The organism is Nostoc sp. DedQUE07, assembly GCF_034530975.2.
Lineage (GTDB): Bacteria > Cyanobacteriota > Cyanobacteriia > Cyanobacteriales > Nostocaceae > Nostoc.
This window is the reverse complement of record NZ_JAVRCC020000051.1, coordinates 1-53,104: the sequence shown is the minus strand read 5'-3', so window position 1 is coordinate 53,104 and position 53,104 is coordinate 1. Positions and strand designations below refer to the sequence as shown.

Here is a 53,104-nt window from a genome sequence, read left to right as displayed (position 1 = left end):
TTGTGTCTAAGTTTTATCGTCTGTTGATGTCCTAACCACCAAAGCTTGTGCTATAACAACAAATTCGTTCTTTGGCATCTGTCTATCTAAATGCGTTCTACTTTTTGTTCCTCTCGTGGTTAAATTCAAATCAGCAAATTACTGTAAACTTAAAGCCGCGAGAGTCTTCAAATCAGGCACTTCTAAATCAGGTTGAGTGACTGCTGGTAAACTCGCACTAACCCCTTGTTCTGCTCGACGATTTACCCAGACTGTTGATAATCCTAGAGATTTGGCTGTGACGATATCATGATATACACTAGCAGCAACGTGTAATATCTGCTCTAGCGGCAAATCAATTCTCTCAATCGCCAGTCTGAAGTTGTTGAAGGCAGGTTTGTAGCTTTTTGCCTGTTCTGCTGTGATTACCTCGTCAAATTCCACCTCCAAGTGCTTTGCCGAGAAAGCAAAGATATCGTCATCTACATTTGAGATAATTACCAGCTTAAACTTTTGCTTTAAAGTTCTAAGTGCCTCAACTGTATCGGGGAAAGGCAGCCAATGCTGAATCGAATCGGCAAGTGAATTTAGTTCGTCAGCAGTTGGCTCAAAGCCAAATCGTTCACCAAATTTCTGGACTACTCTTTGCAAAACTTCTCGATATTTGATATATTCTCCAATTTCGAGTTCTGCTTCAAATTCAGCAAAAATATCAAGAATTTGCTCGTCATCCAAATTAGTGTTATGTGCCAGCAGAAATGGTTTTAGCACCCCTAAGATGCCATTTTCCCAATCAATTAGGGTTCCGTAACAATCGAAAGTTAAAGCCTTATACTGATTTAATTCAATCACTTTTTTATACTCCAAAGCTTGATTGATAGCGTTCAGTTTTCACAAACCAAAAGACGGATGAAGTCGTCCGCGTTGGCGCAGTCCGCACTTCGACACCTTTCGGCTTCTCTACAGACGCTACGCGTTAGCGGAGCTTTCGCTTTAGCGAGACGCTCAAGGCAAGAAGCTCAGTGGCCACCGCAGGCATCGCCACATCCACTGTTCTCGAAGTCTCTAAACATTTTTTCTATATCAGAGCAATGCGGAACTTATAGGTTGCTCAAAGATTGGCGAAGTGAACCGCCAAGGTAGTTTTACTGTTATACCTGCGTTAAAAGCAGTACTCACCGAAGTTGTATGGGCGTTATCCAAACAAATTTATATTACATTGATAATACAAGATTACTAAGTTTAGGTGTGGGATAATAGTTATTCCAAAAAGGAAATTATTCCTAAGTATAATTTGTATGGATGTGAAATTTCAGGATACACAAGCAAATACCACTAAACAATTAAACTCAAGTAAACAGCCATCTAATAGCAAGCCATCCGAAACTTTTTCGGTAGCGGAGGCAGTGGTAAAAATCCTGGAAGATATGGGGGTGCAGTATGCCTTTGGTGTTTCGGGAGGTGCGATCGCGCCAGTGTGGGCTGCACTACACCAAAGTTCTATCCAGGTGCTGCACTTTCGCCATGAAGCTGGAGCCGCTTTTGCAGCCATTGAGGCGTATTTTGCTAGCGATCGCCCAGTTGTGGTATTCACTACAACTGGTCCAGGGATTACGAATGCATTAACTGGCTTGTTTGCTGCACGTTGGGAAGGTGCTAAAGTTATTCTTCTGTCGCCTTCCACATCGGCATCGCAGCGTGGACGGTGGGCATTCCAAGAAACCAGCACTTACACCATGCCTAGTGAGGGACTGTTCACATCAGAACCACTGTTTCATTATGCGACGACTCTCGAATGCAGCGATGAATTGGCAAAGGTTCATCGACGGTTGGCACTTGGTATAGCCCGACCAAATGGTTTTGTAGCACACTTAAATATCCCCACTAACATCCAAACTAGTTCAGTTAAGACATCATTGCCACGAGTGGCTTTCTCTTTTGCTCCCGCAGCCGTAAATGAGGAAACTATTGCAGAATGTACGCGGTTGCTTTCAGAAGGACCATTTGCCATTTGGGTCGGCTTTGGTGCGCGGGGTGCAGCAGCAGAAATTCGTCAGCTTGCAGAAGCAACGGGAGCGGCGGTAATGTGTTCGCCTCGGGGCAAAGGCATTTTTCCCGAAAACCATCCTCAATTTGTTGGTGTAACAGGTTTTGCCGGAGATACGTCAGTTTTAACGTATATGCAAGAACAACGACCTTTACGAGTGTTGGTGCTAGGAACGCGCCTCAGTGAATGGACTTCGTTCTGGAATTTTGCAATGATTCCAAAACGAGGGTTCGTGCATATCGATATCGACCCAGAGGTTCCAGGAACTGCATATCCATCTGCCGAAACCTTTGCCATTCAGTCCGATGTGGGAATGTTTGTAAAGGCACTGCTAAAGAACTTTCCACAACACCCAAATCAGTTAACACAAATGTTGCTGCCTTGTTCTAAGCCTGTAATACTTAATCCACGCGCAGAGGGCCCAGTGCGACCGGAAGTACTCATGGATGCAATTCAACAGCAAATAGTTGAAGGGAGCAATGCGGTTGTCATGGCTGAAGGAGGAAACTCGCTCGCTTGGGCAATTAACCGACTGCGATTTACCAAACCAGGTCGTTTTCGAGTTAGTACCAGGTTTGCATCTATGGGTCATTTTGTCACAGGCGTCGTGGGTGCTTCACTGGCACGCAATGGTAAGACCGTCGCCATAGTTGGAGACGGTGCCATGCTAATGAACAATGAGATAAGCACGGCTGTAAGATACCAGATCGCTGCCGTTTGGATTGTACTAAACGATGGGCGCTATAGTATGTGCGACCAGGGGATGACTTTGCTAGGCTTCCAAGGTGTAGATGTAGAGATTCCGCAGGCGGATTTTGTCAAGATAGCTTGTGGAATGGGAGCTGACGGCATCCGCGTTGAAACAGAACCTGAAATCCAGGCAGCTTTGGAGAAAGCGATCGCCTCGACCTGTCCGTATGTTGTTGACGTAGTAATTGACCCAACCCGGCTTGCACCAATTAGGAGTCATGTTGACAATCTGATTGCACAAGGTGCTACGAATTACTAAGAGGAGATTTTCATGGTGCATCATTCAGTAGGTATTCGCGCGATCGCAGTTAGTTTTCCCAGCATCAGACGTACAAAAGATTATTACAGAGAGAAATACCCAGATATAGTTGCTCAAGTCGAGGAAAAAAGCTTGGGAAGGCTGTTTTCACTTGCTGGCTCTACCCCCAGCAACGAGTTTGATTTGGAGATGTTGCCATATCTGTCAGATCCTTTTCGTGGTACTGTCGAACAGCGGGTACTTGCTCCAGGTGAATCATCGCTGATGCTAGAAGAGCGTGCAGCTCGTGATGCTCTCAAAGCAGCGAAGCTTAATCCTGAAGAAGTCGATCTCATGCTCGTAGCCTCGATTTGGCCCGAACAAATCGGATTTGGTAATGCCGCCTTCCTTGCCCAAAAACTGGGACTGCAAGGCGCTGCATGGAATCTTGATGGAGCGTGTGGTGTTACCCCAGTAGCATTGCAAACTGCTTGTGCTCTGGTACAAGCAGGTGAGTACCGCAATGTACTGGTAGTAATTTCCTGCACTTACTCTCGCTTTGTCGATGAGGAAGATACTGTTTCCTGGTTTCTCGGTGATGGTGCTGGAGCCTTCGTTGTCGGTTCAGTCAAACCTAACCAAGGAATACTCAGTACAAAAACTGTGAATACAAGTTGTCTATGTGACTTATTAACTTTAAATATTAGAGAAAACAAGCAAGGCAATCCACGAATTCGGATGCAGTTGAACAAGGACGCAAAAAATGCGCTCAGTGAAGAATCGACTCAGCTTTTACGTACCTGTTGCGAAGGTGCTATCTCGGCAGCCGATTTAACTCTCGATCGAATTGACTTTTTCCTTTTCAATACAGCCACAGCTTGGTTTTCAAGCTTCTGTGTACGTGTACTTGGTATTGACTCAGAGCGTACCCTTAATCTCTACCCTCTGTACGCTAATATTGGGCCGGTACTTACTGTAGCCAATCTTTATCACGCTGCACAGATGGGTAAAATTCGTGAAAATGATTTGGTTCTCGTTTATGGCTTTGGTGCAGCAGGAGTCGCCTCTGCAAGTGTGATGCGTTGGGGTAACGTGGCGCTAGGTCTTGTTCCACATCAGGGCGAATCTGAATCAGCACTGAAAACTTCTTTAGATCGTAGCTTCACTTTTTGTTAAAGTTATCTATCAAGATTTAAAGCATATCCAGTAGTCGATCGTGCAAAAACAAATTTTAGCGGCGGGCTTTTACCTGTTATTTTTGATATTTCCGCTCAAAGTCTCGGCAAAAGATTATAACGAGATTTATGTTTTTGGAGATAGCTTTTCCGATACGGGTAATGTATTTAATGCAACTAACGGAATCGTTCCCCCAAATCCACCTTACTTTAATGAACGTTTTTCCAATGGTTCGGTTTGGGTGGAATATCTCGCCTCCGATTTAGGGTTAACTTTCAATCCGAAGACCAACTTTGCCTTTGGTGGCGCAACTACAGGATTGAAGAATATCGGAATCAGCACTCTACCAGGATTACAACAACAAATCAACAGCTTTACAACAGCAAATCTGTCTGCCGATCCAAACTCCCTTTACATTTTGTGGGCGGGTGTTAATGATTATTTAGATTACTTTTTCCAAGGCACTCCCAACCCTACCCAGAGTGTGACAAATTTATCAACGGCGGTAAAATCGCTTGCTGCTGTCGGAGCTAGAGATATTATGGTGTTGAATCTGCCAGATTTAGGAAAGTTTCCAGTTACAAGTGGCAATAGTCAAATTTCTAGCTTACTTAGCACTTTTACCAGTAAACATGATTCCAGCTTGACTACAAACCTCAAACTTTTGAGTCAGGAACTAAACCCTAATGTCAACATTATTCCTCTTGATGTTAATTCTCTTTTTAATCGGATTATTGCAAAGCCGGAGGAATTCAATCTTACAAATGGAACTGACTCGTGCATCGGAGATTCATCGGTGGTGCCTATTGAAATTACCACACAGCCAGTTATGTGTATCCCAGACAAGTTTTTATTCTGGGATGAAGTCCATCCAACGACTGCCACTCATCAGCTAATTGGAAAATTAGCGTTTTCAGCCCTTGAACCAGTACCTGTCCCTGAACCTTCTGCTGTGTTAGGAGTTTTAGTTTTTAGTGTAGGTGCAGTATCGCTACAGAAACGCAAATAGTTCAGTTGGTGCAAAACAAAGCAATCAAAAGGGAAGAAACACACGTATGACAGGTCTATTAGATGGGAAAGTCGCGCTGGTTACAGGGGCCTCATCAGGTATTGGTCGGGCGAGTGCGATCGCATTTGCCAGTGCTGGAGCAAAAGTTGTGGTTGCTAGTCGTCGGCTCGTCGAAAGTCAGGAGACTGTGCGCCTGATAAAAGAGATCGGAGGTGAAGCTATTTTTGTTAAGACCGACGTTTCAAATGCTGCTGAAGTAGAGGCACTGGTCGATAAAACTGTAAAAACTTATGGTCGTCTAGACTGCGCTTGCAATAATGCTGGGATTGGAGGCAATCCCGGCTTAATCACCGATGATATCTCAGAAGAAGACTGGGATCGTCTGGTTAACGTAAATTTTAAAGGAACGTGGCTCTGCCTCAAGTACGAAATCAGGGCGATGCTCAAACAGAACAGCGGGGCGATCGTAAATGTGGCTTCTGTCGGTGCTGTCGTTGGTGTACCTGGTTATGCCATCTACTCAGCCACAAAGGGCGCAGTCATTACCCTAACTAGAACCGCAGCAATAGAATATGCTAAATCTGGTATCCGAGTCAATGTCGTGAGTCCAGGTGCTACGGAAACTGATATGCTAGCTAGTCTTCCCGTAGATTTAATTGCTCAACTTCCAACAGCGCATCCAATAGGGCGTATTGGCAAGCCTGAAGAGATTGCAAAAACGGTGGTTTGGTTGTGCTCAGATGCGACTTCCTTCATCACGGGTCATAATATGATGATTGATGGAGGATATACTGCACAGTAAGGCAGGGTAGATGAAGGTGAAGGTAGCAAGTTCGCAATTTTACTTGCTTCAGAAACATCTATCTTATCAACAAAAAGTGTAGAATTTTAGAGCATCTCAAGAGATTGAATCAAGATATTGAATGAAGAACAAATGAACAATCACTGTAGTAGTACTAAAATACTATCTATCTTGATACTCAACCGCTCCTAAAGCTTTTAGAGTGGTAATAGTCGCCAAAGTTACACCTGTAATAGCAGTAACGTTCATGGCTTCATAAGGTCTAGAGCTAAAAAGAATTTTCAGGCATTCACCTGTCAATATATCCCAAAGCTTAATTGTTCCATCTTCACTACTACTAGCTAAAGTATTACCTTTAGGATTAAAAGCAACTGACCAGGTTAACTTAGTGTGTGCTGATAAAGTTTTCTCGCAGTTGCTTGTGCTGACATCCCACAGCTTCACAGTTTGGTCACCGCTACCACTTGCTAATGTACAACCATCCATACTAAAAGCAGCGGAATATACGCAATTAGTATGCCCATACAAAGTTTTAAGACACAATCCGGTGCTAACATTCCATAGTTTTACTGTTTGGTCACCGCTGCTACTTACCAATGTTGTACCATCAGGACTAAAAGCAACTGACCAGATCCAGTCAGTATGACCTTGCAGAATCCGCAAACATTGCCCAGTAATAACATCCCACAGCCTTACTGTTTGATCGTGACAACCGCAGACTAATGTATGACTGTCTGGGCTGAAAGCAACTGACCATACCCGATGAGTTTGTCCCTCCAGAATCCGCAAACATTGCCCAGTGCTAACATCCCACAGTCTTATTGTTTGGTCTTCACTACCACTGGCCAGCATCGTGCCATTAGGACTAAAAGCGACTGATAATATTCTATTACTATGTCCGTGCAAAGTTTTAAGACATTTACTGGTGTTAATATCCCATAGTTTCACCGTTAGATCCTCACTACCACTAGCAAGGATGCTACCGTCTGGGTTAAGAGAAACTGATGTAACCCGATTACTATGCCCCCGCAATGTTTTAAGGCATTGACCAGTGCTGGCATCCCATAACCTCACCGTTTGGTCACTACTACCACTAGCCAGCATGGTGCCTTGGGGATTGAAGGTAACTGACCATATCCCATTACAGTAACCTTGAAAGGTCTTGAGGCATCCACCTGTACTCAAATCCCACAGCTTAACCGTTTGGTCATCACTACCACTCGCTAGCGTTGTACCATTAGGATTAAAGGCAACTGACCACACCTTGCTACCATGTCCTTTCAAAGTCTTGATGCATCCACCTGTACTCACATCCCATAGCTTAACTGTTTGGTCATCACTCCCACTTGCCAACTTACGACCATCTAAACTAAAGGCAACTGAATTTATTAAGTCAGTATGACCTTGCAGAATTTGAAGACATTGACCACTGCTGATATTCCACACCCTTAATGTTTGGTCATGACAACCACTAGCTAGCGAACCATCCAAGCTAAAGGCAACAGACTGCACCCTATGGGTGTGTCCCAGCAAGGTTTTGATACATTGACCAACGCTGATATCCCATAGTTTCACCGTGTGATCGTCATTTCCACTTGCAAGTATTGTACTATCAGGACTAAATGCGACTGCCCACACCCGACTGGATACCTGTAGAATCTTAATGCATTGACCACTGCCGACATCCCACAACCTCACCGTTGTGTCTTCACTGCCACTTGCCAGCATTTTACCATCCGAACTGAAGGAAACAGACCATATTCCACCGCTATGACCTTCTAAGGTTGCGAGGCATTGCCCACTGCTAGTATCCCACAGCTTCACTGTTTGATCGTCACTGCCACTAGCGAGAACACAACCATCGGGACTAAAGGTAACTGGCCAAATCCAACCCTTGTGCCCCTTGCAGGTAAGCAGTTGTTTTCCATCCACAACCTGATACAGGCGAATCTCATTATTAGTATCTCCTGTCGCTAAAAATTTTCCATCAGGGCTGAATGCCACTGAGTGAATCCCCCCTATGGTTTCAGCAAAAACACATTTACTTAGATTGGCATGAGCAAAATTTACATTGTGTAAATTTACGTTGCGTAGGTCTGCTTGCCAAACAGTCAGATAAGAAAAATCATAGCCACTTAGATCCGTCTCTAAATAACAAAGCAGATTGAGAATATTGCCAGCCGTATACCCTGGTTCTAGCGGAGATTCTTCTCGCAGTGTTGCAAGAATTTGAGTTAACTGACTTTCAATATTTTTTTTGCTTCTTAAGTCGTAAAGCAACCCATCTATGACTGGTTTAAGGATAAGGCGAACCTGAATATCTTTAACATAGTCTTTACCAGTCGCCTTTATCAAAGCATGACGCCTAAACAAATCAATATTCTGAGTAACAATTTCTTCACAGACTTCTTCTATCAATCTACTAGTCATATACTCCATGACTACAGGCTGAAGTGTAAATAGTGCTTTACTTTTTTCAATCAACGTAGGCGTTGGCATTAGCGTACCCCTACGGGAAAGCAAGCTACGCGCAGGGTCTCGTAGAGAAGCCTTCTCAATTAGCGATCGCCTTCCTAAAGATTCTACAGCCTCTAGTAATTTTGCTGGTGCTACTGGTGATATAATATCATTTCGCAATTCTGGAAGTGCCATTGGCTCACGATTAATCGCTAGCCAATACATTATTTCCTTTTCTAAATCTGACAAGCGCTCAAACTGCTGCTCTAAGATATCGCGAATGTCTCCAAAAACAGCCGTGTCTTGTTGCAAAAAGTCACTCATATTACCATCAAAGATATCTTGAATGGTTGTGGCAACTATCTTTAAAGCTAATGGATTGCCTGCGTAACGTTCAATCATTAATTTCCATTCATCCTCTGCCGCCGATAGTCCCTTGAGCTTTAAAATTTCTTGCCCTTCCGCCACCTTCAATCCACTCAGTGGCAATGAACGAACAGGTAGTGCTTGTCCTTCCAAAAATGCTATTTCTCTGGGTTTTTCACGACTAGTCAGCACTAAGCAGCTTTGGTGAGTTGCTTCTCCCACCCGTCTTAAAAGCTCACCATATTCCTCATATCCTTCTCGATAAAGTCCGGCGCGGCTACCACTGCGGAGAATTGATTCTGCATTATCAAGGAATACTAAACAGCGATAATTTTGTAAATAATACAGTAGTCGCGATACCCGATCGCTAAAACTTTCTGGTAAGTTACTTTCTGTTTCCTGTTCGTCAGATAAAAATTGAATTAAGTTACCTAGAATAATTTTAACAGGTGGCGCTTCTCGTAGCGATCGCCAAATCACATACTCAAAGTTGTCCTGAATTTTTTGAGCAAACTTTACAGACAGTGCTGTTTTTCCAATACCTCCTATTCCCAAGAGTGCAACCAATTGGCAGTTCTCATTAAGAATCCATTGCTCTAATGTAATAAGTTCTTCTACACGCCCATAAAAAGCGGAGTTAAAGATAGCCTCTCCCCAATCTAGACGAGTATTTGAGCTTGAATAGTCACTTTTATCTATTTTTAAGTTAAAAACGGAAAAAAGCTTCTCAATAGTCTGTTTGTCAACTCCTCCCTCCCGATTCAATACTTTCGAGATAGTAGCGGAATATAAACCAGAACGTACACTCATTTCTTCAAGAGTATACCGATTTCCAAAATTTTCTTTTGCTTCTAACTGATGCTTTGCTTCTTTAATTTTTTGTAAACCCTTGGTAGTAAGTGCAACGCCACGCTTACGTCTCCAATTCTGTAAAGTCATGTATTAACTCACTGTTCGTTTAATCACTTTTTATTAAAAGGAATTATCTACTAGGTTGTTATAGATATAGGGTAATAGCCATAACAAACGAATAATCTTATGTTGCAGAAGATTTAAAATAGGCATATTACCAAAATAAATAGTAATAAAAGCTACCTTTATCATCCACTCATCTCGGTAATTCAACGCTGCTTGCTCAACAGACTATCTGGACTGTAGGACATTGCTAACATCATCTTTTTAGCCGAAAGCTTCTTACATTTGGTGATAGTAGATTTATTACGTATGGTATTAGTAATTTAATACCTAATATTCTCAGTAATATTTTTGGGAGTAAAGCTTAAGTTCAATCTCAAAATCCCGATTTTCACTGGTAAATACAGCTCAAAATTGGCAATCTTGATAAGGAAAGTTTCTATATATCTAGCTTATCAATCAATGAATAAAACTGCTGCACTTAAATTTCCCCGTTTGACCACCTCCAGTCAAAAAAGAGCGCTTAAGCGAATCACTATCAATTTGACATCAGATGAAGCTCAAAACCTTGAAAAGTATTGTGAACAGACAGGCAAACTAGCAATAGACGTGATTCGAGAACTCATTCAAGCTTTGCCTTGAGCTGCCCAACGTTGACGCCAAGTCTGAAAAGCGGTATTCCAGAAGAGTTATAGCTAAAGTAGAAGTGCAGATTTGGACAAAGGTTTCCAATTTTACTCTGATGTGAGTAATTGCAGGAGCAGTAATCATAGATTAGATCCTCACGGCTGTATATTTGCTACCTCAATGCTATTGTTTGTGGCGAAAATTTTAAACAATATGGGTTAGAGATTATTTTCTGACGAAGATGACGACACAATATAGTCACCGAACCAAAAAAAATATTCTCTCACTCCTCATTGTGCAACTCAATAATAGCGCTCATGTTATCTTCTTTTTGGCACGCTGCGCTCGCAGTAATGAGCGCAGCGTGCCAGAAATTAAATTTTTACGTTCTTCTCAATCATCACAAAAAATTACTACCTCTTACTTTAAGACCTCCAATTCAACCAAATTTTAATAGTTATATCTTGAAAATCAACGGGTGAAATAGTTCGCAAATCTACTTTTATTTTGTCAGTGGCAAGGCTCGAATAAGTTCTCTGATGACATCCGTTGCTGGTCTGCCTGTCTGTTCACAATATTTTTCAAGGTTTTTGGCTTCATTTGAGGCCAGGTTTATAGTGATTCGTTTGACCGCCCATTTTTTGTTCATACTGAAATAGATAAATCGTGTAATCATAACTTCAAATCCTGATTTTACCTTCCAACTGGAAAGTAACCTAAATTTTGGATATATTGAGGCACCCTTTTAATCGGACACATTGTAAATAAATATTGCAGGTGTGCTTTCTTGATTTACTAACTTGTCTATAAATGATAAAGGAAGAATCAATCTTTGGTACTCTATCATTTAATTTTTTATATCTCTTAGCTTAGGCTGTAGTCTAATGCATACCCCGTTCGCTGTGCGTAGCAAGCTATACGCAGCAGTAACCACAAAACAAGGGTGACACATAAAGTTGCCAGTGTCTACAACTTGAGCGAACGAATGGTCTAGAGTAAGGAAATTCAAACGCACTTGGCAAATAAAGATAAATTATCAAATTTTCCCTATCTTTTTAATGTTTATTAATCGTTGAAAGTGTAAATTTAAAGCGATATTATTACTCGATTTATAGAAAACATCTATGGCATCTAATTAATTATAGATGCTGCAAATTTTACAGATATTCAGTTAATTTATAAACCTACTTGATTCACTTAAAAAACTCAATTGATATTGGCATAATATCTATTTAGATCGTTATAAATTGAGTCATCGTTCAAGCTTAATTGCAATAAATTTAGAATTAACAATATTGCAGAAATCCTTAACCTAAATTTTTACCAAGCTTAACTCAACCTTTGCTTATGCTGTATGCCTTAGTAAGAAGATTGTGTAGTAACTATAGTAAAGTACTGTATTTACATCGGGTTTTAGAGGTATTAATACCATTAACCCAGAGCTAGAAGTCAAATTGGAGGTTCTTACAAGTTGCTGTTGACTGCATTAAGGATCGAAGATTCATGAAACTGCAACTGATCCAATTACATATACTCTGAGCCAAATTAACTGGAGGGTAGACTCATGAGAGACACAGGTGCTACTTGCATAGCGCAAAACAGGTGTCTACGCCTACAGCATGACATTTGCATATTTTCTGTGGAGTTTTCTTAATTATTCTTGAGGAGTACAAATGCTTGAGGCTATCGCTGTTGCTTGGTTGTTACTGTTTGTTGGCGATTTTCTATCTACATTCTTTTACCACGTACCCGAGCACGTTTTTGGTAGCCTTCATTTAAAAACGCACCACTCCTGGAAGAAAGACTTCCGCCACTACGCTATTTTGACTTTTAATCCCCAGGTTCTTTTAGATGGTATCTTGGGAGCTTTGCCTTATGTACTTATAGCAGTAGTCCTGTGGTCTTTTTCTCCTATTGGCGTGATTTCTGGATTACTGCTTGGTCAATTACATGTATGGTGGAGACATATAAGTGTACTGGGTTGGCAAACTTCAAAGCCTGTAAATATTTTATGCCAAATTCTATTTATTACTACTCCTGAAAGACACTGGTTACATCATCACAAAACTAATTTGGGTTTCGGTGATATTTTTACTTTCTTTGAACAACCTGCACAAATGTGGTTACGCTGGCTACGGCTACTCAGACTTCGTTTTCGCTACTCTCGGATCTAACTAAAACTAGCACCTACCTAAATACTTTTTAAAATCACCAAAAGAAGCTGCGATCGCAGCTTCTTTTGGTACACTAAAGGCGATTATTCTACTCTCATAAATACGCTAACTTTTATACTCAAAAAAGCTAATTCCCAATTTATCAGGAGTAGTAACAAGAGACATGAATTTACCATAGATAACAATCTATGGTTTTATCTAATTAATAAGTTTTTATTTATAGTTATTTTAGAACCTATCAAATATTAAGCGAGTTATAAGAACAGAAAAATGCCTCTGGTAAAGAGTTTAAAGGTATTTGCTACCGTTCGACTTCGCTGTTATATCGCTAAGGTTTTTGGGAAAACTAGCCTTAATTACTAAACTGTTATATCCCTAGATTTGTATGAAAATTCCTCTCTTCTTGGGAGATGGTAGCTCTAGCTTGCTTATGCAAAGGAGTATGGATAGCGACGTTGAAGGTGGCAGGAGGTTGCAATACACTGTATTTTTCTCGATGAGAAACTACGCCAACGAACCAACACTGATTGTGAGAAATTTGCAACCTGCTCTAGATGAGGTGTTTCATGCCCGCACTTAGCCTTAGAAAGATGTTCAACAAAAAAGAGTTGCCATCTCTTATTCATAACTTAGTCTATCAGTTCAACATCGCAATTGATGTTGAACTAGTAGACGGCACGAAACTAATTAGTATTGGAGAGCAAACAGTAGAAAACCGTTATCCAATCGAGGTTTCAGGAGAAATCATCGGTTGGGTTGTTGGAGAAGAACAGGCAATTATACTTGCAAATTTGCTCTCATTTCTGGCAAAGGAGGAAGCTGAGAAGAAAGTACTCGCCAAAGAATTGTTAGAGCGATATCAGGAAATTGATTTGTTTGACGATATCTCGACTCAACTGACAACAAGTTTAGATACGCGACAGATTGCCCAACTTGTGCTTCAAGAATTGAGTCAATTAATTGAATCATCTGCGGGGATGATTTTGCTTTTGAATCGAGATGCAACTGCGTTTGAAATCATTGCCGAATTTGGAGTGTTTTTTGACCACAGTCAGCCAGAACCTGGTAAGGGAATTATCGGCAGCATTGTGCAATCCAACCGGGCCGAACTCGTCAATGATGTGCAAGCCGATCCGCGATTAGAGGGGCAAAAAAACGTTAGTGCAATGATTTGTGTACCGTTACGAGCCAAAGAGCGGGTACTGGGAGCGATCGCCATCGGAACGGTCAAAACTGACTCATACAAGGCTGAACACCTGAAACTGGTGAGTATCTTTGCCTCTCAAACAGCGATCGCTATTGACAAAGCTGTGCTTTACGAGCAAAGCACTCAAGTAGCTCTCCAGGCAAAAGCCCAAACACAGAAGCTTCAGCAAGCTCTCCATGAGTTGCAATTAGCTCAAACTCAGTTAATCCAAAGCGAAAAAATGTCCAGTCTCGGACAACTTATTGCTGGAGTTGCCCACGAAATCAACAACCCAGTTAATTTTATTTGCGGCAATTTAAAGTATGTTGCCGAATACACTAAAGACTTGTTACACCTGTTGGAAAAGTATCAGAAATTTCTACCTATTGCTCCTCCAGAACTGGAATCAGAGTTAGACAATATAGACCTGGAATTTATCATCCAGGATTTTCCCAAACTGCTAGATTCGATGAAACTGGGCACAGGTCGCATCGTCGAAATTGTCCAATCCCTGAAAAACTTCTCCCGCCATGATGAAGCTGAAATGAAAGCCGTGAACATCCACGATGGCATCGATGGAACCTTAATGATTCTTCACCATCGCCTGAAAGCAGATGTTCATCGTCCGGCAATTGAAATCGTTAAAGACTATGCAACACTTCCTCTGATTGAATGCTATCCCGGACAGTTGAATCAGGTATTTATGAACATCTTGGCAAATGCCATTGATGCTTTGGAAGAAAGCATGGAAAATTGGAGACTCAAAAATAATCCTCAATCTCCAGCTCCCAATCTCCAAATTACTATTCGTACCATAGCCATTGACCACCAGTGGGTTGTAATTCGCATTGCCGACAACGGCCCAGGAATGAAGGAGGAGGTAATTCGCCGCATTTACGATCCCTTCTTCACCACGAAAGATATTGGTAAGGGAACTGGGTTAGGCATGGCAATCAGCTACCAAATTATTGTAGACAAACATGGGGGAATGCTGAAGTGTCGTTCTCAACCGAGTGAAGGCACAGAATTCTGGATTCAGATTCCAATAAATTGTGCATTGGCAGACGCTGCTGAAGAACAAAATAGCACCTCTGCCTTGCCAACTCCCACAACGGAATCATCCCCTACTCCCGATACCGACGGCTTCATTCCATCAACAGCTCCAATGCTCAAACCGACGGATCTGCTGATCCGCCATACTCAACTGATCCAGCGGCTTTCACAGCACAGTCCAGATGTGGAAAGTGCATCACCCGATCAACTTTATCAGATGTTTCAACACCACCCAATTTCGTTAAAGCTTTACGCCACTTTGTTGTCTTGGTTCTGTTGTTCTAACCCTACCCAAATACGCCACTAAAGAAACCTCAATCATGTTTAACCAACTGGATGAATACAATAGTCAGCTATTTAAACAATGTCCTGTTGCGCTAGCACTATGCCGAAAAGATGGGACGTTAATTAGCGTCAATTTTGCCTATGCTGCCATTTTGGGGCGTACTGTTCCAGAAACTCTGAATCTCACCTACTGGCAGATTACCCCAGAAAAATATGCTGCTACAGAGCAATCTTGCCTAGAAGATTTGGAACGAACTGGTCGCTATGGACCTTATGAGAAGGAGTACATCCACAAAAACGGGCATCTGGTTCCGGTGAGGATTTCAGGGCAGATGATTGAGAAAGATGGAGAGCAACTGATCTGGTGTAGTGTAGAGGACATCAGCTACCTTCGACGCGTCCAGCAGGAACGCCAAGATACCGAACAAATACTGAAACAGAGTGAAGCCCGATACCGTTCTTTGGTAACAGCTAATACACAAATTGTCTGGATAAGCACACCAGAGGGAATTTGCTTTGAACTGGCAAGCTGGATAGCCTATACAGGCCAAAGTCTAGCTGAAGCGGAAAATGGGGGCTGGATTGATGCCGTTCATCCCGACGATCGCGCCTATACCGGAGAAGTCTGGAGTGCTGCCGTGGCAAACCTGAGTATGTATCAAATTGAATACCGAATTCGTGGCAAGGATGGCAACTATCGCTACTTTTGGGTCTGGGGTGCGCCCGTTATAGAAGAAGATGGCAGCGTCCGGGAGTGGATTGGCACCTGCACCGATATTCACGATCGCAAACTAGCAGAAACCGAAAATCAGTATCTGGAAAAACGTTATCGCTCTCTGGTGACAGCTACTTGCCAAATGGTTTGGATTACCACTCCTGAAGGAATGCAAAAGGCAGATATGTCGAACTGGAGAGCCTATACAGGTCAGAGTGTAGCCGAAGCCGATGGTTGGGGCTGGATTGATGCCGTTCATCCAGATGACCGCCTCCACACTGCCGAAGTTTGGAGTGCCGCTGTGAACAATCGCAGCCTATATGAAGTTGAATATCGGGTTCGTGCCAAAGATGGCACTTATCGCTACTTTTGGGTCTGTGGTGTTCCTCTCTTAGAGGAAGACGGTAGTATCCGGGAGTGGGTAGGTACTTGTACTGATATTCACGATCGCAGGCTAGCAGAACAAACTCTGCAACAGAGCGAAGAACGGTTTCGCTCTTTGGTGACTGCCAGTTCGCAAATTGTCTGGGTGACTACCCCAGAAGGAAAGGCGGTGAGCAGTGAAATGTCTACTTGGTTAGCGTACACAGGTCAGAGTGCAGATGAAATCCAGGGTTTGGGCTGGCTCGATCCGATTTACCCCGATGACCGTAGCTGCACCGCCCTAGCCTGGAGTGCTGCTGTGGCAAATCAGAGTCTCTTTCAAACCGAATATCGGCTGCGTGGTAAGGATGGCACACACCGCTACTTCTTTGTCTGTGGCACCCCCATCCTAGAAGCTGATGGCAGCGTCCGAGAATGGATTGGCACCTGCACCGATATCCACGATCGCAAACAGGCAGAAGCCGAAAATCAGCGTCTTCAAGAACGATATCGCTCTTTAGTAACTGCTACTTCACAGATTGTCTGGGGAGCTACCCCAGAAGGACTGGGAATCAGCAAGGAAATGCTCACCTGGATTGAGTATACGGGGCAGAGCGAAGCTGAAGTTGAAGGTTGGGGCTGGCTCGATCCGATTCACCCAGATGACCGTGCCAGTTCTACAAAAGTTTGGAATGCTGCTGTGGCAAACCGAGGTATCTACCAAACCGAATATCGGCTGCGTGGCAAGGATGGCACATACCGCTACTTCTCTGTCTGTGGTGCCCCCGTACTAGAAGAAGACGGCAGCATTCGGGAATGGATTGGCGCTTGCAGCGATATTCACGATCGCAAGCTAGCAGAAGCTGAAAATCAACGTTTATTGGATATGTTGAATCATTCCAGCGATGCCATCATTGTCCGCGACATGAGCGACAAAATCTCTTACTGGAATCAGGGTGCCGAAAGGCTCTACGGTTGGACGCGTGAGGAAGTGAAAGACCAATACATTCACGCATTTCTGAAATCAACCTTTCCAAAACTTTTAGAAGAAATTCGATCGGAGTTTTTCCGCCAGGGTACTTGGGAAGGAGAACTGGAACACATCACACGCGATGGCAAACCTATCACTGTTCAAAGCCGCTGGACTTTGCAACGAGATTTATCCGGTCAACCCTGCGCTATGCTAGAAATTAATACCGATATTTCTGTTCGCAAACAAGCAGAAATCGCTCTGCGGCAACTGAATCAAGAACTGGAAACCAGAGTTATAGAGCGGACGGCTGCCTTGCAAAATACCCTATCAGAAGCGCAGGGGTTAAATGCCATTTTAGATAATTTAGCAGATGGTTTGTTGGTGACAGATATCACCGGACAAATCACCCACTTCAATCCTGCCTTTCTAGCTATGTATGAATTGACAGCTAACGCCGTCAACGGTCACTACCGAGAATTACCCATATCTGGTTTACCAGAACTGGTTGCACGAACTCAATCCCATCCCGGTGAGGTGTTCTCTGCCGAAGTTGCACTGACCAAAGAACGCATTGGTCAGGCAGTGGCAACCGCCATTTTCAAAAAGACGGCAAATTCAGAACCCGCTGCCTGCTTCGGTTCGGCGCTGCTAATTCGGGATGTGACGGCAGAAAAGGAAATCGACCAGATGAAGACCGATTTCATCTCAACAGTTTCCCATGAACTGCGAACGCCACTGACTTCTGTCCTCGGTTTTGCGTCGATCATTCAAGAAAAGCTGGAAACCGATGTGTTCCCAATGATTTCTACCGAAGACCGCAAGCTTCAGAAAACGATTAAGCGGGTGGCTGACAATCTCAACATTATTGTGTCGGAAGCAGAACGGCTTACGTCTTTGATTAACGATGTCCTAGACATTGCCAAGATGGAAGCAGGTAAGGTGGAATGGCAAATGCAGCCGATCGATCCCAGCGAATTACTGGATTGGGCAACCAATTCTACTGCTGGGTTGTTTGAAACCAACGGCTTACAATTGGTCAGCGAAATTGAACCTGAACTGCCTCAGATAGTAGGCGATCGCAATCGTCTACTGCAAGTTTTAATCAATCTGATTTCTAATGCCGTTAAATTTACCGAATCTGGTTGTGTCACCTGCCGCGTTAAGCAAGGAGACGACGGTGTTTGCATTAGCGTCATCGACACAGGCATTGGGATTGCACCTGAAGACCAGCCGAAAGTGTTCGAGAAATTCCGCCAAGTTGGTGACACCCTCACCGACAAACCCAAAGGGACTGGGTTAGGACTGCCCATCTGTAAACAAATTGTCGATCATCACGGCGGTAGAATCTGGGTTGAGAGTGAACCAGGTAAAGGCAGCATATTCTCATTCATCATTCCCACCTACGCCTGCGATCGACAAACCACTGCTAATCTGAATTTGGATATGCTTGTCAAACAACTCAAAGAACACGTCATCACTAAAAGCGCTGTGTTGAACCAAAACCGTAAAACCATTTTGGTTGTAGATGATGACGCTAACATTCGAGAACTCCTGCGTCAACAATTGGAAAACGAAGGCTACAACGTTCGAGAAGGAAAAGACGGCATGGATGCAATTCATCAAATCAAAATATCCCGTCCCGATTTAATTCTTTTGGATGTGATGATGCCCCAAATCAACGGCTTCGATGTGGCAGCTGTTCTCAAAAACGATCCTCAGACCGCAGACATTCCAATTATCATTCTGTCAATTATTGAAAACAAAGAACGGGGCTACCATATTGGCATCGATCGCTATCTCACTAAGCCGATTGATACAGAAAAACTCCTCAACGAAATTGGCTCACTGCTTTACCAAGGCACTTCTAGTAAAAAGGTATTGGTTGTAGATAAAAATGCATCAGCCTTAAAAACCCTATCAGATGTACTGCAAACTCAAGGATACAGCGTGATTGAAGCCTCCGATCCGCAAGAATGCATTTATAAAGCCTTGTCAGCCAAACCTGACATGATCATCATCGATTCTATCTTCTCTCAAGAAGCCGATTTGGTGAAAACTCTACGGTTTGAGAAGGAGTTGGAAAATGTATTTTTTATTATGTTGTCTGAACAGTAATTGCTAGGGATTGGAGACTGGGGAATGGTAAAGAATTATTCTAATCCCCAATCTTGAATTCCCAATGCCCAATCCCCACTTCCCAATCCTCAATCACCAATCCCCATGACCCAGAAAATTCTAATTGTTGACGATGAACCCAATATCTTAATTTTGATGGAACAAGCCTTAGAAGCATTAGAAGATGAGGGTGTTGAGCTTCTAACTGCTAGAAATGGAGAAGAAGCTCTCGAAACAATCAAAACTGAAAAACCAAACCTGGTTTTTCTTGACGTGATGATGCCAAAAATGAATGGTCTACAAGTCTGCCATATTGTAAAACACGACCTACAAATTACTGATATCTACATTATAATTTTGACAGCGAAGGGACAGGAATTTGATAAACAAAAAGGAATTGAGGTTGGTGCAGACTTATATCTAACTAAACCATTCCGTCCCAAAGAAGTTCTTGAAAAATCAATGCAGGTGTTGGGCTTGTAAGGAAATTATTGAATAATTTTGCCTGCGATCGCAGTACTTGGAAAAATCGGCACAAATGCACAAATATGGTTACGTTTCCTTAATGGATCAACGGTTAACAGTACTCACTCGAAGGGGCGATCAAGTGGCTACAAAGCAGACTGGATAATAGTCATAGCACGTATACCCTTCTGAGAATAGGGTAGTTTACTGGGCTTGATACGCATCAAATCATGAGCTAAATCAGCCCAAAACTCCATTGCACCTACCCATAACTACTCATACCAACCGATCCAAAAGACACTATGTGTCTTTCATTTTGTCTATGTGTGTGCATTTTTCTTTTAATCCACGAATAATTGATTTTTATCTAGACATCATAAACATGAGACAACACGAACTCCTTTTTTACGCATAGTTTCTTTGAGATCCTGATAGAGAGTATCATCACTAACTAACAAACCATGTTTAGTTTTCGTGTTTACAATTGCATATCTTGGTTCTTTTTCTGAAGGTGAAGCATTGAATTTTAAGAGTGCCCAATCAGAGTCCTCCCAGAGATATGAAAATTCTTCTAAGTTTGTGTTCATATCAATACCTCTTTTTTTAAACCTAAATCTTACTTAGCGAAGAAAGGTTTTTAGCTTAATTATGGGTAGTTTTCATTACCACTCTTGTATCTTATACGTATCTACGAGCTAAATTTTAGCAAATAAAATACTACTAATAGTCGATCGATTTAACGTAACTATAGAAGCAGAGTGTTTGGGATAAGTCACCACTTTAGTAGCATAGAACATCGCCAACTCCCGTAGTCGGGAACTGGAACAGCTAGAAACCTAGAAGGCATTGAACCTAGTTTTAAGGTTTCAGACAATCTTTATTGGTTCCAAAACCCAAAAAATTGGTCTGATCTGAAAAGCCTACCCATAAGTGGCTCCCCTGCATGTGCAATCAGAAGGTAATTCTGGGAAAGCTTAATTTGTGAGAGCGGGAGGCTTTTGCCAGAAGGAACTAGAATTAGGAAACACCTAGCTGGGTTCTTCTGACTTTTGAAATTAGGAGTGCATGTGTGCCAAAATCCCCTAAATATTTGCTGATTGGATCGACCGAGAATTACAGCGGTAAATCTGCAACTGTTCTGGGTTTGTCTCATCAGCTACAGCAAAAAGGTCTGGATATTAGCTACGGTAAACCACTCGGTACGTCTTTCAATTCGTCTGGTGGAACCGTAATTGAGGAAGATGTCCAGTTCATCGCTCTTAGCCTCAATTTGCCGGAAAACCGCGTTGCACCTACAATGCTGGCTTTGGATGAACCAAATGTGCAAAAGCGCTTGCGGGGGGAAGACAAAACCGATTATCAGCAGTCCCTAATACAACAATATTTACATAAGTCTCAAGGAGATTTAGTGTTATTGGAGGGGCCTGGTAATTTGTCCGAAGGCAATTTGTTTGACTTGTCTTTGCTGCAAATGGCTGAAATATTGGATGCTGGTGTGCTGTTAGTAGCCCGCTATAAATCCTTGCTTTCGGTTGAGGCGCTATTGACTGCAAAGCAGGGTCTGGGCGATCGCTTGATTGGAGTTGCGATCAATGATATCCCTGTCACCCAACTAGAAGCGGTTGAAACCCTCATAGTACCATTTTTGGAACAGCAGGGTATTCCAGTGCTAGCAATGCTGCCGAATAGCGATTTGCTCCGCAGTGTGAGTGTTGGCGAACTAGTCAAACAGTTAAAGGCTGACGTTCTCTGTCGCAACGATCGCATGGATTTGTTGGTAGAAAGTCTGGCAATTGGAGCAATGAATGTCAATTCAGCTGTAAAATATTTCCGCAAACGCCGGAATATGGCAGTGGTGACAGGAGGCGATCGGGTGGAAATTCAGCAAGCGGCTTTAGAAACTTCTACCCAATGTTTAATTCTCACCGGGCAACTACCACCCCCACCGTTCATTCTCAGTCGCGCTGAAGAACTAGAAATCCCCATTTTGTCTGTTGACTTAGATACCCTCACTACTGTAGGAATTGTTGACCGCACTTTTGGTCAAGTCCGCGTTCACGAGCCGATTAAGGTTCAGTATATTCGCCAGTTGATGTCCCAGCATTTTGACATTGACCGCTTGTTATCCAAACTAGGTTTAACTCCCGCAGCGGCATTGTCTTAGATTCATAAGTGTATTGAAGGAGGCAGGAGGCAGGAGACAGAAGGAGTAAATCATCCGGGATCGAATCCCGGATGATTTGAAGCTACTGAAGTAAGGAATTCAGTGGAGTCTTATTAGTGATGGCTATAGAAGTCACTGGAACTAGGAAAAAATGGATTTAACGGCAATTGATCCCCTGAAACTACCCTCGCTTCCATTGGAGAAAAAAGCTGATCTCCCTGACTGTCCAGCCATCTATTTCGCGATTTCTGGTTCTGGGGAAATTCTCTACATAGGCAGAACTGCTGATCTTGCACGTCGTTGGATATCACATCATAGATTTAAAGAACTCATTGATTTGGGAAATGTCAAGTTAGCTTGGCTACAATGCGTAGATCCTTCCATTCTGAAAACTCTTGAAGCCAAGTTGATTTATGCACTCAAGCCAAAGCTAAACGAACAACTGCCATCAAGCAATACACTTTTTTCTTACCTTCACAAAGCCAACCAAAGTACAAGCCCGATAAAAATACAAGGTAGCAAATTAGTGCACGCAATCTTAGCGGCTCTGGTTGACGCACCCTGTAGTGGGTATGATTTAGCAAAACGATTCGATGGCTCTGTAGGCTTTTTCTGGTCAGCAAGTCACCAGCAGATTTATCGGGAGTTGGCGAAGCTAGAAGATCAAGGCTGGTTCAGTTCCAAGTCGATTCTTCAAGCAGGGCGGCCAGATAAAAGGCTCTACAGCGTTACAGGTTTGGGAGAACAGCACCTCAAAGAGTGGATTGCTCAACCTTGTGAACCCACACCGATTAAAGATGATTTACTGGTAAAAATTTTTGCTGGTCATATTGTTCCTAACCAAACCATCTTGGCAGAGCTAGAAAATCACCAAAAAGCCCATCAAAAAAAATTGTCTACGTACCATAACTTAGAACAGCGTTACTTTCAGAATCCGCAAGAACTGCCAGAAACAGCCAAATTTCAGTATTTTACTCTCCTAAATGGCATTAGTTACGAAACACATTGGCTAGCCTGGTGTAACCAAGTAATGGAGTTACTGAAGCAAACAACCGAAAATTAGTAGCAATGTTTAACTCAAGTTTTCCTCGCATCTACACGCTGTTTGGTAAAATATCTGGGTCGTTTAATCTGATTATCCCCATCTTTGAGCCAATCAACAGACCTTATTAACCTCGATACATTAGCGCAAGAACTGGCGACAATCCAGCAAACGGGTTCTAAAAGAATTGCCTTGCTCGGTTCTCGTCATGTCCCGATTACGCATCAGAATCTTATTGAAATGATGACTTATGCCCTAGTTTTATCGGGTAATCGAATCATTACTTCTGGTGCTACAGGTACAAATTCAGCTGCCATCAAGGGAGCAACACGGGCTGATGCAAATTTGTTGACGGTGATTCTACCCCAAAGCTTGGAACGCCAGCCTTTGGAATCACGCCAGCAACTAGAACAGGTAATGCATCTAGTCGAAAATCCCAGTAATGATAATTTGTCTCTTGCTGAAGCTAGTTACTTGTGCAACAAAGAAATTGTTTCTCGTTGCCAGCAATTAATTTGCTTTGCGTTTCATGACAGTCGCACCCTGTTGCAAACCTGTCAAGATGCAGAAGAACAAAGAAAAGTGGTGACGCTTTTCTACTTTGATTAGTCATTTGTCATTCGTCTGTTGTCATTTGTCCTTTGTATTTGACTAATGACCGATGACTGATGACCCTTACGGGTTCGCCAGTCACTCATGGGGGAAACCCCCAAGACCGCGCTGGCTCACTGATGACTAATAACCAACGACTAATAAGTAATGATAATTTTTTTGTACTCGATCGCTGCTGCTGCATTTCTCATTTATGTGCCATTTTTGCTAGTAGCTTATGCCCGTGCGCGTATTGGTTATGAAATGTTTTCTACTCCTCGCGCCATGTTTGATAAATTGCCACCTTATGCCCAACGGGCTACTTGGGCACATCAGAACACCTTTGAAGCCTTTATGATATTTTCCGCAGCCGCATTGATGGCTTATGTAACTGGTGTAAATTCTTTTACAGCCCAAGTAGCGGCGATCGCTTTTGTAGTGGCTCGTTTCCTATACTCGATTTTTTATATTTTGAATATACCCCTTTTGCGATCGCTCATGTTTGCTATTGGCATACTTGGCTGTGCCACTCTCTTTTTCTTGAGTATCGTCCAAGCTACTAGTTAATTGGGGCATGGAAACTGGCGACTGGGGAAGAGTTTTCCCAATCCAAAATCGTTCGACTGAGCGAAGTCGAAGTCCAAAATCTAAAATCCAAAATGTTTTATGGCTTCTACTTTTTCCTTTGACATTGTGAGCGACTTTGACCGACAAGAGTTGGTTAACGCTGTCGATCAAGTTATCCGAGACATCAAAGGTCGTTACGACCTCAAAGACACTGAAACTACTGTCGAGTTAGTCGAAGAAAGCATTAACGTTAGTACTGACAGCGAGTTTACCTTAGATTCTGTACACACCATTCTCCGAGAAAAAGCTGCCAAGCGTAACCTCTCCCAAAAAATCTTTGATTTTGGCAAGGTTGAATCAGCCAGTGGTAATCGCGTGCGTCAAGAAATCAAACTCAAAAAAGGCATCAGTCAGGAAATCGCCAAACAAATTTCCAAATTGATTCGCGACGAATTCAAAAAGGTACAAGCCTCAATCCAAGGGGATGCTGTGCGGGTTTCTGCTAAATCTAAAGATGACTTACAAGTAGTCATGCAGCGACTAAAACAAGAAGACTACCCAGTTGCTTTACAATTTACAAATTATCGTTAAAAGATTCGTAATTCGTAATTCGTAGTTAAAAATTCAATTACGAATTACGAATTACGAATTACGAATTATTTTAAGTCCGTCCGCCAATACTTCTTTGAAATGCCGGACGCTCAGATAACTGCTTCATATAGTTCAACACCGCTGGATAGGGGCTGAGGTCTAGCTTTAGTATCATGGGAATGTAATTCAAAATAGACCCCACTGCTACATCAGTGACAGTGAAATCATTGCCAAGTAAAAAAGGTTGCTTACTGAAAATTTCATTTAAGGGAGTCAACAAGCGGGGCATTTCCCGCTCCCGATTTGCTTCTACAAAAATCCCTGGGCCAAGGGTAGCATTGGCAAACAACACCCATTGGGAAAATACAGCATTTTCCTCTGGTGAAAGTGGAGTTTTACTGTGCTTATCAGCAAGATATAGCAAAATTGCCCCAGATTCCCAAAGCTGAAAATCTCCATCAACAATTGCTGGGACTTTACCAAATGGGTTGATTGCTAAATATGCAGGCTGGAGGTGTTCACCCGCCTGCATATCAAGCTTAACGAATTCGTAGGGAATTCCTAATTCCTCTAAATACCAGTGGACAATTGACGCTCGACTACGAGCGCCACCGTAAAGTTTTAGCATAATGACTTAAAGCACTTTGTGAGTGTGAGAATGCTGTTTAATATTGTCTTCTTTGGTGACAACTCTGGCGGCATTTAAAACTCGTTTCCGCTCAATTGAATATTTAAATTCAGTGTAGTTTGTACCCAAGGGAATCAGAGATTTTGCAGATTCACGACGCTTATAGGTACGAGCTGCTGCAAATACCCGTGGTACAAATTCTTCTCCAAACTGAGCCGACTCTGGAAAGCCATCTGGTAACAGTGGTGAATCGCCATCCAGTACAGATCCCAAAGTTGTGGCATGAGCCAGCTTATAGGAGGTAGGAATGCCCTTTAAAAGCGCTTCCAAAGCCGCAGAGGGAATCGGTTCTATAACTTCAATTTGATAAACTTCTCCATCTTCTTTGACGAAGCAGGTTGCCAAGCCGATTGCAATGTAATCATCGGTTGCTAAATCAGGGGCATTGGGATAGGAAATTGCAGTTGTCATCGGGAAATTTCTCAAAATTTAAAAATTGAATTTAGGGAATGGGGCATTGGGCATTGGGAATGGGGCATTGGACATTGGGCATGGGGCATGGGGCATGGGGCATTGGGGATTATTATTTCCCTTGTCTCTCTCATCTCCCTGATTTTCCTTGCCACCAGTCCCCGTCTCCTCTGTTCTCATCTCTAAATGAATGGCTTGTTGGCATTCTACCAATTTGCTGCTCTCACTACTTGACTAGTCTTTAAGATTAACGTCTGCTATTTCTGGAATTCATCTTCGGGATCGAGTATCTATGAATAGCTTTGAGGAGCAATTGTTTATTTAAGGGGTAGATTTCTACTGGTGTGAGTAGTTTAAATCTCAGTCTTCAGATGGCTTCAAGTAACCATAAGTACCTTGAAAATAAAGATGGTGGTAAAACCACCAGCCTTAAAAAATTAGATTTTTATTTAAAAAAGCAGGGATTTCAAGCAGGGAAAGATGAATATTTACTCATTTTTAGCTGACGATGACCAGCGAAGTAACCAATACAAGTATGTTCTAAATACTACAAGCAAACTTCAAGAGCAAAGGAAAAGCGATCGCAGCGAATATATTTTTGGGGATAGCGACTTGCGCTCTTGTGCTTTGAGGTTGGCTCAACAAGGAGATTATACCGAAGCGATCGCACTTTTAAGCCAACTAATTTTCCGCCATCCCGACAATGCCGTTGATTACAACAACCGAGGGTTAATTTATTTCCAAAGTGGTGAAAGGGAAAAAGCGCTTTCCGATTATAATACCGCCCTTAAACTTAATCCTTATTTGGCTAGTGCTTATAATAACCGCGCAAATTACTACGCAGCTTGTGGAGAATTAGCAATAGCAATTGCCGACTACGATCGAGCGATTGATTTGAAACCTCACTATGTTCGGGCGTGGATTAATCGAGGCATTACCTGGCGCGATTTGGGGCAATACGAGGTGGCAATTGAGAATTTTGAGCTAGCACTGCTTTTAGGTCAACTAGAAGGTCATATCTGGGCTGAACGCGGCAGGACTTACCATCTTTGGGGCGACTGGAATTGTGCGATCGCTGATTATCGTCGCGCCCTCACTCAACTACCCTCTCTCGACAATGATAAGGATATTACTGGTTGTCGCTTGCGTTTACAACTCGAAAATTGGTTAGACGAGTTACTATCTCAATCAGCGTCCTAATTGGTAGATTAGTTCTTCTGGGGGATTTAAAATTCAAAATAATTGATTAATTTTGAACTAGAGTTTAGTGACGCTGTATCGCTAATAACTAATAGATGATAACTATATAGCTATTCAAAAATTAGCTATTAACCATTATTTATTAGCAATAATATAAATTAACACCCGGTTTAGACGTAGCCTAAATCACAATAAACCTAAATAATCCCAAATTCGCCATTTGTCTTAGGGTGACGAGTCTGTTTGCTCATCTTCTCGGCGATCTTGATTCATCAACACGATCTGACGCTGGCTGGGATCGAATCGGTATCCTTGTCGTTGTCTGATAATTTTAGCTTCTTGGGGATCAAAGTTACGGCTAAATTCCGCCTGTAAACCATTGACGTGTCCTTCCATCAGCTTGACTTCAGTACTCATTTCTCGCAATTTTTCTTGCTGCAACCAATGATAAGGCAAGAGTTGTGTTAAGGCAGATGCTGCAACGGCTGTAATCACAAGATTGACCGCTATTTTGGCTGTGCTTTCCAGTGCCATCACCTTGTAAGAACGTTGACGAAGATGCCGCTTTGGTCGAGAAATGACCCGGCGTTTTTGTATAGGTTGTAACGGGGGTCTGGAGGGTTGAATCGCGTTCATGATGCTAAAAGATAACCTCGCTTAGTGAAGGGAAGTACTATCAAGAGTGCTGAGTTATGAGTTATGAGTGCTTAGTGAGATTTCCAACTCAGCACTCAGCACTTAGATGCCAGCACTCCTGAATGCTTGATTTAGCTGTCATATTACTTCATTTTTTTGAAATAGCTACAAGTGTCGCACTAGTTAAAAAATAACCTGGCTTACGTAAGTGCAAGGTTTCTAGGTACTTGTGACATAAAGCCATAAAGTCTGGAAATTGCACCCCGTACTGCCAGGATTATTAGCTTTTTAACTGTGTCACATCGGAGCGTTATTTGTAAAGTTCTGTGGCTAATCGCCAAGCCAGAACTCCTGGGATCAAGGCTACAACTAGAGCGATGTAGACTTGAGTATCTGAGATGGAAGACACTTGAGCGATGTACAGAGTATCTAAGATAGGCATGGCTGAAAACCTCCTAACCTGAATTGATTTTGAACAGTTCGTTTACTACTTTTCCTTGTTTTGCCAGAATTGTGGAATATCTTGTTACAAGATGCAACAAAAGCAGTTATTGGTCAGTAGTTCTTATTTATTCTCCATTAAAAAAATTTATAAAAATTATGAATTTATATCTGGGTATCGACTTCGGCACATCTGGCGGACGCGGTGTGGTGATTGACGAGGAAGCCTCTTGTATTCAGAGAGAGGTGCGATATCCCTTCGATAGCTCACCAAATGCCGTTACGCCAAAAATTTGGCAGGAGGCTTTGTTTGCGTTGGTGGAACAAATACCCGATCAATTGCGGCGAGAAATTAAAGCGATCGCAATTAATGGTACTTCCTCTACCGTCTTGCTGGTCGATGCTGCTGGCAACCCTGTAGATGCACCATTGCTATATAACGATGCACGGGGATCGTTAGTACTAGAGCATTTGAGGAGTATTGCACCCTCCAATCATACTGTGTTGAGTGCCACCTCTAGCCTAGCCAAACTTTTGTGGATGAGACAATTACCTTCTTTTAATGAAGCTAGATATTTCCTGCATCAAGCAGATTGGCTGGCGTTTCTGCTGCATGGACAGTTGGGTATTAGCGATTACCATAATGCTTTAAAGCTAGGTTATGACGTAGAAGAGTTGAAATACCCAGAATGGCTACAAAAGCTAGAAATACCGATTCAGCTACCCAAAGTTTTAACTCCTGGGACTCCCATTGCCGAATTACGTCCTGAAATTGCGGACAAGTTCGGTTTAAGCCATGATTGTCTGGTGTGTGCAGGTACAACCGATAGTATTGCCGCTTTTCTTGCCAGTGGGGCAAAATTACCTGGTGAAGCCGTGACTTCTCTTGGTTCAACGTTGGTACTAAAGTTGTTAAGTCGTACTCGTCAAGAAGATGCCAAGTATGGAATTTACAGCCATCGGTTGGGGGATTTGTGGCTGACTGGGGGTGCTTCTAATACTGGCGGTGCAGTACTAAAGAAATTTTTCACAAACCTTGAGTTAGAAAGCCTTAGTCGGGAGATTGATGCTTCAATTGCCAGCGAGTTAGATTATTATCCGTTGTTGAAGGTAGGCGATCGCTTTCCGATTAACGATCCCAATCTATCCCCACGTTTGTCACCACGTCCAGATAACCCAGTAGAATTTTTGCATGGGTTGTTAGAAAGCATTGCCCGCATAGAAAGCCGAGGGTATGAATTATTACAACAAATGGGAGCAGACAAATTGAGTCGTGTTTATACAGCTGGTGGTGGTGCGGCGAATGATACTTGGACTGCAATTAGGGCGCGTCATTTGCAGGTTCCTGTAGTAGCGTCAGCGTACACAGAAGCAGCTTACGGCACAGCACTGTTGGCGATGGGGAATGGAAGAAGCGTTGAAAAAGAGTAATTGTGTACCTATATTTTTGTAGATATCTTCTAAATCAGTATCTATCCCAGTGACAATCGACATATCTCGGCCGATACTGGGATGATTAGATACCGGACTATAGATTCCAGGTTCATTATCTGGGCAGCTATTCGGGGATGGGTGCTTCGCAGCAAGCGAATGTCATCGATCCCCTTTACTCATTACTGGTATAAATTCTGAGGGAATTAGGAGAAAATCTAAAGGTTTTTGAAGAAGGTTTGATCTGCGCGATCGAGATTATCATCTAGGGAAAAGGTAAGGCTAAGGACTCGGATTCGATCGCTTTTAATATTTAGTTTGCCCCATACCCCTCGGTCACTGAGCGTAGTCGAAGTGCTGCTCCTCTGCCTCTTGTACCCAATGCCTAAACTATTTTTCTCTACGTACCAGCATTTGATAAGTTAGTACATAATCTGAAACAATAACAGTAAAAGCAGAGAGGGGATTAAGTTGAGTCACAATCCAGATGCCATAGCCCCCCACGGTGGACAGTTGGTTAACCGTATCGCCACATCAGAACAAAGAGCAGAGTTTCTCTCAAAAGCTGACTTTTTGCCACGAGTGCAACTTGACGATCGCGCCGTTTCCGATTTAGAAATGATTGCGATCGGTGCTTTTAGTCCGCTGACGGGTTTTATGAACCAAGAAGACTACGATCGCACTGTGACAGAAATGCGATTAGCTAACGGTCTTGTGTGGTCAATTCCGATTACACTATCGGTAAGCGAAGAAGTAGCTTCCCCGTTGCAAGAAGGCGGCTTAATCCGTCTGGATAACTCCAAAGGCGAATTTATCGGAGTTTTGCAACTTACGCAAAAATATCATTACGACAAAATCCGCGAAGCAATAAAAGTCTACCGTACTAATGATGTCAATCATCCCGGCGTACAGGTACTCTATAACCAAGGTAGCGTACATCTGGCGGGTGATATTTGGTTGTTGCAACGCGAACCTCATCCCCAGTTTCCCAGTTACCAAATCGATCCAGTTGCTTCACGGCAACTATTTCAAGACAAGGGTTGGAAAACTATCGTCGGTTTTCAAACTCGCAACCCCATCCACCGCGCCCATGAATATATTCAAAAGTGCGCCTTAGAAACTGTTGATGGTCTATTTTTGCACCCATTAGTCGGGGCGACAAAAGAAGATGATATCGCCGCTGATGTACGGATGCGCTGCTATGAAATTTTGCTGGAACACTACTACCCCTTAGACAGGGTAACTTTGGCAATTAATCCCGCCGCAATGCGCTATGCTGGGCCTCGTGAAGCCATATTCCATGCTTTAGTCCGTAAAAACTACGGCTGTACTCACTTTATCGTCGGACGAGATCATGCTGGTGTTGGTGACTATTATGGCACTTATGATGCTCAGTATATCTTTGATGAATTTGCGCCAAGCGAATTAGGCATTGTGCCAATGAAATTTGAACACGCTTTTTACTGCACGCGCACTAAGCAGATGGCAACATCTAAAACCAGTCCCAGCAGGCCAGAAGAACGCATTCACCTATCAGGGACAAAAGTTAGGGAAATGCTGCGGCGCGGTGAGTTACCTCCACCAGAATTTTCTCGTCCAGAGGTAGCAGCAGAGTTAGCACGGGCAATGCGTATAGAAGTAACGGCTTAGGGCATTGGGCATTGGGCATGGGGATTGAATTTTGAATTTTGAATTTTGAATTTTGAATTGATTTCTCCCCTGCCCCTCCGCTCCCCAGATTTTTGTAACTTTACAATACAGAGTTCAGCCCTGTAAGCTGCTAACTGAATGGCTGAGGGCTGATAGCTAATTATGAAACGTCGCACGTTTTTAGAGAGAATTGGCTCAATACTCGCGGTATTGGGCATAACTGAAGCTGAGTGGTTGTCTTTAGGAAATCGCTATTATCAAGCTTTGGCACAACCCAGTCCGCGCAAGTTGGCATTGTTAATTGGTATTAACCAATACCCAAAAATTCCAGCCCTCAGTGGTTGTCTGACAGATGTGGAACTACAAAGAGAAGTTTTGATTCATCGCTTTGGTTTCCAAGGCTCAGATATCCTAACCTTAACTGAGGAAGAAGCTAGTAGGGAATTCATTGAGACGGCTTTTTTAGATCGCTTGAGCAATCAAGCTAAACCCGATGATCTGGTCTTCTTCCACTTTAGCGGTTATGGCAGCCGTGTCAAATTGGAAACATCGCCAGAGACAATGCAAAATGCTCTGGTGACAGCTAATGCCAGTTTTGCTCCACAAGAAGAGAAAATAGTCAACTATATATTAGAAGAAACTTTACTGCTATTATTGCGATCGCTCCCTACAGAACGAGTCACAGCAGTATTAGATACTAGCTATTATGCGCCAACCCCAGTATTAGGATTAAAAAGTCGTGCCCTTCCAGAATCAGTAGAGGCAAAGCTAGCAGCAGAAGAACTCGACTTTCTTCAACAACTTAAAACTCAGAAGTTACCCAGCACGCCGATTGTCTTAGCAGCTACCTCAAATCCCAAGCAGTCGGCGAGGGAAGAACTCTTTTCTGGTTTTAGTGCTGGGTTATTTACCTACGCCTTGACGCAGTATTTGTGGGAATTCACCCCAAATACCAAAATTCAAGTCGCCCTCTCGTATATGGAAAATTCTCTATCCAAATTGGGTAGTAAACAGCAACCAGGGTTATTAAGTAGTCAAAAAAATCAACATTTAACGTCTCTACCGCCAGACAGTATTATTGGTGCAGAAGGCGCAGTGACAGCCATTGAAGAAGATGGCAAAACAGTCCAGCTGTGGTTAGCAGGATTACCGCCACAAGTGCTGCTATACTACGGAGTTAATTCTCGATTTACTTTAGGAACAACAAGAGAAGAATTAGTATTGCGATCGCGGACTGGGTTAACAGCAAAAGCGCAAATTTCCCAAATAGAAGGTGCAAATCCCCTACAAATCGGGCAACTTATCCAAGAAGCAGTCCGGGCTTTACCCCGAAATATTAATTTAATAATTGCTCTGGATACTGGATTAGAAAGAATTGAGCGCGTAGACGCTACAAGTGCTTTTGCTGGATTTCCCCATGTCTCCACCGTAGTCGCAGGGGAAAAACCGGCTGATTATCTATTTGCCAAACTACAGCAAACACCTAGTCGTTATGGTTTATTTTCTCTGAGTGGCGAACTAATTTCTAATGCCACGGGGGAAGCAGGAGAAGCAGTAAAATCAACAGTGCAAAAGTTAGCACCAAAATTATCAACCTTGTTAGCAGCCAAGTTATGGCGACTGACAGAAAATCAAGGTTCTTCCCGCTTGGCTCTCAAGACAACCTTAGAAATAATTAACAACATATCGCCTCGCGTTATCATGCAGCGCGAAACAGTACGAACTTTCAAAACAGAAACTTCGATTCAAAAATCACTCCCTACTCCGATTGTCCCTATCGGTAGTCAAATGCAATATCGGGTAGAAAACCAGAGCGATCGCCCAGTATATTTAATCTTGCTGGGATTAAACAATAATCATACAGCGATCGCCTTCTATTCTTGGGAAACTCTCCAAGAACCAAACACCGCAGACACCAAACCTCTGCTTAAAGAAGTTGTCATCGCTCCAGGTGAAACCCTTACCCTACCCCAAACAAATACTGCTTCCGAATGGATGATTTCAGGGCCAGCTTCTGAGTGCGAACACCAACTGATTTTTAGTACTGCCCCCTTTAACGGAACTCTGGCCGCCTTGAACACTGCCAAGTATTCCACAACCGAACAAGGGCCAATTGGCCCATTGTTAAATTCCTTAGAAGTTGTACAAGCCTTGCTACAAGACTTACATAACGCTAGTGCCTTCAAAACAGAGATGAACGTTACAGCAGCCGATTCACATAGCTTGGATGTGAATAATTGGGCAAGTCTTGGCTTTAGTTTTCAAGTGCTGTAAGTTAATGTGATTGAAGAAGAATGCAAAATTCAGAATCAAGACATTCTCTACGAGACGCTGCGCTATTTGCTTTTTACAATCAGAATGAATTCTGACTTCTGACTCTGCCTTATCCTAACGACAAATATTTACGCCCACCTACTTAGTGCCTCTACTAAAGCTTGATTTTGCTCATCTGTCCCAACAGTGATGCGTAATTTATCATCTAGTCCAGGCTGCTTGAAGTAGCGGATTAAAATTCCCCGTTCCTTCAATTTTTGATAGAGATATTCTGCATTTCCTTCTCTTGGCTGCGCCAGCAAAAAGTTAGCTTGAGAATCCCAGATGTGAAAACCTAATTGTTTCAAGTCTATTGCTAACTTAGTCCGTGATGCTTTAATCTTGGCTACACAAGCATTTTTATAAGCTTGGTCAGTGATGGCAGCCGTGCCAATTGCACAAGCGATCGCATCAATGTTATAGCTATCTTTAACCTTAAACAATCCCTGCAAAAGTTTAGGATTCGCCACCCCAAAGCCCAATCGCAATCCTGCCAACGAGTACCCCTTAGATAGCGTCCGAAGCACAATGACGTTTTCGTACTCTTTAACCAAAGCCAATGCATTCTCTTCGGTAAAATCTATGTATGCTTCATCAATTACTAAAACTCCAGATAACTGGCTGGCTAGTTTTCGTAAATCATTTGTTGCTACCACATGTCCCGATGGACTATTGGGCGACGCAATAAAGGTCACAGCCCCATTGGCAGCAACTAATTCTTCCAATGGTAAACTGTAGTCTTTGCTGTAGGGAATCTCAATAATTTCCGCCGCTTGCATTTCTGTCAATGTCCGGTATAGCACGTAAGTAGGCATCGGATAAACTACCTTTTTCCCAGGTTCAGCACAGGCTCGAATCACCACACTTAACAATTCGTCACTGCCATTTCCGACAATTATCCAATCAATAGGAACTCCTAAAACTTTACTTGCAGCTTGCCGAAATTCCCCCCCAAAAGGTTCTGGATACCGCCGCAACCACTCACCATCAATATTCCGTAGCACAGCTAATGCCGCAGGCGAAGGAGGATAGGGATTCTCATTGCTGTTAAGTTTAATAATCTGTGTACCACGTTGAGGCTGCTCGCCAGGAACATAGCTAGCCATTGCATCAACATTAGAGCGAAAATAGTTGGTCATAGGGCATGGTAAATTGAGTGGGATGTCTACGACGGGCGTAGCTGCGACACCTTATGACGTATCTTAAGCAAATTTCAACCCGCAATTTCTGACGATATCGTTTTTTGTCGTTTACATCAGAAAATACGGCTTTATAAATTACGAATTACGAATTATAAAAATATGTCAGATAAATGGAATCCAGAACTATACGAACGATTTCAAGCTGAAAGAAGTCGTCCATTTTACGACTTGGTAGACATGGTACATCGGCAAGAAAACTTACGAGTTCTTGATTTAGGGTGTGGAACCGGAAAGTTAACTAAATATCTGCATGAAACGTTAGCAGCACAGGAGACTTTAGGGATAGATGCTTCTGAGAAAATGCTGGAAAAGGCGCGTCAGTTTGAAGGCAATGGACTACGGTTTGAGCAAGGACTGATTGAGAAAAACCCAATAGATGGGGAGTTTGATGTGATTTTTTCTAATGCAGCATTGCAGTGGTTGACGGGACATGAGGTTTTATTTGAGAAATTGCGGGCAAAACTGCGACCTGGTGGACAGCTTGCCGTACAAATACCAACGATGGATAGTGAGCCAGTGCATCAGATAGCAGTTGAGACTGCACAGGAATTCAGTCAAGAATTAAGAGGATATGTGCGGCGTTTAGAGGTACTTCCTCCAGAAACATACGCCCGAATGCTTTATAAATTGGGGTTTGTCCAGCAGGAAGTCAAGCTTCAAATTTATGGGCATGTGTTGCCCTCACGAGAAGCCGTAGTGGAGTGGTATCGCGGGACATTGCTAACGGCTTATGAGTCCCTACTGGATGCCCAAACCTATGAGAGATTTGTCGAACGCTATCAGCAGAAGCTATTCGAGTTATTAGAGGATGAGCCTCCGTTCTTTTTTCCCTACAAGCGCATCTTAATGTGGGGGCGTATTTAAGAAACTGAAACTAGTTGTGATTTCAAGCATGATCTTGCTTGATTTGGAAGATAAAGTTGCAGAAGTTGTCCAACTTCTCCTTCAAATCACAAAAACAGGTTTTGAACAGCTGTGTTTTAATAGTGGAGCTAAGCGGATTCGAACCGCTGACCCCCTCAATGCCATTGAGGTGCGCTACCAACTGCGCTATAACCCCAAAACAACTAGTAGATAAGCTTAAAAAGCCTACTAATTAGTTTTATAAATTGTATTAGCTTTATTATTATGCAAGTTTATGCAACTTAAGTCAAGACACCTATATTAAGTTATGTGGATGCGATCGCCATCAGTTAGGCTTGTTATCAAAATGCCCTGTCTGTGAAAAACCCTTTCCTATTCTGGCTTTATGGATAAGCGGACAATGCCAGCAATGCTTTATATCCTTTGCAGAAATGGCAGAATATCAAAAGCATTATTGATTAAGAGAACTTGTCTTAACAAGTCACTGTACACAGTCGATAAGTCTCTAATATTGCGACATTAGTTTGTGAGCGGTTATCTCGAATGAACTACAACACCAATTAGTGAAATAGCGACATTAATTTGTGAATGTACACTAGGAGTTGAAACCCCTATTTTGTTATTGCTCTTTCAAAATGGCTCAGGTCGGAGTTGAACCAACGACCCCAGGCTTATGAGTCCCGTGCTCTAACCAACTGAGCTACTGAGCCATGTTTTTCAAAATCATTAACTAATATAGCATAGAAATTTGCTCAAGACTAGTCTATTTGGCAATTTTGTTAGAACTTTCATCCTTATTGAGGTAATAAAAGTAGAAGAGGGAGGTAGACTCCCTCAACTAACAAAGCAATGATTTAGTTACAGACAGCCAAGAATTATAGGCGTTGCGGTAACATAGCTATTGGGTTAACAGCACCCTTGCCTGATGGATGGATTTCAAAGTGGGTGTGTGGCCCAGTACTGTGACCAGTGCTACCCATTAAAGCAATTGTTTCTCCTTGATGTACTGCTTGACCAGGTTGCACCAGAATCTTGCTGTTATGAGCATAGCGAGTCGTGCTGCCATCAGGATGGCGGATTTCGACGAGGTTGCCATAGCCACCATTGTTCCAGCCAGCTTTTTCTATCGTCCCCTCAGCTGAAGCTACAACTGGCGTGCCAGTAGAGTTAGCAACGTCAATTCCTTTGTGCATTCTACCCCAGCGCCAGCCATAGCCAGAAGTTAGGGTTCCCTTTGCTGGCCAGGTGTAAGCTAAGGTTGAGGAAGATGGAGGAGGTGTAAGTTCGTCAATGGGTCTGGGAAGATATTGATCCACTGCTGCCAAAGGTGGTAATACCTGTGGAGAAACTGTGGTTCCTCGCATCTTTCCTAAGGAGTCAGAGGCATTTACTTTTCCAGGAGGCGTTGCCACCCTTGTGGCAGATTGAGTCCGAGAGGGAGTCCACTGGCTAGCAGAACCCAGATTAGGCAAGAATTCTGGGTTTACTACTTCGGTAGGGCGTACAGTAGTACGGAATTGGGACTTAGGCTGAACGCTATAGTTAGCCCGAATCGGTGTCGGAACTGGAATTGGTATTGCTACACTATTCGGTCTAGATGCAGGGTTAGGTACACTTAAATTATTGGGCGTAGAAATAGGAGTGAGTATAGCAGCATTATTTGCTTCGATCGCTGCTGCTGGCACAACTAAATTACCAGACTGTTGAGCGCGATATTTCTGCTGTAACCTCTGGATTTCCGCTTGTAAGCCCCGCAAACGGTCATTATTGTTATTGTTTACCCTTGCTACCCTATTTGCTGGTGTCTTCGGCTGTTGCATCTCGGCAAAAGCTTGTGGCACTGGAATGTCACCACCGACGCCATAAGACTTAGCTGTAGGGGGGGCAGTTTCTAAGTCGGTTGCACTATTTGCCTGAATCTGTACAGTTACCGGTGCAGGGACGGCAACGCTACTGTTGTCGGCAATAGTTGGTGATGGTGAACTAGGTAGATATGAGTTAGCACTACCAATATTCAAAGGGGAGGTAGCAACATTAGGAGTTTTGCTAGACTCTACAAAAGTGGGCTGACTCGCTACAGTTGCCTCAACTTTAACCGCAGGAATTTGAACCGCAGGAATTTGAACCGCAGGAGTTTGAACCGCAGGAATAACTAGTTTTTGACTAATTCGCAGTTCATTGGGATTATTGAGGTTATTTGCTTTAACTAGTTCTGATACTGAAGTGTTGTATCTGCTAGCGATCGCTGCTAGTGTATCTCCAGGTTTAACTTCATAAGCTGTATGCGTCGAGGAGGCAATCACTATTGGCGCCGATGGTACAGATGCACTTGTCTTCTGTTTTAACTTCGATACCAGGTTCGCTTGGCTTGGATCGCTAGAAGTGTCTGACTGGACTGCTAATGCAGTCTTCTCAACCACAGTTGTCGGCTGCGCCAATTCTATATCAGCTTTTGATAAATTTTTGGTCTCTCCAGACTGCAACTGCGCCAGACTCTTTCTTAAACGGTTCGATTTTTCTTGTAAGCGATTTAGTGCGAACTCTTGTTGCGCCTTAAGTTGTGCATTTATTTCACTGTTAACTGCGGTTGACGTTGCCACTGTTTGTGGCTGGGCAGTTAGTGATGTATTTGTACTATCAACACCATCAGCACTATAGTCAGACAGCTTATTGACTGTTGGAAAACTAGTTTCGGCTAAGGTATTGTTCAATCCCTGTGCCATTTTGGGCTTCAGGTTAGTGGAATTTTTATAACCTGCTGTTGTTTGAGAAAACTTGTTTGGTGCAGGAACTTGCAAAGATATTCCACTTGCCGCGACTTGCCATTTAGCTTCAAGCCCAGGCACTTGTGATACTGCCGTTGGTTCCACGATTACAGGATTTTCCGGCACGCTCGCTGATGAGATTGCTTGGGACTCCAGCTTAGTGGAGGCGAATTTCACGTCGGTGTCAGGAACAGCAGGAATCGCTGAAGTTGCCTTTTGGCTACCTACGGGCACCGCTGCTTGGGCTTGATCGCTTTGTCGAGTCACCAAAAGGCTGGTTGCTCCCATAGAGATTGCCAAGCCAATCATCGCCGCTTTTGTCCGCACCCGGCTGTTCACTTTTGGATTCATCACATTTAGCAGTTCTACCGGGGCATCATCGCTGCTAGGGGTATTGTTCAACACAGCTTTTACTCTCTTTTTCAATGCTCGTTTCAAAGACGACCTCCTTACGATCACTAGCGCTTAACTAACCTCGATTTTTCAGTTGGATACTAGTCAATGATTTAGATCGCAACAAATGATAGATCGAGATCACATTCACCAGAGATGCTTACGCAAGATTAACCTGCTTCTCTGATTTAGACAAGTTCACATCTGTTTGCAAAACTTAAATTTTGCTGTGTTTACTTGTCCGAACCACTCCTAACACCACTTAGGACGATTTTACTCTTTACCATTATCCGCGCTTGTCTTGCGTCAATCGCGGGGACTGGACAAATTATTTGCCAAGTCCAAGTCGCTGCTGAAAATTAAATTGCGGCGACTTCTGGAAAAGTTATGCCCCCTGCTGTAGATATCTTCAAGATATTTCTACCCCATCCGTCTTCATCAACACGAGACTTTACGTTGATTATTCCCTAAAAAACAACCGTATTAACTATCGGCTACTTTTGGGCTGATTTCTGTCCTCGATCGAGCAAAAATAGCTCAAATGTAATACATGACTGGATTTTAGCAATTTCGTTCCTAGTTTAGGATGTTTTAAATTCATCAAAATCTATCATTCAAATTCGGCAATATCCCAAGTTTCATATACAAATTTCTTATAATAACCTTACTATACTTGTAAGTATCTTCCACTACATTTCGCGAATAAACCCAATTTTTGGTATCTTGTTTTACATATTCTTGCTGTCATCAAGAAAATTTTTGCAGTCAAAAATAAATCGTCTAATAGGTTTCTGGAAAGCTTATAAGTAAATACACTTATAAGCAGTCATGTAAACAACTATTCTAAATAGCCTAACTGACGACGGGTTTCAAATAAGCCTATTGCTACACTCACTGACAGGTTCAAGCTGCGAACCCCTGGTTGGCTCATGGGAATATAGACGGTAGCATCGCAATCTGACAGAATTGCTGGTGGTAAGCCTGTGGTTTCACTACCAAACAGTAGCCAATCATCAGGTTGAAACTGAAAGCTTACATAATTACAATTTCCATTAACCGTATAACCCAACCATCTGCCGCCACGCCTCTGATGTACGGTTTTAAAGGCTTCTAGTGATTCGTGATAGTGTAGTTTGACATAAGGCCAGTAATCTAAGCCGGCTCTTTTGAGGTAGCGATCGCTAATTTCAAACCCCAAAGGCCCCACCAAATGCAACTCTGTACCTGTAGCTGCACAAGTACGGGCAATATTACCTGTATTAGGAGGTATCTGCGGGTTCACTAAAACTACCTGAGGCATTATCCGTATAATTTAAGTATTGTATAAAAAAAATTATGGTCAATGTTAAATCTACCAAAAGGTAGAGGCTATTCATAGGTTTTGTTAATAATAATCAAGCATCCTCTATCGATTAGATTTTTAAAAGGAAGTATAAACTATCCCAGATCAATGCCTGAGAGGATATTTGGCTACAATCGGGAAATATTAAGTGTTGTGTAGACAAAGTAAGTACTTGTATTTTTTAGGGCTGGTAGTGCCTGCAAAAAAATCTACCATTTGTATGAAGACGAAAGTGGAGAGATAAGGGGATAAAACAAAGTGTTTTCTCAATGCTCAATCCCCAATGTCTTTTGAGTTAACCCAGCAGAGACGAACATAATTTGTCTTCGAGTTCGATTTCGCGCTCTTGGGTGGCAATAATAGCCTGAGTGATGACGCGTTGGCTGTCAAAACCGACTGCGTGTAATTGCAACCACTGTTGAGCTTCATTGCCTTCGCGGAGTATTTTGTGCAAAGGCGAAAGGAAACAGCTAAAACCTTGTTGCTTGGCGATCGCCCAAACATCTTGGTAAATTTCGGCAATCCAATCTCTGGCTACAATACTTCTGCCATCTTGCCAATGCCTCAACTGAGCATCAAGACTACCAGCAGCAGCAGCAGCTTCGTTGTCAGCAGTGAGGGTGACGAGTTCTTCAGCAGAGAAAGTGCTTTGGGTTAACGGATCGATGCTGGGGTTTTCGATTATTTGCAACAAACGCGCTTCTAATAAGGCAGTAATAGCCAATAAGGCAATGGGATCTGTGACTAAATCGCAAATTCGCAGTTCTAGGCGATTCAAGTCATAAGGACGGCGATCGCCATTTGGTCGCACCGATGCCCACAAATGCCTTACATTCTGCATGGTTCCGGCAACGAGTTGATCTTCCACCCACTGGATATGATCGGCGTGGCTGGCAAATAAGGGCACATGGCTGGGCGTTTGTGGGAAAACGCCCCAACGGGTGGAGTGATAGCCAGTAGCTTTGCCATCCAAGAACGGAGATGAGGCGCTGAGGGCGAGAAATAAGGGCGCTTCCATACGGATTACCCGACACGCCCGCATCAATACTTCTGGGTCGCTGATGCCGACATTGATGTGTACGCTAGCGGTGACTACTTTCGTGCCGTAGGTGTTCTCAATGTAATCATGATAGGGGTTTGCTGGATCGGAACGGAGAAAGCGATCGCCCCCACCCAAAGATAAAGTACTCCCTGGTATTAAGGTGTAATCGCCCAAACGATTCAGGTAGTTTCGCAACTCCCGCCGAGGACGCAGCAAGGCACACAATAAATTTTCGTAATTATGGGATGGTTGAGTTATGTACTCGACGTTGCGGCTATCTGGTTCGCGCATAAATCCATCCAAAGCCGCAACAATTTTGTCGGAGAGACCGACGATTTCACCTTGAGGCGTGCCCGTGTACATCTCAATCTCAAAGCCTTTTAATAAGACCACCTTGTTCTCCTCGGCTCTCTCTACCTATAAATTGTATCGAACAAGACGAATCTCTGGATCTATCTTTAAGTCAATCAAAGGTTAAGAATCATTTAATTGACATCCCCGCGAAATGCAAGCTCGGTATATTTCTGGGCTGTCTTTGATAAATTATTGATAAATTATTACTATTGGAGCATGAAAAATATCCTAGTGTAGGTTAAATACAGGACAAAATAAAATCATTGGGTGAATCACTCTCTTGAACAATCTTGAGACGTATAAACTGCGCCCATACTTCATCACTAAGTAAGTTTAAAGCAGTTTCGGGATTGTTAATTGCGATCGCGCCGATAACTTTACGCCATTCCTGTTGCAATAAATCAATAAAAGCCTCTTCGATAGAAACTTGACTCAGCAACGAAAGTGCAGTTTTAAAACTTGCTGAATCACCTGATAAGTTTTTTGATTTTAATCCCTGTATTGCTACATTCAACCATACAGGCAGAAGTTCAAGCCAATTGTTTTTCTGTATCTCTTTGAGTGCAATATTTTCCATACCTAGCGCACCCCACATACATAAAGACTCTACAGCCAGTTGAGAATCACGGTTTTCGAGAGCATTTTGCCATAATTGTTGAGCGTGATTTTGGAAGCGATTAGCGAGAAATTCATAAGCTTCCTGAACTTGATGTGGAATTGTAACTTTATAAACTGACTCACCTCGTGGTAAGTAATCGCCGCGATAGGATAACCAGTTATGAGATCCGCAAAGATGAATTTCTTTATCAACTATTACTTCTTTAACATGGGAATCTCCTAACCAAAAAACCTGTACAGATGGTAAACCATCAGGTGTTTTGATTGCTCGAAGTTTTTTCTCTACTTCTGGTGGAATTGGTTTATCTTCATCTTCTTGTCGCCGCGCAATTCCATGTCCAATTAAAATCCGAACTCCGCGATTAGCTAATTTCTGTAACAAGATTAGAAATTTTTCATTGACAACTGCCTGATTTACCCAAGGAGAATAGATTAGAATCTGACTTTTAGCCGAATTTAAAACTTCTGAAAAAACCAAGCTAATTTGTCCATCGCGTAACTGCACGGCTTCACCTAACGCTTTATAGTTATCTCCATCACTAGTAGTTTTTGTGGCAGCTTCTAGCGCCTTTTTGCGAATATTTTCAAGCCGAGCTTCTATTTCAGTATTTTTCTGCTTGAGAATGGCTTGACGTTCAAAATTGATGGTTTCGGTTGACAATTTACATAATGCTTGCAAAGATATTTTACCTTCAGTATGTAGTAGTTCTAAGCAATTTGATGCTGACTCTAAAATTTGCTTTCCATTTCTTATTTGAATGTTCAATTTATCTTCAAGAGCATCAAAGATAACGAAAAGCGATATCTTTCTCCAAAATTTTTGAGTCGAAGCTAGTACCCTATAGGAAGTTACTATTTTTCCCTCTTCTGGTACATGAAGTGCTAAACCTGAAGCTTGAACACTTTTTTGGATTTCCTCAAGGGGGAAGGAAGCAATATCAGCAATTGTATGATCAATAGTGATAAAGTCTGCCAAGTCAGGTAAAGTTATCGTTGTCTCATTTAAGGATTCAGATTGAAAGGTTATCTTATTGCTTAAAGGGTCTGTAATAGCATAAATTTGTATAGGATATGGTGGCTGTGGTACAGACCCTTTTTCATAAAATGAGTGACCTTCAGCAGTAACTGTTAGTGGCGATGTAGGTGATAGAGTTTGTAAGGAACGAAGAGTTGTAGTAGTAGTTTTAATAAAAACAGAATCAAGCCCAAGTACAGATGCTAATTCATCCTCTGTTGGCGGAGGTTGAAATTCAATAGCGGCGCGGATAATAAATTCTTCAAGTACGTTAAACTGGCGGGGTTCCTTGATATTTACTTCTACCGGAGTTTGACGTAAACTATAACGGAATTGACGCGCTGCTAAAACTGATAAACTAGGACTTTGCGCTTCTATTTCGTCTACCAATTTTTTGAGAGTTTCATCAATAGGTTTAGCAGAAGAGGCGAGAAACATCAATGAAACCTCCATGTAGACGCACGATATTTGAAACATTGGAGTACATACCTCCGACTTGTCCACGCTGCTGAGTAAATAGCGAATGACAACCCACAATGACTAATAGTTCTTGAGCGCGGGAAAATGCAACATTAACTCGTTCTGGTTTCTTAGCAAATCCCACATCTCCTCTACTATTATTGCGAACCATACTCACAATTACAACAGGTCGTTCCATACCTTGAAATCGGTCTACTGTACCAGTGGTGATTTGCAACGATGGGAAATCTTTAGATTGCAGGCGTTCATCAATTTTTCTGAGTTGAGCGCCATAAAAAGTAATCACGGCGATTTCTTTTTTTGGTTCACCATTAGCAACTCTAGAAGCCCAAGTACTCTCAAATTGCTTACATAGATATTCAATTGCATTAATTTCTGGAATATTAAAAAATGAAGTTCCTATCGTTTCTTCTTGAAACTTATTACTTCCAGGCGTTTTTATCCAAATAAGATGGTGAGATTCTTTGATGATTTCGCCTGCTAAATTATGTGCGCGTTTTGTATCCGGCTCTAAAATACCACATTCTAGTTTACCATCATAAAACTGATTGATTGCTCCCATAATTATGGGGTGCATTCGATATTGAATATTTAACATTTCTTTGATGCTATAATTAACAGTTTTAAACTGAATTTTAAAGAGTGATTCTTGCAATAATTGTAGTTCTGTATTTGTGCTACCAATCTCTTGAAAAACTTCCTCTAAAGTCTTCGTGTCAAGCATGGGTGGTAATTGCCGATGATCGCCTACCATGACTAACTTTTTAGCTTTCAAAGCGGGGATTAATAACTCTGGAGGAGTACATTTACTAACTTCATCAATAATGACGACATCAAAGTATTTGAATTCTTGTGAAAAATTGTAATTTGCAGCTTGAACGCAAGTGATACCAACGACATTGGCATTATCTAGATAAATCCGCTTTAAATCGTTGCGACCGCTTTCCGTTGGCTGTCTTAATTTTCCTATCCAATCTTGAACAAAGTGCTGATATCGATTAAGATAAAATTCTTCATTTTGAAGTTGCTGCTGCCAATATTCAAACTTTACCTTGATACTGCGTAAAAAGTCCAAATTAAACAAGTCTGTCGAATCAACTTCAAGCTTGAATTTACCAGGAATTGTTTCCCAAATTGACTGCCACCAGATTCGTTCAGTTGATATGTATTCTAATTGCTGTCGTAAATGCTCAACAATTGTCTGTATTTGACTTTGAGTTTCTATAAATTGGCTTTTGTAGGTTTCCGTTGTTTCCTGCAAGCTAGTAATGCGAACTATGAGCAGGTCTTTGCTAGTGGAAAGTGTAGCAAAAGGATCGATCAAGGAAATTAAAGTATCAAGTTGCTTGGTACGATTTTCCCAGTCCCCTATTTTTGCTCTAAATTGTGGTATTTTAGTCAGAATATTTGAAGGATTATTGAGGTATTCTTGCACTAAAAGTCTTAATTCTTTGGGTAAGTATGGGAAGGGGAAAAGTTCTTGTAAGAGTGCGATCGCTCTTTGAAATTTGAAGTCAGCTTCACTGCGATAATTTTCTAGCTGCTCTTGATTAGCAGATATTTTTTGCTGCTCATTAGCTACCAACCTCATCTGTTCATTTAATTGAACCTCAAGCTGGTTTTGCTCTATTTCTGTTTCAGTTTGTAGTTGCTTCAGCCATGTACGCGCACTCGTAACTATACCATTAACCACTTCCTCTGTAATTTGGGAGATAGCGGATTCACTTTTAACAGGCTGAACTCTTTGACGTATAATCTGGGCTTGTCTCCTAATAGCCTCAAGAGTTACCGCCGCACCATAACGGCGGCTATATGGACGTAATTTTTGAGCTATGGAATCCAAACTTGGCTGGTTGACAGCAAACGCAAGTATCCATTCGATAATCCGACCCCAGACCCCTAGTGGTTTCTCAATCTCATCGATGCTATTTTGTGCTAGTTGCTTCAGCTTTATGAGAGATTCCACAGGGTCTAGCGTGTTAATAACGCTCACCTGGCAAATGGCAGCTTCATCGATTGAGCGATTACCTAGTATATTTCGTCCCTGCACAAGTAAATTTCTGATTTCAGTAACCCGACTGCGTATCCTATCCCATTGGCGATAATTTGGAATTAATTCATTGACTTTCAACTGACACCGATCAATACTTTGTTGCCAAGGTAGATATTGATCTGCGATCGTCATGCTTCGTAATACCGAAGGTAATAAGATTAAGTCAACTGTAAACCCTTGACGATTTTGTAAGCACTGTATCAATACATTGGCAATATTTAAATTAGCTGTAGACAGCCATATATCAAGGTCATTTATTGCTAAACTGACCTCAGATTCACGGTTATGTAGATTCCTAATTTTTTGGTGCAAACTTTGCTGGTTAGCAAGCAATTGTTGGTGATTTGACTTTAGGCGAGCAAGATATTTTGAATTTTGTGTGTAAGTTTGTGCAGCTAACTCCGCTTCGGTCATTGCCATAGCTATATCACTGGCGTAGGCTAATGCTGTGCTAACTTCAGTAATCCGAGAAACTACAGTCTTCTGCAACCAACCAGCTAAACCAAATAAGCTATGATTTGGACGAACTATACCAAGTTCAGAAGCCAAATTAATTGCTAACCGAAGATTTGCAGCAAAGTTTCGCAAGGAAGCGTCTGTAGATGTGTATTTATTCAGACCAGCCCACAAATTAAGAAGTGCTGGATCTTGCCAGTCTACTGAAGGTGCTTGATTCAGCAACTCCTCTAAAGCAGTTTTCAGAGATTCGACCTCAGCCAGTTGAGATGCGGCTTTATTGTATTCATTTTTTTGGGTCGTACAAGCTGACTCTAAATTAGCTTTACGTGTCTGTAATAAATCCTGCTCTTTATTAAATACCTCTTCTACTTTCAGGTATGCTGTGAATCGTTGTGATGCTGCCAGCAATTGACGTAAAACTCTTACATTATCGAGGCGTTGAGCAATATTTTTTTCGCAATCTGTAGCAGTATTTTCTAACCATGTGCCAATCACTCGATTTTCTAAAAATGGCTGTCCTTGTTCTCCAACTCTTTCGGCGTTTCCCTTTCGCACAGCCCGAATTAGTGGGTTATGAACTAATCGACTCAGGGCGTTATCTACTGCTAAATTGGCTTGAGAAGTAATTAGAGTGCGTCCACCCCGTAGAGCAACTTGATAGCAAATCTCGGCAATTACGGTAGTTTTCCCAGTACCTGGTGGCCCTTGAATTAAAACTAAATCTTCAGCTGCAAGCACTGTTTCTACTGCTGCTTTCTGGCTATGATTAGCTGAGGATAACAACAAATCCTTTGGTTGCAATTCGACAGTTTTTTCAATAGGTCTTGCTTGGGAAGCGTCGAATAAAAAGTTTCCCAAATAGGGATTTTGGGTGCGTCCTTGTCTTAATTGTGCCAAGGCTTCTTTTTTGCGTTTAATCTGTTGGATGTCACCAACTGCCTCAAAAAACAAAAATCCGGTAGCTGGTAGCTGATAACGTCCTGCTGCCATGTAGTCTGCTAAATCGCGTTCTAGCCTTACGCGGATAATGCAACTGTTTGGAATAACTTCTTCAATAATTCCTAATTGGCGGCTGTTGCGCCAGTTTTGTCCTTTGGGAGTAGTCTCGAATAGCTTAACCTCTTCATTTTTTGCTCGTTTTACCCGTTCCCAGAAGTTTTCCACAGCCAAGGAATTTTCATCAGAACCGTCAAGAGTAGCTGAGATTACGTCAATCTCAAAAGTGATCCGTTTTCCGAAGCCATTGTGGCTGAAAAAAGGTACACAAAATTGGCGTGTTTTAGCGATTTTTTCCTCAATCTGTAAAAATACTTCCCAAATTCGCAGATGATCTTCTGTAGGCAGATGGTCGCCGCATATAGGCATAGCTGCCATCCGTGCCAATGCCGTTGACGGAATATCAATACGATACTGATGATTAGGCAGCAACCGTAAATAATAAGGTACAGTATAGCCATCAGCATTTCCCTGTGAAAGTTCTAGCAACTTAGCAGATAGTACCTTTAAACCGCCCCTTCCATTTTGTTGTACAACTACTATGAATCCTAGTGTTTTTCCTAGCTTGTCAAGTCTTGCAGGTAATTGAAAATCATCACGATCTGTTGCTATGGTTAAATCCCAAATTTCTTCTTCAGGATTTTGCCCCGCACCCTTGCGGCGTACATATACTAAGCGAGGCTCTTGACCTAGTAAATCAAATATTAACTCGTTAGCACGCTCTTGTCGCTGCCAAGGTTCACGATATGATTCAAGGACTACTTGACTTTCAAAATTGCTGATTAAACTATTAATTGCCGAAGAACCTAAGAAGACATAGCCCCATTTTTGCGAATCTGTTTTAATATTTAAGCAACTTGCTTGGAAAGATGTAGTAACGGATAGTTCTGGCGTTTTAGAAGGATGATTTGTTAATATTTTGGGTTGATTAATTTCCAAAATTTGTTGTTTGTGAATGGGAGCAAGCCGATTTGGAGATATAGTCTTTGGTGAAGTTGGTTGATGACTTGTTATAGCTAATTCCTGTTGTATCCCATTTGTAGATGCATATTTTTTAGCAGCCAAACGGATTCGTCCTGCATCAAATTCTGAAATTTTGCTACTATAGCTTTTGACCACGATGTTGAGTTGGTCGCAAATTGCTAGTAACTCTTTGTTCTCCAAATTCAATTCTTTTGATAGCTCATAGATTCTGACTTGCGCGTTGTTCATCCACTGCTTGCCTTTGCCAACAAAGTTTTCCAAGTCTAGTATTCCCAAATGCTGAGAAGGAACATCATCATGAACTTCTGCGGCTTTGCTTATGTTGGGTAGTATTACCCACAAACAATAAAATTACCGCCCTCTTAGAGAGGTCGATAATCTAAGATTTTCAATTTTCAAAAATCAAATAGAATTGCTATCTATTCTGTATTCTAAATTCTACACAATTACTCAAAACCGAAATTTTACTATGAAAAATGCCAGCTTTGGTGATGGCTAGTTTGCCCAGTATATCGCCTCAATTTCGTCTACAAAATTTTTGAGATTGTCATCAATCAGTTTAGCAGAAGAGGCTAGAAACATCAACGTAACAAGATTGGATAATTCAATTTTTACAAATACTTGTAAAGCATGAGGCAAACTACTTTTATGCTTTCAACAAGTCTTGGCGACGACTAGCGCACTAAGCAAATCCAGTACCAGTCACAAACATTAGCAGACCATAAATTGCCCCAGGAATGGCCTTTGTAGGACTGTTCAGTAGTGTAGGTGTAGAAGCGATCGCGATCGCTAGTGTCCGATTTTGAATTCCTACTTCTACTGTAATTGCTGTAACACGTTTTTCTCCTAATCCGGTTAAAGTAGCGATCGCAAAACCTAAAGTTATTGCAACTATATTCAAAATTAGAGTTGCCTAGCCCACATCTATGACATCACAACAATAGCGTCACAGAAAGAGCAACATCACCCCCAGCCAAAAACGTAATCATATTACTTCCATCCTTAACCCGCGTTGGTAACAATAAAAGTACCTCTGGATTTTACCGTATTCCCGTTAAAATTTTAGTTAGGGAACTCCAAAAAATAAATTATCCAATTTGTTTACTCAACTAGACTTCTTTCTTTCTTGTCTTCCTTGTCCCTCTGCTATGGAATATTTTTTTACTTGGAAGTCCCTTATTGCTTGTGACAATCAATATAATTAACCACAGATCGATATAGATTTTCATAGAGGCGCACAGATGTACGCCCCTAAGCAAGCCTATATTTTATTCAAATGAGAATCGCTACAGCAGGCAGATTTCATCGAAGAGGAGTAGTTTGTACCTCTTCTAAGGATGGTAGAGATTTAGAAGAACTAGCGCTACTTTCTGGTGTTGAAGGTTCATCATTTACAACTCCATCCCATGAATAATTGCAGATTTTAGTGCGAAGTAATGTACCAAATGTCAGGTTAATTACTACAGCGAAGGAATCGATAAAAATTAGATTCAAAAAGCGATCGATCATTAGACCCCCTTGAGCTAACTTGAGCATCAAGTGATATTTGCTTTCTTACTACACATGCCACAATGTCTTTTCCAGAAATGCATCGTGTATTAATACTTCTCGCTTGGGTCGCACAGCTAACTGTGTGCCCATAATATAAATATAATTTGGGATAATTTATTTTTTGGAAGTCTCTTAGGGATTGCCGACTGTTGTAAATTAAGCTCTTGAAATGCCTCAGAAGACTCTTCCAATGTCAAGCTACCAGAAGATTTACCGTTGATTTGTAGAGTGTATTTACCCTGTGGTAAGCCTTCTAAATAATAGACTCCAGCACCGTTGGTGACAGAAAAACGCCGAGTCCCCCGATCTGGTTGTATAGCTTCTACCCGTGCGCCTGCGATCGCTTGTGTGTCAGTACTAGTGAATAAAATAAATTGAGGCAAAACTCGCCAATCTAGATTAAAACGGCTAGACAAGCGATCGCTAATAAATGCAGTACTCAAGCTGAAAGATGGATTATAGCGAATATCTGTATTCACATCCTATTACCCGTCAATGCTGAAACTGCTACCTGCAAAGGTAACTTTCCCGGACGCCAAAATAATTCTGCTAAGGCTCTAGCCGATTCGTCATACACTCCACCTAAACCTACTGTCAGATTTTCCGATAAACCCCAACGCCCAGCAATTCCGCCTTGAAAGTCAGAAAAGTTGCCCAAGAAACTTTGATTTCCCACAAAATCCCGTTGTAAGCCACCAGAAACGATTAATCCTGAAGCACCTGCTGGTAATTGTCCTAGTACTGTCGAAAAACTAGCCTCTTGAATTTATGGTTGGGCGGTGAGTCGTCCTTGGGGATACAGCAAGATGCGATAATTGTTGCCCAAAAATTGATTTTGGCTTTTAATATTTTCAAAACGGTAAATGCCAGAAGAATCAACTAAAATTTCGGCAATCACGTGATCGCCAAAACCTTGCACCAATCGCGCTAATGTACCTGGTTCAGCCTTACCAGAAATTGTCCGTCCAATAGAATCTGCTTGTAACCGTTGGTGAGGATCGGAAGAACCACCACCGAAGGGTTTAGGTGGTACAAACCCCTGTCGTTGAATGGATGTAAAACCCCAATAGTCTCCTGCTCCTTGAGTCTGCCAAAACGTTGGCTGGGAACCTACAAAATAATCAGTTGAATTAGTTTGTCGAAGAAACTGCGCTTCGGCAATATTCCAAGTTTGCGGATTTTCTAAATTTGGTTGATCGGTGCGGATGAACCACGAACCACCAAAAGCACTACTAACAGCAAGAAAATCACCTCTATAGTTTGTCGATCTGCTAGCACTACCGGTAGCATTTACCTTCTGTTCAACTGCAGCGATACTAAACTTTTGAGGTGCAACCTGTGGTAATCCTTCTAGTTGAATTGGAGTTTCCGTTTCTGCCAATTTGCCACTAAATCGATCTAGTCCTGGAACATCTAAAACTATGGCGTATTCATTGATATCAAATTTTGCCGTTACGCCAAAGAGAGTTTGTAAATCTTGAATTGTAAAGACTAATCCTAATTCTGGATCGGTGCGAAGTTTTGTTGGATCGATGCGAGTCACAACACCAGGCGATCGCACTTCTAATCGATCATCAGGTAAAGTGGTAATATTTAATTTTAACCTATAATTCCCACTTGCCAGACAAAATTATCTATGTTAATGCTGTATTTTACAGCAAGATTAATTCTTCCAAATTAGGCACAGATACAAGATTTAATTTGAATTTATTCAGGATTTACGCAACTGGCACAAGCAATGGTGTGCGAAGCGCACCGAGCACCGAAAAACTACACAGAAGACATAGCAATTTCTGGACGTTTTTGTTGCTCAACTAAATAATTAAAAAGCAAATTGTGCTTAAGCTTGTAAATAGTTTTACCTGTTTGATAAGCTAAACTTTTCAGTTTTAGCTAAACTAATATAGTGCAAGCAATATGATTTATTTCAAGATACATCATTGATTATTATTACTAATTCGAGTAAAGCCAATCAAGCTACATTCTGGGTAATTAAATACTTCTGTACTACTGGCTAGCGTCGCACTGTGCCAGTTGTGTAAATTATGTAATATAAAATACATAATACCCTTATTTGAAAAGGCAGCATATAAGGTGTCCCCCTTTATACCCGAAACACTTGTAAACAGGCCCCCTAGATGCTTGATAGCGTTCGCGCAGCGTCTTGTAAAGAAGCTTTAGTAACATAGGAGCGTCGCCCTCAGTACATTATGCCTGCTCTACTTGAGAAAATTCTAAACGCTTAGATGCGAAACGGTGCGCGAACGCTTTCGCGTAGGGGTACGCGGACTCATGAAAATACTTGGCGTCTACCCTTATGTACTAAACCCTCTTTCGAGGTTGGGAGAAGAATCGCGACACTAATACCACTGTGGCTCTACGTATAATAAATAATAGAAACCTCAAAATACCCTAACTCAGTCTATAAACTTTGTCTTCTAAAGTCGTACTAGCAAGAACTGTCTTTTATCTTTATCTTCATATCTGCTAGCATTTGCGTAGAATCTTTGATAAAAACTCATACAAACTGTATATTTTTAAGTATGTTAGCAAGTAACTATTTAATTATTGCGAAAGTGAGGTTAATATACCTAACCCTGTAGAATTAAGGTAAAAGTTCCTAGACAATGGGCTAAGGTATAGCTTCTTTAACAGACTAAATATTCTTGAGATGACCGAAAGCTAATGACTGAAGCGATCCAAATCGGTAATCGTACAATTACAGCTAGTGAATTGATTTCTTTACTGGCAAGTTACCAAATGCTGCCACAGTTGCAGCGAGAATTAATCATTGATGAGGCGATAGAGCAAAACTCACGCTCCGCCAAGGTAGTTATAGAGTGTACTCCTGAGGAAGTAGCCCAAGCTAAACAACAGTTTTACGCTGAAAAACAGTTTAAAAATGAAGAAGATATCCAGGCTTGGATGGCACATCAAGGGCTGACTCCCGATCAACTAGAAGTTATTACCACTCGTAAGCTGAAAATTGAAAAATTCAAGCAAGCCACTTGGGGTAATAAACTGGAATCTTACTTTTTTCAGTCCAAGGCAAAACTGGACAAAGTAATTTATTCCCTACTGCGAACCCAGGATGTGGGAATTGCCCAAGAACTCTACTTTAGGATTCAGGCAAAAGAAAACTCTTTTGCTGATTTGGCGCGGGAATACTCACTCGGTCCGGAAGCCCAAACTGGTGGCTTGGTAGGCCCGATTGAACTGAATGCACTACATCCGATAATGGTGCAAATGCTCTCTAGTAGTCAACCAGGTCAGATATTGCCCCCTACCCGTATCGCTGAATGGTTTGTGATTTTGCGTTTAGAAAAATTTATTCCAGCACAACTGGATGAATTTATGAAAATGCGCCTGTTGAATGAACTCTTTGAAAACTGGCTACAAGAACAGCAAAAGCAAATCATGTCTGCACGACAAGCAAAGGAGGATAGGTGACAGGCGATAAACCTTTAACCCAATCGAATCGCCTCTAAAAGTGTTGTGTGGCATTAGTAGCGCAATTCATGAGAAACAAAAACCCCCAAGCTCTGATCTGAGCTTGGGGGTTTTTG

At 42.1% G+C, this 53,104-nt stretch carries 40 protein-coding genes and 2 tRNA genes; 21 read left to right on the top strand and 21 right to left on the bottom strand.

The features are described 5' to 3' along the window. Positions 1–138: 138 nt before the first annotated feature. Entirely contained in the window at positions 139–831 is a 693-nt protein-coding gene (locus RMZ95_RS27525) for a haloacid dehalogenase type II (protein ID WP_322674366.1), read from the bottom strand. 446 nt (positions 832–1,277) lie between these two features. Here RMZ95_RS27525 and RMZ95_RS27520 point away from each other — a divergent pair, with 446 nt between their 5' ends. Genes RMZ95_RS27520 through RMZ95_RS27505 form a run of 4 tightly spaced genes read left to right on the top strand, consistent with a single transcriptional unit; the run spans position 1,278 to position 6,001 of the window. Next, positions 1,278–3,035, top strand: coding sequence for a ScyA-related TPP-binding enzyme (locus RMZ95_RS27520; RefSeq protein ID WP_322686119.1), 1,758 nt, complete (start codon positions 1,278–1,280; stop codon positions 3,033–3,035). Between the two features lie 12 nt (positions 3,036–3,047). Continuing rightward, positions 3,048–4,190, top strand: a complete 1,143-nt coding sequence (locus RMZ95_RS27515; protein ID WP_322686118.1) for a 3-oxoacyl-ACP synthase III family protein — start codon at positions 3,048–3,050, stop codon at positions 4,188–4,190. Between the two features lie 40 nt (positions 4,191–4,230). Continuing rightward, positions 4,231–5,199 (top strand): SGNH/GDSL hydrolase family protein, encoded by a 969-nt coding sequence (locus RMZ95_RS27510; protein ID WP_322686117.1) that lies wholly within the window; start codon positions 4,231–4,233, stop codon positions 5,197–5,199. A gap of 46 nt (positions 5,200–5,245) precedes the next feature. Next, a complete protein-coding gene (locus RMZ95_RS27505) occupies positions 5,246–6,001 on the top strand; it encodes an SDR family oxidoreductase (RefSeq protein ID WP_322686116.1) in 756 nt (251 codons plus the stop codon). A 162-nt stretch (positions 6,002–6,163) separates the two neighbouring features. On the opposite strand, the gene RMZ95_RS27500 is transcribed toward RMZ95_RS27505, so the two are convergent. After that, the gene (locus tag RMZ95_RS27500; protein WP_322686115.1) at positions 6,164–9,763 is read right to left on the bottom strand and encodes an NB-ARC domain-containing protein; all 3,600 of its coding nucleotides are present in this window, start codon (positions 9,761–9,763) and stop codon (positions 6,164–6,166) included. 1,105 nt (positions 9,764–10,868) lie between these two features. Next, on the bottom strand, positions 10,869–11,015 hold the full coding sequence (locus RMZ95_RS27495) for a ribbon-helix-helix protein, CopG family (protein WP_094348756.1): 147 nt from the start codon (positions 11,013–11,015) through the stop codon (positions 10,869–10,871). 1,024 nt (positions 11,016–12,039) lie between these two features. Here RMZ95_RS27495 and RMZ95_RS27490 point away from each other — a divergent pair. The 5 genes from RMZ95_RS27490 to RMZ95_RS27470 all read left to right on the top strand — a co-directional run bounded on the left by RMZ95_RS27490 (position 12,040) and on the right by RMZ95_RS27470 (position 19,713). Then, a complete protein-coding gene (locus tag RMZ95_RS27490; protein ID WP_322674359.1) occupies positions 12,040–12,540 on the top strand; it encodes a fatty acid hydroxylase in 501 nt (166 codons plus the stop codon). 442 nt (positions 12,541–12,982) lie between these two features. Beyond that, positions 12,983–13,120 carry a hypothetical protein gene (locus tag RMZ95_RS27485; RefSeq protein WP_322674358.1) on the top strand — a complete coding sequence of 46 codons (138 nt, stop codon included), beginning with the start codon at positions 12,983–12,985 and terminating at the stop codon, positions 13,118–13,120. Further along, positions 13,107–15,086 carry an ATP-binding protein gene (locus RMZ95_RS27480; RefSeq protein ID WP_322686114.1) on the top strand — a complete coding sequence of 660 codons (1,980 nt, stop codon included), beginning with the start codon at positions 13,107–13,109 and terminating at the stop codon, positions 15,084–15,086. Before RMZ95_RS27485 ends, RMZ95_RS27480 begins: the two co-directional genes overlap by 14 nt. Before the next feature lie 13 nt (positions 15,087–15,099). Beyond that, a complete protein-coding gene (locus RMZ95_RS27475; protein ID WP_322686113.1) occupies positions 15,100–19,230 on the top strand; it encodes a PAS domain S-box protein in 4,131 nt (1,376 codons plus the stop codon). A gap of 105 nt (positions 19,231–19,335) precedes the next feature. Further along, the gene (locus RMZ95_RS27470) at positions 19,336–19,713 is read left to right on the top strand and encodes a response regulator (RefSeq protein WP_322686112.1); all 378 of its coding nucleotides are present in this window, start codon (positions 19,336–19,338) and stop codon (positions 19,711–19,713) included. A gap of 356 nt (positions 19,714–20,069) precedes the next feature. Here the strand turns inward: RMZ95_RS27470 and RMZ95_RS27465 are convergent, their stop codons facing one another. Beyond that, a complete protein-coding gene (locus tag RMZ95_RS27465) occupies positions 20,070–20,282 on the bottom strand; it encodes a hypothetical protein (RefSeq protein WP_322674355.1) in 213 nt (70 codons plus the stop codon). Between the two features lie 482 nt (positions 20,283–20,764). Between RMZ95_RS27465 and RMZ95_RS27460 the strand changes: the two genes are divergently transcribed. The 5 genes from RMZ95_RS27460 (at position 20,765) to RMZ95_RS27440 (ending at position 24,650) form a co-directional block, all read left to right on the top strand. Continuing rightward, positions 20,765–21,859, top strand: a complete 1,095-nt coding sequence (locus RMZ95_RS27460) for a phosphotransacetylase family protein (RefSeq protein WP_322686111.1) — start codon at positions 20,765–20,767, stop codon at positions 21,857–21,859. Between the two features lie 151 nt (positions 21,860–22,010). Beyond that, positions 22,011–22,922, top strand: coding sequence for a helix-turn-helix transcriptional regulator (locus RMZ95_RS27455; RefSeq protein ID WP_322674353.1), 912 nt, complete (start codon positions 22,011–22,013; stop codon positions 22,920–22,922). 84 nt (positions 22,923–23,006) lie between these two features. Beyond that, positions 23,007–23,510: a hypothetical protein gene (locus tag RMZ95_RS27450; RefSeq protein ID WP_041565591.1), complete on the top strand. Its 504-nt coding sequence runs from the start codon at positions 23,007–23,009 to the stop codon at positions 23,508–23,510. 150 nt (positions 23,511–23,660) lie between these two features. After that, complete coding sequence (locus RMZ95_RS27445) at positions 23,661–24,059, top strand: MAPEG family protein (protein ID WP_322674352.1); 399 nt, start codon at positions 23,661–23,663, stop codon at positions 24,057–24,059. A gap of 99 nt (positions 24,060–24,158) precedes the next feature. After that, positions 24,159–24,650 carry a YajQ family cyclic di-GMP-binding protein gene (locus tag RMZ95_RS27440; RefSeq protein WP_012411046.1) on the top strand — a complete coding sequence of 164 codons (492 nt, stop codon included), beginning with the start codon at positions 24,159–24,161 and terminating at the stop codon, positions 24,648–24,650. 70 nt (positions 24,651–24,720) lie between these two features. Here RMZ95_RS27440 and RMZ95_RS27435 read toward each other — a convergent pair whose 3' ends face one another. Further along, positions 24,721–25,278, bottom strand: a complete 558-nt coding sequence (locus tag RMZ95_RS27435; RefSeq protein ID WP_322686110.1) for a glutathione S-transferase family protein — start codon at positions 25,276–25,278, stop codon at positions 24,721–24,723. A 6-nt stretch (positions 25,279–25,284) separates the two neighbouring features. Then, a complete protein-coding gene (locus RMZ95_RS27430) occupies positions 25,285–25,749 on the bottom strand; it encodes a hypothetical protein (RefSeq protein WP_322674349.1) in 465 nt (154 codons plus the stop codon). Positions 25,750–26,120: 371 nt separating this feature from the next. Between RMZ95_RS27430 and RMZ95_RS27425 the strand changes: the two genes are divergently transcribed. Together RMZ95_RS27425 and RMZ95_RS27420 are read left to right on the top strand one after the other, a co-directional pair. After that, positions 26,121–26,255: a hypothetical protein gene (locus RMZ95_RS27425; RefSeq protein ID WP_322686109.1), complete on the top strand. Its 135-nt coding sequence runs from the start codon at positions 26,121–26,123 to the stop codon at positions 26,253–26,255. Continuing rightward, entirely contained in the window at positions 26,230–26,949 is a 720-nt protein-coding gene (locus RMZ95_RS27420) for a tetratricopeptide repeat protein (protein WP_322686108.1), read from the top strand. Before RMZ95_RS27425 ends, RMZ95_RS27420 begins: the two co-directional genes overlap by 26 nt. Positions 26,950–27,174: 225 nt before the next feature. Here the strand turns inward: RMZ95_RS27420 and RMZ95_RS27415 are convergent, their stop codons facing one another. Next, positions 27,175–27,585, bottom strand: a complete 411-nt coding sequence (locus RMZ95_RS27415; RefSeq protein WP_322674346.1) for a hypothetical protein — start codon at positions 27,583–27,585, stop codon at positions 27,175–27,177. Between the two features lie 310 nt (positions 27,586–27,895). Then, entirely contained in the window at positions 27,896–28,027 is a 132-nt protein-coding gene (gene psaM / locus RMZ95_RS27410; RefSeq protein WP_190912801.1) for a photosystem I reaction center subunit XII, read from the bottom strand. 158 nt (positions 28,028–28,185) lie between these two features. Between psaM and RMZ95_RS27405 the strand changes: the two genes are divergently transcribed. The 3 genes from RMZ95_RS27405 to RMZ95_RS27395 all read left to right on the top strand — a co-directional run bounded on the left by RMZ95_RS27405 (position 28,186) and on the right by RMZ95_RS27395 (position 33,381). Continuing rightward, positions 28,186–29,457, top strand: a complete 1,272-nt coding sequence (locus RMZ95_RS27405; RefSeq protein WP_322686107.1) for an FGGY-family carbohydrate kinase — start codon at positions 28,186–28,188, stop codon at positions 29,455–29,457. A 471-nt stretch (positions 29,458–29,928) separates the two neighbouring features. Next, positions 29,929–31,107, top strand: coding sequence for a sulfate adenylyltransferase (gene sat / locus RMZ95_RS27400; RefSeq protein ID WP_322674344.1), 1,179 nt, complete (start codon positions 29,929–29,931; stop codon positions 31,105–31,107). A 162-nt stretch (positions 31,108–31,269) separates the two neighbouring features. Then, positions 31,270–33,381 carry a caspase family protein gene (locus RMZ95_RS27395; protein WP_322686106.1) on the top strand — a complete coding sequence of 704 codons (2,112 nt, stop codon included), beginning with the start codon at positions 31,270–31,272 and terminating at the stop codon, positions 33,379–33,381. 128 nt (positions 33,382–33,509) lie between these two features. Here the strand turns inward: RMZ95_RS27395 and hisC are convergent, their stop codons facing one another. Continuing rightward, entirely contained in the window at positions 33,510–34,559 is a 1,050-nt protein-coding gene (gene hisC / locus RMZ95_RS27390; protein ID WP_322686105.1) for a histidinol-phosphate transaminase, read from the bottom strand. A gap of 162 nt (positions 34,560–34,721) precedes the next feature. On the opposite strand from hisC, the gene RMZ95_RS27385 reads away from it, so the two are divergent. Next, positions 34,722–35,486 carry a methyltransferase domain-containing protein gene (locus RMZ95_RS27385; protein ID WP_322686104.1) on the top strand — a complete coding sequence of 255 codons (765 nt, stop codon included), beginning with the start codon at positions 34,722–34,724 and terminating at the stop codon, positions 35,484–35,486. Between the two features lie 123 nt (positions 35,487–35,609). On the opposite strand, the gene RMZ95_RS27380 is transcribed toward RMZ95_RS27385, so the two are convergent. From RMZ95_RS27380 to RMZ95_RS27325, 12 genes are all read right to left on the bottom strand, one after another. Next, a tRNA-Ala gene (locus tag RMZ95_RS27380) sits at positions 35,610–35,682 on the bottom strand. Positions 35,683–36,122: 440 nt separating this feature from the next. Beyond that, positions 36,123–36,196, bottom strand: a tRNA-Met gene (locus RMZ95_RS27375). A 165-nt stretch (positions 36,197–36,361) separates the two neighbouring features. Continuing rightward, complete coding sequence (locus RMZ95_RS27370; RefSeq protein ID WP_322686103.1) at positions 36,362–38,689, bottom strand: peptidoglycan DD-metalloendopeptidase family protein; 2,328 nt, start codon at positions 38,687–38,689, stop codon at positions 36,362–36,364. A 793-nt stretch (positions 38,690–39,482) separates the two neighbouring features. Next, complete coding sequence (locus tag RMZ95_RS27365; protein ID WP_322674339.1) at positions 39,483–39,944, bottom strand: tRNA (cytidine(34)-2'-O)-methyltransferase; 462 nt, start codon at positions 39,942–39,944, stop codon at positions 39,483–39,485. Positions 39,945–40,281: 337 nt separating this feature from the next. Then, the gene (gene gshA / locus RMZ95_RS27360; RefSeq protein WP_322674338.1) at positions 40,282–41,421 is read right to left on the bottom strand and encodes a glutamate--cysteine ligase; all 1,140 of its coding nucleotides are present in this window, start codon (positions 41,419–41,421) and stop codon (positions 40,282–40,284) included. A gap of 199 nt (positions 41,422–41,620) precedes the next feature. Continuing rightward, positions 41,621–43,453, bottom strand: coding sequence for a hypothetical protein (locus tag RMZ95_RS27355; RefSeq protein ID WP_322686102.1), 1,833 nt, complete (start codon positions 43,451–43,453; stop codon positions 41,621–41,623). Next, entirely contained in the window at positions 43,431–48,215 is a 4,785-nt protein-coding gene (locus RMZ95_RS27350) for a translation initiation factor IF-2 N-terminal domain-containing protein (protein ID WP_322686225.1), read from the bottom strand. Before RMZ95_RS27350 ends, RMZ95_RS27355 begins: the two co-directional genes overlap by 23 nt. A 454-nt stretch (positions 48,216–48,669) precedes the next feature. Further along, positions 48,670–48,888, bottom strand: coding sequence for a hypothetical protein (locus RMZ95_RS27345; RefSeq protein ID WP_322686101.1), 219 nt, complete (start codon positions 48,886–48,888; stop codon positions 48,670–48,672). A 401-nt stretch (positions 48,889–49,289) separates the two neighbouring features. Beyond that, complete coding sequence (locus tag RMZ95_RS27340; RefSeq protein ID WP_322674335.1) at positions 49,290–49,496, bottom strand: hypothetical protein; 207 nt, start codon at positions 49,494–49,496, stop codon at positions 49,290–49,292. A 116-nt stretch (positions 49,497–49,612) separates the two neighbouring features. Further along, positions 49,613–50,017, bottom strand: coding sequence for a carboxypeptidase-like regulatory domain-containing protein (locus RMZ95_RS27335; protein WP_322686100.1), 405 nt, complete (start codon positions 50,015–50,017; stop codon positions 49,613–49,615). After that, on the bottom strand, positions 50,014–50,214 hold the full coding sequence (locus tag RMZ95_RS27330) for a hypothetical protein (protein ID WP_322674333.1): 201 nt from the start codon (positions 50,212–50,214) through the stop codon (positions 50,014–50,016). Before RMZ95_RS27330 ends, RMZ95_RS27335 begins: the two co-directional genes overlap by 4 nt. 90 nt (positions 50,215–50,304) lie before the next feature. Continuing rightward, the gene (locus RMZ95_RS27325) at positions 50,305–51,099 is read right to left on the bottom strand and encodes a hypothetical protein (RefSeq protein ID WP_322686099.1); all 795 of its coding nucleotides are present in this window, start codon (positions 51,097–51,099) and stop codon (positions 50,305–50,307) included. A 1,124-nt stretch (positions 51,100–52,223) separates the two neighbouring features. On the opposite strand from RMZ95_RS27325, the gene RMZ95_RS27320 reads away from it, so the two are divergent. After that, entirely contained in the window at positions 52,224–52,988 is a 765-nt protein-coding gene (locus RMZ95_RS27320; protein WP_322674331.1) for a peptidylprolyl isomerase, read from the top strand. The last annotated feature ends 116 nt before the right edge of the window (positions 52,989–53,104 follow it).

What these genes read in the sequence shown, in the direction of transcription:
- RMZ95_RS27445 (WP_322674352.1), top strand. Translation starts at nt 23,661, where the DNA reads ATGATAATTTTTTTGTACTCGATCGCTGCTGCTGCATTTCTCATTTAT.
- RMZ95_RS27425 (WP_322686109.1), top strand. Translation starts at nt 26,121, where the DNA reads ATGGCTTCAAGTAACCATAAGTACCTTGAAAATAAAGATGGTGGTAAA.
- RMZ95_RS27320 (WP_322674331.1), top strand. Translation starts at nt 52,224, where the DNA reads ATGACTGAAGCGATCCAAATCGGTAATCGTACAATTACAGCTAGTGAA.
- RMZ95_RS27505 (WP_322686116.1), top strand. Translation starts at nt 5,246, where the DNA reads ATGACAGGTCTATTAGATGGGAAAGTCGCGCTGGTTACAGGGGCCTCA.
- RMZ95_RS27465 (WP_322674355.1), bottom strand. Translation starts at nt 20,282, where the DNA reads ATGAACACAAACTTAGAAGAATTTTCATATCTCTGGGAGGACTCTGAT.
- RMZ95_RS27395 (WP_322686106.1), top strand. Translation starts at nt 31,270, where the DNA reads ATGAAACGTCGCACGTTTTTAGAGAGAATTGGCTCAATACTCGCGGTA.
- psaM (WP_190912801.1), bottom strand. Translation starts at nt 28,027, where the DNA reads ATGCCTATCTTAGATACTCTGTACATCGCTCAAGTGTCTTCCATCTCA.
- RMZ95_RS27480 (WP_322686114.1), top strand. Translation starts at nt 13,107, where the DNA reads ATGCCCGCACTTAGCCTTAGAAAGATGTTCAACAAAAAAGAGTTGCCA.
- RMZ95_RS27435 (WP_322686110.1), bottom strand. Translation starts at nt 25,278, where the DNA reads ATGCTAAAACTTTACGGTGGCGCTCGTAGTCGAGCGTCAATTGTCCAC.
- RMZ95_RS27405 (WP_322686107.1), top strand. Translation starts at nt 28,186, where the DNA reads ATGAATTTATATCTGGGTATCGACTTCGGCACATCTGGCGGACGCGGT.
- RMZ95_RS27385 (WP_322686104.1), top strand. Translation starts at nt 34,722, where the DNA reads ATGTCAGATAAATGGAATCCAGAACTATACGAACGATTTCAAGCTGAA.
- RMZ95_RS27420 (WP_322686108.1), top strand. Translation starts at nt 26,230, where the DNA reads ATGAATATTTACTCATTTTTAGCTGACGATGACCAGCGAAGTAACCAA.
- RMZ95_RS27365 (WP_322674339.1), bottom strand. Translation starts at nt 39,944, where the DNA reads ATGCCTCAGGTAGTTTTAGTGAACCCGCAGATACCTCCTAATACAGGT.
- RMZ95_RS27340 (WP_322674335.1), bottom strand. Translation starts at nt 49,496, where the DNA reads ATGATCGATCGCTTTTTGAATCTAATTTTTATCGATTCCTTCGCTGTA.
- RMZ95_RS27470 (WP_322686112.1), top strand. Translation starts at nt 19,336, where the DNA reads ATGACCCAGAAAATTCTAATTGTTGACGATGAACCCAATATCTTAATT.
- RMZ95_RS27455 (WP_322674353.1), top strand. Translation starts at nt 22,011, where the DNA reads ATGGATTTAACGGCAATTGATCCCCTGAAACTACCCTCGCTTCCATTG.
- RMZ95_RS27515 (WP_322686118.1), top strand. Translation starts at nt 3,048, where the DNA reads ATGGTGCATCATTCAGTAGGTATTCGCGCGATCGCAGTTAGTTTTCCC.
- RMZ95_RS27440 (WP_012411046.1), top strand. Translation starts at nt 24,159, where the DNA reads ATGGCTTCTACTTTTTCCTTTGACATTGTGAGCGACTTTGACCGACAA.
- hisC (WP_322686105.1), bottom strand. Translation starts at nt 34,559, where the DNA reads ATGACCAACTATTTTCGCTCTAATGTTGATGCAATGGCTAGCTATGTT.
- RMZ95_RS27495 (WP_094348756.1), bottom strand. Translation starts at nt 11,015, where the DNA reads ATGAACAAAAAATGGGCGGTCAAACGAATCACTATAAACCTGGCCTCA.
- RMZ95_RS27355 (WP_322686102.1), bottom strand. Translation starts at nt 43,453, where the DNA reads ATGTTTCTCGCCTCTTCTGCTAAACCTATTGATGAAACTCTCAAAAAA.
- RMZ95_RS27500 (WP_322686115.1), bottom strand. Translation starts at nt 9,763, where the DNA reads ATGACTTTACAGAATTGGAGACGTAAGCGTGGCGTTGCACTTACTACC.
- RMZ95_RS27350 (WP_322686225.1), bottom strand. Translation starts at nt 48,215, where the DNA reads ATGAACAACGCGCAAGTCAGAATCTATGAGCTATCAAAAGAATTGAAT.
- RMZ95_RS27415 (WP_322674346.1), bottom strand. Translation starts at nt 27,585, where the DNA reads ATGAACGCGATTCAACCCTCCAGACCCCCGTTACAACCTATACAAAAA.
- RMZ95_RS27490 (WP_322674359.1), top strand. Translation starts at nt 12,040, where the DNA reads ATGCTTGAGGCTATCGCTGTTGCTTGGTTGTTACTGTTTGTTGGCGAT.
- RMZ95_RS27475 (WP_322686113.1), top strand. Translation starts at nt 15,100, where the DNA reads ATGTTTAACCAACTGGATGAATACAATAGTCAGCTATTTAAACAATGT.
- RMZ95_RS27430 (WP_322674349.1), bottom strand. Translation starts at nt 25,749, where the DNA reads ATGACAACTGCAATTTCCTATCCCAATGCCCCTGATTTAGCAACCGAT.
- RMZ95_RS27485 (WP_322674358.1), top strand. Translation starts at nt 12,983, where the DNA reads ATGGATAGCGACGTTGAAGGTGGCAGGAGGTTGCAATACACTGTATTT.
- RMZ95_RS27520 (WP_322686119.1), top strand. Translation starts at nt 1,278, where the DNA reads ATGGATGTGAAATTTCAGGATACACAAGCAAATACCACTAAACAATTA.